The 57,671-nt window shown below is 47.0% G+C and carries 49 protein-coding genes, 2 tRNA genes and 5 pseudogenes (1 of these 56 only partly in view); 35 read left to right on the top strand and 21 right to left on the bottom strand.

Annotation, left to right across the window (positions count from 1 at the left end; all coding sequences use genetic code 11):
• Both tamL and HMPREF9431_RS04450 read left to right on the top strand, forming a co-directional pair.
• Positions 1 to 2,238, top strand: partial view of a translocation and assembly module lipoprotein TamL gene (gene tamL, locus HMPREF9431_RS04455; protein ID WP_004379956.1) — the 3' portion only. The gene continues 60 nt to the left of window position 1, outside the view; 2,238 of the gene's 2,298 nt are visible here — the last part of the coding sequence; the start codon falls outside the window, past its left edge; the stop codon is at positions 2,236 to 2,238.
• A 96-nt stretch (positions 2,239 to 2,334) separates the two neighbouring features.
• A complete protein-coding gene (locus HMPREF9431_RS04450; RefSeq protein ID WP_004379955.1) occupies positions 2,335 to 3,246 on the top strand; it encodes a glycosyltransferase family protein in 912 nt (303 codons plus the stop codon).
• 957 nt (positions 3,247 to 4,203) lie between these two features.
• On the opposite strand, the gene HMPREF9431_RS04440 is transcribed toward HMPREF9431_RS04450, so the two are convergent.
• From HMPREF9431_RS04440 to HMPREF9431_RS04410, 5 genes are all read right to left on the bottom strand, one after another.
• Positions 4,204 to 5,109: a DUF6261 family protein gene (locus tag HMPREF9431_RS04440; protein ID WP_004379951.1), complete on the bottom strand. Its 906-nt coding sequence runs from the start codon at positions 5,107 to 5,109 to the stop codon at positions 4,204 to 4,206.
• Positions 5,110 to 5,582: 473 nt separating this feature from the next.
• Complete coding sequence (locus HMPREF9431_RS04430) at positions 5,583 to 8,354, bottom strand: fimbrillin family protein (RefSeq protein WP_004379949.1); 2,772 nt, start codon at positions 8,352 to 8,354, stop codon at positions 5,583 to 5,585.
• Between the two features lie 22 nt (positions 8,355 to 8,376).
• A complete protein-coding gene (locus tag HMPREF9431_RS04425; protein WP_040560837.1) occupies positions 8,377 to 8,559 on the bottom strand; it encodes a hypothetical protein in 183 nt (60 codons plus the stop codon).
• Between the two features lie 480 nt (positions 8,560 to 9,039).
• Positions 9,040 to 9,804 carry an acyl-[acyl-carrier-protein] thioesterase gene (locus tag HMPREF9431_RS04415; protein ID WP_004379946.1) on the bottom strand — a complete coding sequence of 255 codons (765 nt, stop codon included), beginning with the start codon at positions 9,802 to 9,804 and terminating at the stop codon, positions 9,040 to 9,042.
• 126 nt (positions 9,805 to 9,930) lie between these two features.
• Positions 9,931 to 11,007 (bottom strand): OmpA family protein, encoded by a 1,077-nt coding sequence (locus HMPREF9431_RS04410; protein ID WP_004379945.1) that lies wholly within the window; start codon positions 11,005 to 11,007, stop codon positions 9,931 to 9,933.
• Positions 11,008 to 11,234: 227 nt separating this feature from the next.
• On the opposite strand from HMPREF9431_RS04410, the gene HMPREF9431_RS04405 reads away from it, so the two are divergent.
• From HMPREF9431_RS04405 to cobC, 4 genes are read left to right on the top strand one after another with little or no spacing between them, the layout of a single operon-like run.
• Positions 11,235 to 11,762, top strand: a complete 528-nt coding sequence (locus HMPREF9431_RS04405; protein ID WP_004379944.1) for a bifunctional adenosylcobinamide kinase/adenosylcobinamide-phosphate guanylyltransferase — start codon at positions 11,235 to 11,237, stop codon at positions 11,760 to 11,762.
• A gap of 3 nt (positions 11,763 to 11,765) precedes the next feature.
• Positions 11,766 to 12,806: a nicotinate-nucleotide--dimethylbenzimidazole phosphoribosyltransferase gene (gene cobT, locus HMPREF9431_RS04400; protein WP_004379943.1), complete on the top strand. Its 1,041-nt coding sequence runs from the start codon at positions 11,766 to 11,768 to the stop codon at positions 12,804 to 12,806.
• Between the two features lie 3 nt (positions 12,807 to 12,809).
• The gene (locus tag HMPREF9431_RS04395; RefSeq protein ID WP_040560833.1) at positions 12,810 to 13,616 is read left to right on the top strand and encodes an adenosylcobinamide-GDP ribazoletransferase; all 807 of its coding nucleotides are present in this window, start codon (positions 12,810 to 12,812) and stop codon (positions 13,614 to 13,616) included.
• Positions 13,613 to 14,164, top strand: coding sequence for an alpha-ribazole phosphatase (cobC, locus tag HMPREF9431_RS04390; protein ID WP_004379940.1), 552 nt, complete (start codon positions 13,613 to 13,615; stop codon positions 14,162 to 14,164). The genes HMPREF9431_RS04395 and cobC overlap by 4 nt, the downstream gene beginning before the upstream one ends.
• On the opposite strand, the gene HMPREF9431_RS12805 is transcribed toward cobC, so the two are convergent.
• The 3 genes from HMPREF9431_RS12805 to HMPREF9431_RS13430 all read right to left on the bottom strand — a co-directional run bounded on the left by HMPREF9431_RS12805 (position 14,071) and on the right by HMPREF9431_RS13430 (position 14,931).
• Entirely contained in the window at positions 14,071 to 14,277 is a 207-nt protein-coding gene (locus tag HMPREF9431_RS12805) for a hypothetical protein (RefSeq protein WP_155812933.1), read from the bottom strand. The genes cobC and HMPREF9431_RS12805 overlap by 94 nt on opposite strands.
• Positions 14,278 to 14,539: 262 nt before the next feature.
• Complete coding sequence (locus HMPREF9431_RS13630; protein ID WP_262502398.1) at positions 14,540 to 14,662, bottom strand: hypothetical protein; 123 nt, start codon at positions 14,660 to 14,662, stop codon at positions 14,540 to 14,542.
• Between the two features lie 38 nt (positions 14,663 to 14,700).
• Positions 14,701 to 14,931: a hypothetical protein gene (locus HMPREF9431_RS13430; RefSeq protein WP_040560831.1), complete on the bottom strand. Its 231-nt coding sequence runs from the start codon at positions 14,929 to 14,931 to the stop codon at positions 14,701 to 14,703.
• A gap of 6 nt (positions 14,932 to 14,937) precedes the next feature.
• Here HMPREF9431_RS13430 and HMPREF9431_RS04380 point away from each other — a divergent pair, with 6 nt between their 5' ends.
• The 11 genes from HMPREF9431_RS04380 to HMPREF9431_RS04330 all read left to right on the top strand — a co-directional run bounded on the left by HMPREF9431_RS04380 (position 14,938) and on the right by HMPREF9431_RS04330 (position 27,638).
• Positions 14,938 to 17,634, top strand: coding sequence for a valine--tRNA ligase (locus HMPREF9431_RS04380; RefSeq protein ID WP_004379937.1), 2,697 nt, complete (start codon positions 14,938 to 14,940; stop codon positions 17,632 to 17,634).
• A gap of 96 nt (positions 17,635 to 17,730) precedes the next feature.
• A complete protein-coding gene (locus tag HMPREF9431_RS04375) occupies positions 17,731 to 18,933 on the top strand; it encodes a clostripain-related cysteine peptidase (protein WP_004379936.1) in 1,203 nt (400 codons plus the stop codon).
• Positions 18,934 to 19,195: 262 nt separating this feature from the next.
• Positions 19,196 to 19,282 (top strand) — tRNA-Ser (locus tag HMPREF9431_RS04370).
• A gap of 34 nt (positions 19,283 to 19,316) precedes the next feature.
• Positions 19,317 to 19,388: transfer RNA gene (locus tag HMPREF9431_RS04365), tRNA-Glu, on the top strand.
• A 61-nt stretch (positions 19,389 to 19,449) separates the two neighbouring features.
• Positions 19,450 to 20,664: an L-serine ammonia-lyase gene (locus HMPREF9431_RS04360; RefSeq protein ID WP_004379935.1), complete on the top strand. Its 1,215-nt coding sequence runs from the start codon at positions 19,450 to 19,452 to the stop codon at positions 20,662 to 20,664.
• 15 nt (positions 20,665 to 20,679) lie between these two features.
• Positions 20,680 to 21,102, top strand: coding sequence for a PaaI family thioesterase (locus HMPREF9431_RS04355; protein WP_004379934.1), 423 nt, complete (start codon positions 20,680 to 20,682; stop codon positions 21,100 to 21,102).
• The gene (locus tag HMPREF9431_RS04350) at positions 21,099 to 22,118 is read left to right on the top strand and encodes a chorismate-binding protein (protein ID WP_004379933.1); all 1,020 of its coding nucleotides are present in this window, start codon (positions 21,099 to 21,101) and stop codon (positions 22,116 to 22,118) included. The genes HMPREF9431_RS04355 and HMPREF9431_RS04350 overlap by 4 nt, the downstream gene beginning before the upstream one ends.
• Entirely contained in the window at positions 22,093 to 23,778 is a 1,686-nt protein-coding gene (gene menD, locus HMPREF9431_RS04345; RefSeq protein ID WP_004379932.1) for a 2-succinyl-5-enolpyruvyl-6-hydroxy-3-cyclohexene-1-carboxylic-acid synthase, read from the top strand. Before HMPREF9431_RS04350 ends, menD begins: the two co-directional genes overlap by 26 nt.
• A gap of 1,017 nt (positions 23,779 to 24,795) precedes the next feature.
• Complete coding sequence (menB, locus tag HMPREF9431_RS04340) at positions 24,796 to 25,623, top strand: 1,4-dihydroxy-2-naphthoyl-CoA synthase (protein ID WP_004379931.1); 828 nt, start codon at positions 24,796 to 24,798, stop codon at positions 25,621 to 25,623.
• Positions 25,623 to 26,660: an o-succinylbenzoate synthase gene (locus tag HMPREF9431_RS04335; RefSeq protein ID WP_004379930.1), complete on the top strand. Its 1,038-nt coding sequence runs from the start codon at positions 25,623 to 25,625 to the stop codon at positions 26,658 to 26,660. Before menB ends, HMPREF9431_RS04335 begins: the two co-directional genes overlap by 1 nt.
• The gene (locus HMPREF9431_RS04330) at positions 26,661 to 27,638 is read left to right on the top strand and encodes an AMP-binding protein (protein WP_004379929.1); all 978 of its coding nucleotides are present in this window, start codon (positions 26,661 to 26,663) and stop codon (positions 27,636 to 27,638) included.
• On the opposite strand, the gene aroB is transcribed toward HMPREF9431_RS04330, so the two are convergent.
• A complete protein-coding gene (gene aroB / locus HMPREF9431_RS04325; RefSeq protein WP_040560828.1) occupies positions 27,615 to 28,748 on the bottom strand; it encodes a 3-dehydroquinate synthase in 1,134 nt (377 codons plus the stop codon). The two genes, HMPREF9431_RS04330 and aroB, sit on opposite strands and share 24 nt — an antisense overlap.
• Positions 28,749 to 28,986: 238 nt before the next feature.
• Between aroB and panC the strand changes: the two genes are divergently transcribed.
• On the top strand, positions 28,987 to 29,856 hold the full coding sequence (gene panC, locus HMPREF9431_RS04320) for a pantoate--beta-alanine ligase (RefSeq protein ID WP_004379927.1): 870 nt from the start codon (positions 28,987 to 28,989) through the stop codon (positions 29,854 to 29,856).
• On the top strand, positions 29,846 to 30,190 hold the full coding sequence (panD, locus tag HMPREF9431_RS04315) for an aspartate 1-decarboxylase (protein WP_004379926.1): 345 nt from the start codon (positions 29,846 to 29,848) through the stop codon (positions 30,188 to 30,190). Before panC ends, panD begins: the two co-directional genes overlap by 11 nt.
• Before the next feature lie 345 nt (positions 30,191 to 30,535).
• Here panD and HMPREF9431_RS04310 read toward each other — a convergent pair whose 3' ends face one another.
• The 3 genes from HMPREF9431_RS04310 to HMPREF9431_RS04300 are packed head-to-tail and all read right to left on the bottom strand — an operon-like array spanning position 30,536 to position 35,212.
• Positions 30,536 to 31,954 carry a glycoside hydrolase family 57 protein gene (locus tag HMPREF9431_RS04310; RefSeq protein WP_004379924.1) on the bottom strand — a complete coding sequence of 473 codons (1,419 nt, stop codon included), beginning with the start codon at positions 31,952 to 31,954 and terminating at the stop codon, positions 30,536 to 30,538.
• 25 nt (positions 31,955 to 31,979) lie between these two features.
• Positions 31,980 to 33,248, bottom strand: coding sequence for a glycosyltransferase family 4 protein (locus HMPREF9431_RS04305; RefSeq protein WP_004379923.1), 1,269 nt, complete (start codon positions 33,246 to 33,248; stop codon positions 31,980 to 31,982).
• Positions 33,245 to 35,212, bottom strand: a complete 1,968-nt coding sequence (locus HMPREF9431_RS04300; RefSeq protein ID WP_004379922.1) for a glycogen debranching enzyme N-terminal domain-containing protein — start codon at positions 35,210 to 35,212, stop codon at positions 33,245 to 33,247. Before HMPREF9431_RS04300 ends, HMPREF9431_RS04305 begins: the two co-directional genes overlap by 4 nt.
• Before the next feature lie 237 nt (positions 35,213 to 35,449).
• On the opposite strand from HMPREF9431_RS04300, the gene HMPREF9431_RS04295 reads away from it, so the two are divergent.
• Positions 35,450 to 36,154, top strand: a complete 705-nt coding sequence (locus HMPREF9431_RS04295; protein WP_004379921.1) for a Crp/Fnr family transcriptional regulator — start codon at positions 35,450 to 35,452, stop codon at positions 36,152 to 36,154.
• Positions 36,155 to 36,438: 284 nt separating this feature from the next.
• Here HMPREF9431_RS04295 and HMPREF9431_RS04290 read toward each other — a convergent pair whose 3' ends face one another.
• The 5 genes and pseudogenes from HMPREF9431_RS04290 to HMPREF9431_RS12230 all read right to left on the bottom strand — a co-directional run.
• Positions 36,439 to 37,626 carry a YncE family protein gene (locus HMPREF9431_RS04290; RefSeq protein WP_004379920.1) on the bottom strand — a complete coding sequence of 396 codons (1,188 nt, stop codon included), beginning with the start codon at positions 37,624 to 37,626 and terminating at the stop codon, positions 36,439 to 36,441.
• A 27-nt stretch (positions 37,627 to 37,653) separates the two neighbouring features.
• Complete coding sequence (locus HMPREF9431_RS04285) at positions 37,654 to 40,068, bottom strand: TonB-dependent receptor (protein ID WP_004379919.1); 2,415 nt, start codon at positions 40,066 to 40,068, stop codon at positions 37,654 to 37,656.
• 4 nt (positions 40,069 to 40,072) lie between these two features.
• Positions 40,073 to 40,708: a TetR/AcrR family transcriptional regulator gene (locus tag HMPREF9431_RS04280; RefSeq protein WP_040560826.1), complete on the bottom strand. Its 636-nt coding sequence runs from the start codon at positions 40,706 to 40,708 to the stop codon at positions 40,073 to 40,075.
• A gap of 187 nt (positions 40,709 to 40,895) precedes the next feature.
• Positions 40,896 to 41,197 (bottom strand): annotated as a pseudogene (locus HMPREF9431_RS13425) (helix-turn-helix domain-containing protein).
• Positions 41,194 to 41,418: pseudogene (locus tag HMPREF9431_RS12230) on the bottom strand (MerR family transcriptional regulator); the annotation flags it as partial. The pseudogenes HMPREF9431_RS13425 and HMPREF9431_RS12230, both read right to left, overlap by 4 nt.
• 19 nt (positions 41,419 to 41,437) lie before the next feature.
• Between HMPREF9431_RS12230 and HMPREF9431_RS13760 the strand changes: the two are divergent.
• Together HMPREF9431_RS13760 and HMPREF9431_RS13685 are read left to right on the top strand one after the other, a co-directional pair.
• Positions 41,438 to 41,620 (top strand): annotated as a pseudogene (locus tag HMPREF9431_RS13760) (IS982 family transposase); the annotation flags it as partial.
• Positions 41,621 to 41,625: 5 nt separating this feature from the next.
• Positions 41,626 to 41,757, top strand: a pseudogene (locus tag HMPREF9431_RS13685) (IS982 family transposase); the annotation flags it as partial.
• A 45-nt stretch (positions 41,758 to 41,802) separates the two neighbouring features.
• Here HMPREF9431_RS13685 and miaA read toward each other — a convergent pair.
• Both miaA and gap read right to left on the bottom strand, forming a co-directional pair.
• A complete protein-coding gene (miaA, locus tag HMPREF9431_RS04270) occupies positions 41,803 to 42,750 on the bottom strand; it encodes a tRNA (adenosine(37)-N6)-dimethylallyltransferase MiaA (RefSeq protein WP_004379914.1) in 948 nt (315 codons plus the stop codon).
• 108 nt (positions 42,751 to 42,858) lie between these two features.
• Positions 42,859 to 43,926: a type I glyceraldehyde-3-phosphate dehydrogenase gene (gap, locus tag HMPREF9431_RS04265; protein ID WP_004379913.1), complete on the bottom strand. Its 1,068-nt coding sequence runs from the start codon at positions 43,924 to 43,926 to the stop codon at positions 42,859 to 42,861.
• Between the two features lie 265 nt (positions 43,927 to 44,191).
• On the opposite strand from gap, the gene mscL reads away from it, so the two are divergent.
• Positions 44,192 to 44,617, top strand: coding sequence for a large-conductance mechanosensitive channel protein MscL (gene mscL / locus HMPREF9431_RS04260; protein WP_004379912.1), 426 nt, complete (start codon positions 44,192 to 44,194; stop codon positions 44,615 to 44,617).
• A 119-nt stretch (positions 44,618 to 44,736) separates the two neighbouring features.
• Here mscL and HMPREF9431_RS04255 read toward each other — a convergent pair whose 3' ends face one another.
• Both HMPREF9431_RS04255 and HMPREF9431_RS04250 read right to left on the bottom strand, forming a co-directional pair.
• Positions 44,737 to 46,761 (bottom strand): helix-hairpin-helix domain-containing protein, encoded by a 2,025-nt coding sequence (locus HMPREF9431_RS04255; protein ID WP_004379911.1) that lies wholly within the window; start codon positions 46,759 to 46,761, stop codon positions 44,737 to 44,739.
• Positions 46,762 to 46,967: 206 nt separating this feature from the next.
• Positions 46,968 to 47,573, bottom strand: coding sequence for a LolA-like putative outer membrane lipoprotein chaperone (locus tag HMPREF9431_RS04250; RefSeq protein ID WP_004379910.1), 606 nt, complete (start codon positions 47,571 to 47,573; stop codon positions 46,968 to 46,970).
• A 393-nt stretch (positions 47,574 to 47,966) separates the two neighbouring features.
• Between HMPREF9431_RS04250 and pfkA the strand changes: the two genes are divergently transcribed.
• From pfkA to HMPREF9431_RS13420, 12 genes and pseudogenes are all read left to right on the top strand, one after another.
• Entirely contained in the window at positions 47,967 to 48,944 is a 978-nt protein-coding gene (gene pfkA, locus HMPREF9431_RS04245; RefSeq protein WP_004379909.1) for a 6-phosphofructokinase, read from the top strand.
• Positions 48,945 to 49,072: 128 nt separating this feature from the next.
• On the top strand, positions 49,073 to 50,599 hold the full coding sequence (atpD, locus tag HMPREF9431_RS04240; protein WP_004379908.1) for a F0F1 ATP synthase subunit beta: 1,527 nt from the start codon (positions 49,073 to 49,075) through the stop codon (positions 50,597 to 50,599).
• A 51-nt stretch (positions 50,600 to 50,650) separates the two neighbouring features.
• A complete protein-coding gene (gene atpC, locus HMPREF9431_RS04235) occupies positions 50,651 to 50,896 on the top strand; it encodes an ATP synthase F1 subunit epsilon (RefSeq protein ID WP_004379907.1) in 246 nt (81 codons plus the stop codon).
• 16 nt (positions 50,897 to 50,912) lie between these two features.
• On the top strand, positions 50,913 to 51,308 hold the full coding sequence (locus HMPREF9431_RS04230) for a hypothetical protein (RefSeq protein ID WP_004379906.1): 396 nt from the start codon (positions 50,913 to 50,915) through the stop codon (positions 51,306 to 51,308).
• 23 nt (positions 51,309 to 51,331) lie between these two features.
• A complete protein-coding gene (gene atpB / locus HMPREF9431_RS04225; RefSeq protein ID WP_004379905.1) occupies positions 51,332 to 52,381 on the top strand; it encodes a F0F1 ATP synthase subunit A in 1,050 nt (349 codons plus the stop codon).
• Between the two features lie 48 nt (positions 52,382 to 52,429).
• Positions 52,430 to 52,669: an ATP synthase F0 subunit C gene (atpE, locus tag HMPREF9431_RS04220; RefSeq protein ID WP_004379904.1), complete on the top strand. Its 240-nt coding sequence runs from the start codon at positions 52,430 to 52,432 to the stop codon at positions 52,667 to 52,669.
• Between the two features lie 19 nt (positions 52,670 to 52,688).
• Entirely contained in the window at positions 52,689 to 53,192 is a 504-nt protein-coding gene (atpF, locus tag HMPREF9431_RS04215; protein WP_004379903.1) for a F0F1 ATP synthase subunit B, read from the top strand.
• Positions 53,193 to 53,217: 25 nt separating this feature from the next.
• Positions 53,218 to 53,754, top strand: coding sequence for a F0F1 ATP synthase subunit delta (locus tag HMPREF9431_RS04210; protein ID WP_004379902.1), 537 nt, complete (start codon positions 53,218 to 53,220; stop codon positions 53,752 to 53,754).
• Between the two features lie 17 nt (positions 53,755 to 53,771).
• Positions 53,772 to 55,355: a F0F1 ATP synthase subunit alpha gene (gene atpA / locus HMPREF9431_RS04205; RefSeq protein ID WP_004379901.1), complete on the top strand. Its 1,584-nt coding sequence runs from the start codon at positions 53,772 to 53,774 to the stop codon at positions 55,353 to 55,355.
• 20 nt (positions 55,356 to 55,375) lie between these two features.
• Positions 55,376 to 56,347, top strand: coding sequence for a F0F1 ATP synthase subunit gamma (locus HMPREF9431_RS04200; RefSeq protein ID WP_004379900.1), 972 nt, complete (start codon positions 55,376 to 55,378; stop codon positions 56,345 to 56,347).
• A 129-nt stretch (positions 56,348 to 56,476) separates the two neighbouring features.
• Positions 56,477 to 56,971 (top strand): pyridoxamine 5'-phosphate oxidase family protein, encoded by a 495-nt coding sequence (locus HMPREF9431_RS04195; protein WP_040561120.1) that lies wholly within the window; start codon positions 56,477 to 56,479, stop codon positions 56,969 to 56,971.
• Between the two features lie 430 nt (positions 56,972 to 57,401).
• Positions 57,402 to 57,671 (top strand): annotated as a pseudogene (locus tag HMPREF9431_RS13420) (IS256 family transposase, variant Zn-binding type); the annotation flags it as partial.

The raw sequence follows: 57,671 nt of genomic DNA, 5'->3' as shown, positions 1-57,671 counted from the left end.
TCCACGACAAAGTATATTCCCGAGGGCGACCAACTGTATGTAGGATTGGATAAAATCAAATATGTAGCTCAGCAGCGCGACGACCATTTCATGGCTACGCGCGATGAATTGGAAGCGGCTTTGGCTTGTGCACCCAATGGAGCATTGTTAGGCAGTTCTTATTATCGCACACCATTTCCTTATTCGCTCTGGATTTGGAATGCTTTTTCAACCTCCACAAGCCCATTAGGAAAATGGGTTGCGAAATCGTTTGGCAAACGACCCGTGCTGATGAGTTGGGTCAATCCTGCGCTACGTGCATCAGTGGGGCAGTTGGTGCTTCAATCGCATGGCTACTTTCAGGGGACCGTACGATATGAAACACTTACGCAAAGCAATCCAAAGCAAGCAAAGATAGGCTATCAAATCAACTTCGGACCACTCTTCACCTTGGACAGCATTTCCTATGAAAATTTTCCTGCTTCGGCCGACAGTTTATTAGCCACAACTCGCACGGCGAGGAAAATCAAGCGTGGCGATGCTTTTGATGCAAGTGCACTCGAGGCCGAACGCACGCGCATTAGCAATCTTTTTCGCAACAATGGCTACTACTATTATCAACCGGGCTATGCCTCTTATTTGGCCGACACATTGCGCGTTCCAACGAAAGTGCAGTTGAAGTTTCAGTTAGCTGATTCTGTTCCAGCCAGAGCTTTGCGCAAATGGTATATTGGCCGTGTCGACCTGAATTTGCGTAAGCAGTTTATGGAGCCCCTCAGTAATACGATGGAGGTGAAGAAAATACAGGTGCATTTCAATGGCAAACGTTCGCCCATTCGCCCGCGCATTATTCTCCACGATTTGCAGTTGCGCCCCAATGAGGTGTTTAGCTATGACAAGTACATGGAATCGTCCGACAAGATTTCTAGCAATGGCTTGTTTAGCTTTGTCGATTTCCAATTCACACCACGCGACTCTACGGCGCAGTGTGACACGTTGGACTTGGCGTTGAATTGCCTATTCGACAAGAAATACGACGTGTATGTTGAGACCAACTATTCTGGTCGCACGAGTGGGCGCATGGGACCGGGGCTGATTTTGGGCTTTACCAAGCGCAATGCCTTTCGGGGTGGCGAGAAGTTGGATATTAATCTCAAGGGGTCTTATGAATGGCAGACGGGACATACACCGAGTGGCGCATCCGATCGCACCCACACTTATGAATATGGTGGCGATGCTTCGTTAGAGATACCACGTTTCATCTTCCCGGGTATGTTGCATCATCGCCATTTCTACACGGTGCCTACCACCTTGCTCAAGGCCTCGTCTGTGGTGGTTCGTCGCGGAGGCTATTTCAAACGCCACATTGTTTCGGGCGAGCTCACCTATACGTTTCAAACCTCAGCCACCTCGATGCACCAATGGACACCGCTGAGCATTGAATATGCCTATATGTCGTCGCGCACGCCGCAGTTTGTCTCTTTGCTGGCCTCCACGCCCTATTTGCAGGTGTCTATGCGCGACCAGTTCATCCCGAGGTTCCGCTACAGTTATCTCTACACCAGCCCAAAACAGCTTTATAACCCCATTTGGTTTCAGGTGACGGCGAGTGAGGCCGGCAATGTGCTGTCGTTGGGTTATATGGTGGCTGGCAAGGACTGGAGCACCAAAGACAAAGAAATGTTTAAGAACCCCTATGCACAGTTTCTGAAGCTCGAGGCTGAGTATCGGAAAACCTGGCGCGTGGCCGACAAATCTCAGCTGGTGGCACATGTTGGCGCAGGCATCATTTGGTCGTATGGCAATTCGTCGGGCGCACCTTGGAGCGAGCAGTTCTATGTGGGAGGCGCCAACAGTGTGCGCGCTTTCACCACACGCAGCGTGGGGCCTGGTTCTTTTTTGCCCACCAGTGCCACCGTCTCTTATTTAGACCAGACGGGCGACCTCAAGTTGTTGGGCAATTTAGAATATCGGCCGCGGTTGTTTGGCAAGCTCTATGGAGCCGTGTTCCTCGATGCTGGCAACGTGTGGATTTTGCACGAAGATGTCCATCGTCCCGGAGGCAAGTTTAAATTGCAGAACGCATTGCGCGAGTTGGCTTTAGGCACGGGCATAGGTCTGCGCTACGACCTCGACTTCTTCGTGTTGCGCATCGATTGGGGTGTGGGACTGCACGTGCCTTTCAAGAATGGTTTCTACAACATCAGCCATTTCCGTGATGCCCAGAGCTTGCATTTTGCCATTGGTTTGCCCTTCTAATTGCAGTTGCCGAGAAGAAAATAAAGCAAACAGGCGGTTGTTCTCGGCAAAAAGCCGTACATTTGCGTCAATATTAAAACTTTTCAATATCATCAAATGAAACCAACATTATTACTTTTAGCTGCAGGCATGGGCAGCCGTTACGGCGGGCTCAAGCAGCTCGATGGTTTAGGTCCTAACGGTGAAACCATCATGGATTATTCTATTTACGATGCCATTCAGGCAGGATTTGGCAAGATTGTGTTCGTCGTTCGCAAAGACTTTGAAGACGAGTTTCGTCAAAAGGTGTTGTCGAAATATGAAGGGCATATTCCTGCCGAATTGGTTTTTCAAAGCATTGATGCACTGCCCGAAGGTTTCCGTGTTCCCGAAGGTCGCGAGAAACCCTGGGGCACCAACCATGCCGTGCTCATGGCCAAGGATGTGATTAAAGAGCCTTTCTGCGTCATCAACTGCGACGATTTCTACAACCGCGACAGCTTCATGGTGATGGGCAAATTCCTCAGTTCATTGCCCGAGGGCAGCCGCAACCGCTATGCCATGGTGGGTTTCCGCGTGGGCAACACGTTGAGCGACAACGGCACTGTGGCACGTGGTGTGTGTGCAACCGACGCGCAGGGCAATCTCACAACGGTTGTGGAGCGCACCGAGGTTGAACGCCACGGCACAACCATCGAATATAAGGACGAGCAAGGCCAGTGGGTGGGCATTGCCGACAACACGCCCGTTTCGATGAATGTGTGGGGCTTCACACCCGATTATTTCGACCATAGCGAAGCCGATTTCAAAGCATTCCTCGCCGATGCGAAGAACATGCAAAACCTCAAGTCGGAATATTTCATTCCTCTGATGGTCAACAAGCTCATTGTCGATGGCACAGCCACAGTGAAGGTGCTCGACACCACCAGCAAATGGTTTGGCGTGACTTATGCGGCCGATCGTCCCGGCGTAGTGGCCAAGATTGCGCAGTTGGTGCAAGAAGGCGTTTATCCACAGCGTTTGTTCTAACTCGCTGGAGGCAAACCAACATTAAAAAGCAGGCACCCATCGCGGGATGCCTGCTTTTTTTAGCCAAGGCGATTACTGGGGAATGTGGTCGATGCTGTGCACCGTTTTCACCAACCAACAAACAAAATCACCCACACGCAATCTACCCAAATGAAACTGTAGGGGCGGCGCCTGTGTGCCCGCCCGAACGTCCGCATAGCGGCGTTTCCATACAAAAAATACACGCATTGTGTGCAGGGGATTTAACGATGGATGCGCCCCTGCAGGGCGACACGGGCGGGCACACAGGCCCCGCCCCTACCAATCTCCATCATATTTTTCCACGCAATCCCACACAAATAAAATAACCATTTGCACACAATCCCCCCAACGAAATCAACCGCTCATACGCAATCCCCCAAACGACATTAACCGTCCCACACGTAATCTACCCAAACGGCGCCAACCACCCACGCGTAATCCCCAAACGAAACCGTAGGGGCGGTGCCTGTGTGCCCGCCCGAACGTTCGCGCAGCGGCGTTTCCATACCAAAAATACACGCATTGTGTGCGGGGAATTTAACGATGGATGCGCCCTTGTGGAGCGACGCGGGCGGGCACATAGGCACCGCCCCTACCAAACTCCACCAAACCACGCGGTGCGCCATTACCCCATCGGGGTTATACTTTCGATAGCGCAGGGTTGGCAAGTGTAACGCAGCCTACCCTGGGTAATGATGTAAGGGATGAGGCTACCCCCCTTGGGGGTTGTACTTTTTCCACCACATTGCTTTTTAATGTCCTCCCTCCACACACATCGGGGGCGGAAATGCATCGCGCACTCCCGCCCCCATTACTTAAAATAAAAAAGTGTGTGTATCGTTATGATTTGGGCGCCACCGTGGATGACGTCCTTTATTTTAAAACAAGTTATTCTTTTGGCATCACCGTGGATGACGCCATTTGTTTTAAAACAAGTTATGATTTGGGTGTCACCGTGGCATCGCCCTGACCTTTGCCACCCGGCTTGTCTTTACCATCACCGGGGTTATCCTTGCCGTCGCCACCATCACCCGGCTTTGCAGCATCACCGCCCGGCTTCTTGCTACCGGGTGTTTTCCCACCGTCACCCGGCTTCTTGTCACCCGGTTTACCGTCAGCCGGCTTCTTATCCTCCGAAGGCTTTTTCTTCGGCAGCACCTCCTGCTCATTGCGCGTGATGGTTTCGTTGAGGTAGAGGATAAACGTGTCGAAACCTTCGGCCATGCCCAACGACACCAATGCGTTGATCACCTCGACCATACGCCGATAGGCCTCGTCCGATGCACGCCGCGCCTGTTTCAGCGCCCCAGCCACCTGCGGAGCCTTGGCCATGCTGCGCGCCTTGATGAGCGACTCCACCTTCGCGTTGGCCGCTTTGAGCTGCGCCACATAATCCGTCAGGTTCAGCAACGCCACCGCCGCCGCATCCTTGCCCTCGCAGTCGGCCACCAAGTTGGTGATGAGCCCCGTCTCGCGCTCCAACTGCATGTCGGGGTCAATCTTGTAATCCTTGATGCGCTGCATCAGCGTTTTCGAAGCCTTAGCCTTCTCGGCCACGGGGAACTTGACGTAGCTCCCCACCGCCTTTTTGTAGCCCATGAACAGGGCGTCGCGCAACGCATCGTTCTCGGCGATAGCATCGCTCTCGGCATTTTTCTGCGAAATCGACAGGCATTCGTCTTCCGCCTTAAACTTCGCCGCCAACGCCTCGACAGCCGCTTTGGCCACCGCATTTTTGTTGATTTCCGTCTCGGTGGCCAACTGTTCGGTCACCGCTTTCATAAACTGAAAATGCGCGCCGTTGTTCAGGCCTCGCAAGTCAAAACCTTTGATTTTCTTCATCGTGATTAATTTTTTTTGATTATGAATGAAGGCCGAACCACCCTCGGCCCATAGGTTCTTCTTTGGGGAACGCCTGTCCGGAACACGTTACAGCTCCATCCCGTTCGGGGAATGTCTGTCCGGAACGCGGGCTAGCTCCATCCCGTTCGGGGAACGCCTGTCCGGAACACAGGCTAGCGCCATCCTGTTCGGGGAACAGCTGGCCGGAACACGGTACAGCTTCATCCCGTTCGAGGAATGCCTGTCCGGAATACGGGTTAGCTCCATCCCGTTCGGGGAATGCCTGTCCGGAACACGGGACAGTTTCATCCCATTTGGGGAACGCCCGTCCGGAACACAGAACAGCTCCATCCTGTTCGGGGAATGGCTGTCCGGAATACGGGTTAGCTCCATCCCGTTCGGGGAATGACCGTCCGAACTTCCGAACAGTCACTTCCATATTAGCATGATTCCACATCAACATCATTCCTCCTTTAATTATCGGCTACGGGGCGGACACTATAGCAATCTGACCGGTAAGTTTCGTAAAAAGGGCTTATATCATTTGGTAAAAAGGAAAAGTAATAGCTATCGGAAAAAGTACTTATACCAGCAGTCCAATAGATACCAAGTTCTCCCACATTCGTGGGTATATAATATGATATACTGCGAGCACCTGAAGCCGGGAAAAAAATAATAGAGGTACCAACACCTGTTTTAAAGTTCCATCCCATGTTAAAAGTCCCCTCTACATTGAATTCACTTGGATTAGTGCTGCCTTTCCCCGTTGTAGTAAAGCCAGTAAACGCCTTAGTAGGGGGAATATGAAAACCAGCAGGACATGGGTCGTAGATTGTTTTAATGATGGGTTTATAATCTAAATTACGTATCTTGTAGTTATTGATTGACCACAAATTATAGTAGAGTTGGCTATAGTGGTTAAAAGGATATGTATTTTCCCTATAGTATGTCCCCGGATGCTGTATGGTTGTACTGATAGTTTGAGCACCATGTTCTTGCTGAAAGGCCGTTGTGCTAGGTGTACTACTGTTGCCGTCGTAGACAATATCAGTTCCAGGCATGGCATCTTTTCGACCAAATAAGTACAATGTAGAAATAGTGGGGCCATTCTCCACACCATTATTCTGCGTGATAATAAACTGTGTTGCTTCTTTTGTTTGGTTGTTTCCGCCCTGCTGTACAATCGTTATCCTTACTTTCCGAGGTTGTGTATAGGTTGTTTCCTTATGATTTTGATAAGCTGATCCTAATGTTCTACGAGTAAATTTATAGATAACACCATCATGGTTTTTACAAGGAATTTTATCTAACGCATCAGCATGGTCGAACCACAAATGCCACGACCAAACAACCGTTCCACCCTTTGTCACAGCAATAACGGCGTTGCCATTGCGGATGTCCTCTTGCTTAACTTCGAACCCAAGGAAGTCCATAGTATTGTGCACAAAAATTCTGAAAGAGGCACTACGTACGAGATTGGGCTGATCCATCCAAACAATTTTAGCACCATCGGGGAGACCACCTGTTTGCCAGCGTAGCCAAGGATTAGTAATGTCCATACCACGGTGGTCTTTAAAGTTCTTCAGCAAATAGGAGATACTTGCAGATTCTGTGGATTGGTAGGCATTGGTATTCCAAGCATTGTTCTTGAGACTATTGCCATAGGCCAGGGGGAGGCAGTAATATCCCGGGGCAGAGATGAGATAGCTGTTGGCTGTTTCGGCAATGTTATTCATTGAACCATTTAAACCATCGGCCAAATTGAATGGATTGCTAATTGTCCCTTTTGGCGTGGCATTCTTCAACACATCATTATAAGTCTTGAAGTTGTCTTGAATGTCTGTTTTAAGCGTGCCGGTGCCTTGTTCGCCAGCTGTTCCGCCAGTCCCTTGGTCTTTTGACAGCGTTGTGAGCCAAGCGGGTTTGGTGGTGCCAAGGTCGGTCCACGTTGCACCATTGTCGGCACTCTCTTCATATTTCACAACTTTCCAAGCTACGGGGTTTTGAACGATACTGTTGGTTGCGGGGTCGAAGTCATCGCGATAACTGCGAATGGTGTAGTAATCCGATTGCGTCGCGTCATAGGCTACTGCACTGGGACTGGTAGCTACAATGTGGTAGCGGTTGGAGTTCTTTTGCGTGAGTTTATATTGGCGGGTGGTGCCGGGCTGCCAATCGTCGCCTTTGAGGGTCGAGGTGATGGTGGTGCCGTCGGCACAATGAATCACGGCTTTGATGTTCTTGCCTTGTATGGGCTGTGGAATCATCATGAACGTGAAGTTTTCACCATGGTTGCCAATGATGGTGGTATTTTCGGCAAGGTTGGTGCTGACGCTCAAGCCTGAGAGTGTGACGGTGCCGCGTGTGGGCGATGCGGTTAAATCCCATGTGCCGGCTGCACCATAAACGGTGGGCAGGGTGTATTTAGCCCTTGTCTGCACATTTTGCAACTCCACACGGTCGATAGTTTTGTTGAGCGACAGGTTTTTGCCCACAGCAAAGGTGATGGCTGTGAGGGCGTGTTGGAAATTTAAGTTGGTTTCGGGGGTTATGCCTGCGAAACTATCATATTCCACGTCGCCCGTGCAGGCGGTCATCAGGTCTTTTTGCTTTGCCACGTCAGCATCGACGGTGAAGTTGACGAAAGGTGTGCCCGCATAGGTGTTGGGCGAAAGCGTGATGTTGGGATATGTGCTGGTCACCTGTGGGTAGACGGCAAAGAAGCGTGCATGGTTGAGGTCCCACTGCCAACGTATGTCGTTCACTAAATTGCCATCGGACTTGGTTGCCTCGTTATAAAACCAAGTGGGCGTGGTGCTGATAGTGGCGGCGGTTTTGCCACGATAGCCCAAAGACGAGAAGTTTTGCGCCAATGTGGTGGTAAGGTCGCCGCGCGTTTTGGTATCGGCCTTCACGGGCATAAAGCCCTCAATGGTGGTTTCTTCTAAGCAAGCATCAGCAAGTGGAACATTGCTTTGCACTTCCAACTGGTGGGTTTCAAAAGTCGAAGCTGGCAGGAGCTGTGGTGTAATGCCGCGCGTAAGTCCATTGGCGCGCTGTGCCAAAGCCTTTTGCTGCCCATCGATAATATTGAAACGAACGGCTGCTGCGTTGCGTTGTTGTTTGTTGGGCGAAACGATATCATCGTCGGTGCAAGCAACGGTAAACAGCGAGCCCGCCAAAGCTATCCCGCAAACTATATAGGCGTGCGATTTCATTAGGGCGAGGAGGTTATCTTTTTGCATTTGAGTCTGTTTTATGGGGTTATTAATCTTCATCAAGTACGTCATCATCAGGATCAGAACTCTGATCGGGTGTTGCGGGCGTAATGGTTATTCTCCCGCCACGGTTGCCACCGGGGCGTGCTGGAGGACTTCCTGCTAATAATTGATGCTCTGCATCTACGTGAATGAGCCAACTTGTTGGCGTCTCATACATTTTTTTCTTCATTTTTCTAAAACTATTTATATGTTACGAATAATACTTTCGATGTTTTTGCACACAAAATCTGTTCATTTATGCACGCAAAAAGGGCATGCAAAAAGTTTATAAAAAACTTCTTGCACACCCTTTGTTTATTGGTGATTATGTTGTATATTACGCGCGCGTCGCGCGTACCTTTATATTGGTCTCGCTCCTGTGTGTGTGTGTGTGTGTGTGTGTGTGTGTGTGTGTTTACACAATTATTTGGATTGGCCAAATAAATAGCACAAAAAGATGCAAAGAATTTTGAATTTCTTTGCAACGTCTGTATGCTATATGTTATGTTGTGTAACTCCATCGGGCACAAAGGTATAAACTTTTGCCGAAAACGGCAAAAGATAGAGCAGAAAATTATCACGGAGGTGTCAGCTGATGCAGGAAGGCATACGAGGCAAAATTGCATATTTCTTTTATATACTGATGCTATTCCGCAAGTGTAATAGGACATTATGCAAAGCTGATTCTTCCTCTCACAACCTCTATTTCTTGCTCACCGCCAACTTTCATAATCCGAACGTCTGAAATACTCTCAGTCTCTTGCTCAACATAAAACTTTAGCTCATCCCCTTCGTGGCTTTCTGCGACATAAGCAATCTCAATTCGTTTCACACGATGCTCGCTATACCAACTGATGGGCCATAAATTAAGCATGTGCTCCACATATTTCATACTGTTAACATGCCCATTCATGTCAACATCGCTATAATGCATGACAACCGATTGCTGCTGTTTGCCTTGTGTGGAAAACTTCAATCTGCCGCCTGCTTCAATCGGGCAGCATTTGTCTTTTTCCACATACTTCATTATCTGCCCGTCATTCACTTTGAGTATATCGACAGGTTGCCTTGTGTCTGTGTCTATCAAGGCCCAGACACTGCGTGCGTAAGCGCACACTTTTCCTCGGGCATCGCTTACGCTAAAATTACGACTTGTAAAATAGCGCATCACACTATTCACCCAGGTCTCAATCGTAAAGCTCTCATAAACTTCGGGCAAATGATAGATCTCCAGTGTGAAACGTGACAGCACCCACGTTTTATGCAAATTGCTTAACACACGGACGCCATAACCACGCTCATTAGAATGGAAATCTGCCGCATTCAACAGCTGGTTGCCCAAATGCGCCAAAAACAAACGGTAAGAGCAATCACAATGGAAAGGTTCTGCTTGAAAAACATACCGTCCAACTCCACTTAATAATTTATCTTCCATCGTAAACCTTATTCCCCAATGGTATCACGGTCTTTTGATATAAACTGTCGTACTTGAGGATAATAAAAAAGCCCAATGGCTTTTAAACCACTGGGCTTTATATTTAAATTAAACTCTATTACAAGATTACTTTACGAATACAACTGCGAGGCGGTTAGAAGTAGCACCTTGTACACCCTTACCATCAGCCTTTTCAACAGTTACACCCTTATTCTTAAGATAGTTAGCAACAACGTTTGCACGATCTTGAGAAAGCTTCTTGTTGAGTGAGCTTGAACCTTCAGGAGATGCAGTACCGATGATTTGAACCTTGCTGCCTTGAGCGACACCATCAAGAACCTTCTTAGCTTCGCTTGTGAGGTAAGACTTACCCTGAGCAAACGTTACGAACAAAGGATTGATCTCGCCATTTCCCGCTGCAGGAACTTCCTTAACAACTTCGCGAACAACCTCTTTTGGTTTCTTTGCCAACTGATCACGCAAATCACTGATTTGTGAATTAAGTGCGTCGATCTCGTTTTGATCGCGAGGAGTAACAATCTTGAAGTTGTGTGTACCGTTAGAAGTCTTGAACTTGTAAACCAAACCAGCATTCAATTGAACAAAGCTGTGGTTAGCATTGTATTGAAGGCCATCGTTAGCAAGATTGCGGCTAACAACATCTGTTCTATCATTCAAACCATAGATGATTGCAGGCTCTACATAGAACTGCCAAGCCTTGTCTGCACCAAAGTTGAATGCAAAATCCAAAGCCAACTTGTTTGTCAAGTTGTTGTGGTATGTCGTCGCTTTGTAGTTAGCGTCATTACCAAAGAGGTGACCCCAACCAAGACCAGCAACAGCAATAACCTCAAATGGACGAGGTTGGCCTTTGTAACCGCCAAACCAGTTGCTCAAGTTAACAGTACCTAAAAGGCTGGTGTTAACGAAGCGAACGATTGTACCTGTTGATACCCAAGGCTTATTTGAGAAATAAGCATTACCCTCAACAGCCAAACCAAATACTGGAGTGAACCAGCGACCAATGCGGAGGCCTGCATTTGGGTCCAAGCCCTTCATCCAAGCGTGTCCTTTTGTTTTTGTTGCAACACCACCGTTGATACCAACATAGATGTTATCAAATGTTTTGCTCTCCTGTACAGTTTGTGCAGAAGCTGAAACTGCCATTACAGCAGCAGCAAACAATAAACCTAACTTTTTCATGTCTCTCTAAAACTTAATTAATAATTATTGTTTTTAATCTTTTCCTAAATTTATGGGTGCAAAGTAATTAAAAATTATCGGAAACACCAAACTTTTATTCGATAATTTATGCTAAAAGGGAGAAAAAATGGCGAAACTCAACCTTTCTATCGTATTTTTAAAGCAAAGTGAGATGGGTTTAACTCATCCTTAGCACCTGTTCTCTAACTTTTTTGTAACTTCGCACCATGAAACGAATCATTCTCATCACAGGAGGGCAACGCTCTGGGAAAAGTGCCTATGCTGAGCAATTAGCCTTGTCACTTGATGCACATCCTATTTACATGGCTACAGCACACATTTGGGATGAAGAGTTTAGATTGCGCGTTATCCAGCATCAAAGGCGGCGCGGTGGGCAATGGGAGAACATTGAGGAGGAACGCCTGCTATCTAAACATTGCATATATAATAAGGTGTGCGTCATCGATTGTCTTACGCTATGGTACACGAATTTCTTCTATGATGATGGGAAAAACACTGCAGAAGAAATAGATGTTCAAGAGGTTTTGAGCGATTTAAAAGATGAATTCGATCGTTTCACCCAACAAGAGGCGACGTTTATCTTTGTAACAAACGAAATCGGAAGCGGCGGCGTAAGCGACCATCTTCTGCAACGGAAATTCACCGATTTGGAAGGCTGGATGAACCAATATGTAGCGCAACGCGCCGACGAAGTAATACTGATGGTTGCAGGAATCCCCGTAAAAATAAAATAAATGATGCACACCTTTCATATAACAGCTCCGGATGGGGAGCTACGAGAAGCATTACAACAGAAAATAGATTCTCTCAACAAGCCCAAAGGAGCAATGGGGCGTTTAGAGGACTTGGCTTTGCAGATTGGACTGATTCAAGGTGCGCTATCGCCGACTTTAGCGCATCCATGCCACCTGCTTTTCGGCGCCGATCACGGCATTGCAACTGAAAACGTATCGGCGTCTCCGCAAGAAGTCACTTGGCAACAAATGATAAACTTCACACACGGTGGCGGCGGCGTGAACATGTTTTGTCGACAACATCACATTGAGTTGTTTCTCATCGATGTGGGCGTAGCGCATGACCTATCAAGCTACCCGACGATTCTCTCGCGGAAGATAGCATGTGGAACGAAGAACTTTCTCCATGGGCCAGCAATGACAGCCGAGCAATGCGAACAAGCATTACAAACCGGCGCCGACATGGTTGACATGTGCGCACAAAAGGGATGCAACATTCTCTCCATTGGAGAAATGGGCATTGCCAACACCAGTGCGGCAAGTTTATGGATGAGCATCTTTACAAAAACACCATTATCTGATTGCATCGGGGCTGGCTCGGGACTTAACGAAGCAGGGATAGCCCATAAAAACAAGATTCTGACGGAAGCCCTGCACCATTTCCACACACAGCATCTTCCCGCGACCGCCGCACTCGCTTATTTCGGGGGATTTGAAATGGTTGCCGCCGTGGGCGCGATGTTACGCGCAGCAGAACAGAAAATGGTGATTCTCATCGATGGCTTCATCATGACAGCCTGCCTGTTGGCCGCCACACACATCCATAAAAACGTGCGCCACTATGCCATTTTCACCCATTGCAGCGAAGAGAAAGGCCACCGTTTGCTGCTCCAGCATCTGCGCGCCCACCCTTTATTGTCGCTCGGCCTGCGCTTAGGCGAAGGAACAGGAGCGCTCTGCTGCTACCCCATCGTGGAGTCGGCCGTGCGCATGCTCAACGAGATGAACAACTTCGACAACGCTCACATCACCAAATATTTTTAACCCATGCAACTCCCGATGCATCCCACCACGACATGGAAAGACAAGCTCTTTGCGGCGCTCATCTTCTTCACACGCTTGCCCTTTTGGCGCATCTATCAGCCGCAGAAAGAAGCCTATGCGCACGTCGTTGAACTGTGGCCGCTCACGGGGTGGCTCACCGCGACGCTCACCGCAGCCACCATGTATGGTTGCGCACAAATCATGCCCACCACCACAGCCATCATCTTGGCCTTCGTCATGCGGCTGTTGCTCACGGGCGCGCTGCACGAAGACGGCTTGGCCGACTTTCTCGATGGTTTCGGAGCGGGGCGGAACGACGCGCAACAAACGCTCCGCGTGATGAAAGACAGCCACATCGGCACCTATGGCGTGCTGGGGCTCATCCTCTACGTTGCCCTGCTCTTCACCACATTGGCGCAACTGCCCATCACCATCGCCGCGTTAGTGGTGCTCGCCGCCGACCCCTTCGCTAAAATGATGGCCGCACAAATCACCCAAATGCTGCCCTATGCGCGAACGGCCGAGCAAGCCAAAAACAAAGTAATCTACCGCGCGATGTCCACCAAAGGCAAACTGCTGCTGGCCATCCAAGGTTTGCTGCCGCTCATTCCGCTATGCTGGTATGTCGGGCTGCCCTACGAATGCCTCGTTCTCCCCGGCATCGTTTTCTACATGCTCTACCAACTCATGCGCCGCAAAATCAACGGCTACACCGGCGACTGCTGCGGCGCCTTGTTCCTCATCGTCGAACTGAGTTTCGTGCTCAGCTTCGTCGTTTTCTACTACCAGAACAACCCTTTTGCAACATGAAAATAACCTTCGTGCGCCACACGCGCGTGGCCCTTCCCCAAGGCACCTGCTATGGATGGAGCGATGTGCCCGTTGCGGATAGTTTTGAAGCCGAAGCCAAACAAACGCTCCAAAACCTGAAAGCCCACGAGCCTTTCGATGCCGTCTTCTCCTCGCCACTGCAGCGCGCACGCCAGCTGGCGGCCTTTTGTGGTTTTCCTGATGCCATGCTCGACGAGCGCCTGAAAGAGATGAATATGGGCGAATGGGAACTGCAACGCTATGACGACCTGCCTGCCCGCGACCCTTACATCCTCGAATGGTATGAAAACTACCTCACTTTGCCCACCCCGAAGGGCGAGAGTTTTCCGCAGTTGTATGCTCGCGTGACCAACTTTCTCGAAGAGGTGGCGCGCCGCCCCTACAACCACATCGCCATCTTTGCCCACGGAGGAGTCTTGGCCTGCGCCGCCGTCTACGCCCGTGCCATCTCTCCCGCAGAAGCCTTTGCCCACATCACCCCCTTCGGCGGCATCGAAACCATCGACATTCCGCCCCAGCGACAATAAGCCAACCCGTCGGCGAACCATTCGCCAGCAACCTTAGGACACGGAGCCACACGAGAAATGGTAGGGGCGGCGCCTGTGTGCCCGCCCGAACGTCCGCGCAGCGGCGTTTCCATCCGTAAAGGACACATCCCCCACCCATAAAGGAAGCGCTTCCATCCACAAAAGGCATGCTCCCCACCCGCAAAGGTGGTGTCTCCATGCGTAAAAATGTTTGTGCATTGCGCATGATGCACACCTGCTAACGATGGATGCGCCCTTGCAGGTCGACACGGGCGGGCACACAGGCGCCGCCCCTACCAACCTCCATCAAAACCCTCTGCCACGCAACCTTCCTCGTTTTTGCCCATCGGCGGAGCCTCTTCCGGCAATCATTTCTTATGTTTGTCCATCGGCGGAGCCTCTTCCGGCAATCATTTCTTGTTTTAATCCGTCGGCGGAGCCTCTTCCGGCAACCTTTTCTCGATTTAGTCCGTCGGCAGAGCCTCTTCCGGCAATCATTTCTTATGTTTGTCCATCGGCGGAGCCTCTTCCGGCAATCATTTCTTATGTTTGTCCATCGGCGGAGCCTCTTCCGGCAACCTTTTCTTGTTTTTGTCCATCGGCGGAGCCTCTTCCGGCAACCTTCCTCGTTTTTGTCCGCCGGCAGAGCCTCTTCCGGCGACCTTTGCCCATGAAACACGAAAAGTAGCGCCGTTTATGAATGGTTTACAGCTATTTTTCGTAATTTTGCAGCCGATTGTTTCAATAACACGTAAAAGATAAATCATTCAAGCATGGAACTTGCAAGTAAATATGATCCCCAAGCGGTTGAGGCGAAATGGTATGAATATTGGCTCAACAACAAGCTTTTCAGTAGCAAACCCGATGGACGCGAACCCTACACGGTGGTGATTCCGCCACCCAATGTGACGGGCGTGCTGCACATGGGCCACATGCTCAACAACACCATCCAGGATATTTTGGTGCGCCGCGCCCGCATGGAAGGCAAAAATGCCTGCTGGGTGCCGGGAACCGACCATGCCAGTATTGCTACCGAGGCCAAGGTGGTGGCGCGCTTGGCCGAACAAGGCATTCAGAAGACCGATCTCACTCGCGAAGACTTCTTGAAACATGCGTGGGACTGGACACACGAGCATGGCGGCATCATTTTGAAACAACTGCGCAAGTTGGGCTGCTCGTGCGATTGGGATCGCACCGCCTTCACTATGGATGAGGCACGCAGCGAAGGGGTGATAAAAGTGTTCTGCGACCTCTACGACAAGGGGCTCATCTACCGCGGCGTGCGCATGGTGAACTGGGATCCACAGGCACAGACGGCGCTCTCCGACGAGGAGGTCATCTACAAGGAAGAGCATTCAAAACTCTATTATTTGAAATATCGTGTGGTGGAAAGCGATTGCCGGCGCGTGGACGAGGGCAACGTCATCCATCAAGATGCGCAGGGCTATTATGCCGTCGTGGCCACCACGCGCCCCGAGACTATCATGGGCGACACGGCCATGTGCATCAATCCCAACGATGCGAAAAACACGTGGCTGAAAGGCAAGCACGTCGTTGTGCCCTTGGTGAACCGCGAAATTCCCGTCATCGAAGACGATTACGTGGATGTGGAATTTGGAACCGGCTGCTTGAAGGTGACGCCTGCCCACGACATCAACGACCATGCCTTGGGGTTGAAGCATGGCTTGGCGACCATCGACATTTTCAACGACAACGGCACCATCAGCGAGGCGGCCGGCCTCTATGTGGGCATGGATCGCATGGATGTGCGCCGCCGCATAGCCCAAGACCTCGAGGCTGCAGGACTGATGGAGAAGGTGGAAGATTATAACAATAAGGTGGGCTTCTCTGAGCGCACCAACGTGCCCATCGAACCGAAACTCTCCACACAGTGGTTCCTTCGCATGCAGCACTTTGCCGACTTGGCTTTGGAGCCAGTCATGCGCGACGACATCGAATTCTACCCCAAGAAATATAAAAACACCTATCGCCATTGGCTCGAAAACATTAAGGATTGGTGCATCTCGCGTCAGCTTTGGTGGGGGCATCGCATTCCGGCCTATTACTTCACCACGGCCGATGGCAAGCGTTCTTTCGTCGTTGCCCCAACCGCTGCAGAGGCTTTGGCTAAAGCGCAAGCGCAGAACAGCAAGCTCACGGCAGCCGACTTAGAACAGGAGAGCGACTGCTTAGACACGTGGTTCTCGTCGTGGTTGTGGCCCATCTCGGTGTTCGATGGCATCAACCATCCCGACAACGAAGAAGTGCGCTATTACTATCCCACGTCCGACCTCGTAACCGGTCCCGACATCATCTTCTTCTGGGTGGCACGCATGATCATGGCCGGTTATGAATATCGCCAGACCTATCCGTTCAAACACGTTTATTTCACGGGCATTGTGCGCGACAAATTGGGTCGCAAGATGAGCAAGAGTCTTGGCAATTCACCCGATCCCATAGCCCTGATTGAAAAGTATGGCGCTGATGGTGTGCGCATGGGCATGATGCTCAGCGCACCCGCAGGCAACGACATTCTCTTCGACGAATCGCTGTGTGAGCAAGGGCGCAATTTCAACAACAAGATATGGAATGCTTTCCGCTTGGTGAAGGGCTGGAAGACGGCGCCCGTGGAACAGTCCAAAGCCAACGAGCAGGCGGTGGAATGGTTTGCTGCAAAGCTCAAGCAAAGTCATGCCGAGCTGCAAGCACAATTCAAGCAATATCGCATTTCGGAAGCGTTGATGACCGTCTACAAACTCTTTTGGGACGAGTTCTCGAGCTGGTATTTGGAAATGGTGAAGCCCGCTTATGTCAATGGTAAGGCGCAACCCATCGATCAAACCACCTACGATGCCACCATCGCTTTCTTCGACGACTTGCTCAAGATGTTGCATCCCTTTATGCCTTTCATCACCGAGGAGTTGTGGCAACACATCACCGACCGCAAGGAGGGCGAAAGCATCATGCGGGCAACGTTGCAGATGGATGCTCCGACCGCGCACGACGAGCAACTCATGGCCGATATTGAACAAGTGAAACTCATGGTGAGCGGTGTGCGTACCGTGCGCAACCAAAAGAACATCGCGCCCAAAGAGCCGCTCACACTGATTGCCATTGGCGACAATAAGATGCAAGCCTATAACAGCATCATCAGCAAGATGGCCAACCTCGAAGCCATCGATGTGGCCAAGGAGAAACCTGCCGACGCCAGCAGTTTCATGGTGGGCACCGACGAATATGCCGTTCCGTTGGGCAATCTCATCGATGTGGCAGCCGAAATCGACAAGGCCGAGAAGGAATTGCAACACTTGGAGGGCTTTCTGATGGGCATTCGCAAGAAATTATCCAACGACAACTTCGTGGCACATGCGCCCGAGGCTGTTGTGGCACGCGAACGCAAGAAGGAGAGCGACTCGGTGGAGAAGATTGCGGCACTGAAGCAAACCATTGCCGAGCTCAAGAAGAAATAACAATAGGGGGTGCTCACTGTGGTGCCCCTCAATACATTCGCCGCATGGCTCCATGGGCGTGCAGCACACAAGATAACGATAAATTAAAGCAACGACATGACATCCCCACAACTTCATCCCACGAAATGGTTTGTCGCCCTGCTCATGCTCATGGCAACGAGCTGGCTTTCGGCCTGTCACGACGACATCCCCGACGATCTCGCAAGAACGCGCACGGCTACGCCGCAAGAGCGCACCATCATCATGTATTTGCCTTATTCGGGCAGTGGCATCAATGACCTCTACCCATTTTTCGAGCAAAACATTCTCGACGTGGAGCAGAGCATCAAGCAGGCAGGTGGATTGGGCACCAACAACCTCTATGTGGTGATTGCCGATCACTCACCAGCTCGGGTCTACCTCTACCGCGTTCGCATGGAAGGCACTGAATGTGTGCACGACACCATCAAGCGCTACGACTACCCACGGCTCATGGATGCACAATGGATTACGCGCGTCATCAACGATGTGAGGAGCATCTCTAATACTCCAAAATATGCCATGCTCGTAGGTTGCCACGGAAATGGCTGGCTGCCTCCGAAGGACAATGTGGCGCGAGCAAAAACACGCTGGTTTGGCGGACCAGGTTACGCCATCAGCATCGCTGATTTCGCACAAGGAATCCAACAAGCGGGCATTAAATTAGAATATTTGGTCTTCGATGATTGCTACCTCTCGTGTGCCGAAGTGGCCTACGATTTGCGCAACGCAACCAACACACTCATCGCTTCAACCAGCGAAGTGATGGCCGCTGGTATGCCCTATGCCAAAGTGTTTCAGTATCTCGCCGCACCACAGCCCAATTTCGGTCAGCTCGTCAACGACTACATTGCCTACTACCAAAGCACCGCCACTCCCTACGCTACTATCGGCGTCATCAATACGCAATATATTCAGCCCATGGCACTGTTGATGCGGCAAGTGAATGCCACCTACACGTGGAATACTGCCAACAATTATCAGTTGCAAGACTTGGATGGTTCGTACTTCTCACCTACCGTCTATTTTGACTTTGGCAGTTATGCTCGCGCACTCTTTGGCAGCAATCTGGTGCTCTATAGTCAATATCAAGCGCTCATGGCGCAGCTGATTCCCTACAAAGGCAACACCACTTATATCTACAATGCCAGCGGGACAAAAACCCTTGTCAACGAGTTTAGCGGTATTACCATCAGCGACCCATCGGTTAACACAGGTCAATACGGCTATCATGTTGCTACGCTCAAAATGCAAACAGCTTGGTGGGCTGCCTCACATTAACAGCCTACTGTACGGATTGCTCAATAACGCCACAGCCTCATGATTCGTTTTTGTTCCACTGTTTGCTACTTTCGACAGAAGTTTATACCTCTCTTGCGGTGACGTTGGTATCGGTCATACATCACATTCAGACATTACAAAGAAATTATAAGCTTTCCTTAGGGAAAAAAATCTTGAAAAGTTTTGGAGAAGTGCGAAAATAATTCTACCTTTGCAACGCATTTGAAAAAAATGCTTGGCAATCAGAGATAAGCCTAATCTTGGAAGGATGGGTGAGTGGCTGAAACCAGCAGTTTGCTAAACTGCCGTGCGAGTTCTCGTACCGGGGGTTCGAATCCCCCTCCTTCCGCCCTTGCTTGAGTTGCGCGCTTATGTAAAGAAACGGTCGGTTCATCTAACGGTTAGGATACAAGATTCTCAATCTTGGCATACGAGTTCGATTCTCGTACCGACTACAATGAAGACCCTACAAATCAGTGATTTGTGGGGCTTTTTTGCTTTTAAAGGAGAATGTGTATGGAATCGATAAAAGAACTCTTTCGCATCGGAAAAGGGCCATCGAGCAGTCATACTATGGGGCCGCAGCGTGCTGCACAGTTGTTTGCTGCGCGTAATGCCGATGCCGCTTCTTTTCAAGTCACCTTGTATGGTTCACTCGCTGCAACAGGTAAAGGGCACATGACCGATGTTGCTATAGAGGATGTTTTGAGTCCCATTGGTACTGTCGAGATTGCTTGGCAGCCTCAGACCTTCCTGCCGTTCCATCCCAACGGCATGCGATTCGTTGCGCTTGATGCCGAAGGCATTGAAAAGGACGATTGGACGGTCTATAGCATTGGCGGAGGAGCATTGTCCGAAGGGAAAGGCATGGGCGATTGTTTCGAAGGAAATGATGTCTATGCTTTAAATTCGCTACGCGAGATTATGCAATGGTGCAAGGAGAATGGTAGCAGCTATTGGGAGTATGTAGCACATTGCGAAGGCGATGCTATCTGGGATTTCCTTTCCGACGTATGGAATGTGATGCGCAGTGCCGTCGAAGCAGGCTTAAGCCATGAAGGCGTGCTGCCTGGTCCGTTGCATTTGCCACGAAAGGCATCAACCTACTATGTGAAAGCCACGGGTTATAAACCTTCCCTACAAAGCCGCGGACTTGTTTATTCCTACGCTTTAGCCGCGAGTGAGGAGAATGCGTCTGGTGGCACGATTGTGACAGCGCCGACATGTGGCGCATGTGGTGTGCTCCCCGCTGTGCTCTATCACCTACATACCGCACATCATTTTACGGACGATCGCATCATCAAGGCATTGGCAACGGCGGGACTGTTTGGTAATGTGGTAAAGAAGAACGCATCCATCAGTGGTGCTGAGGTCGGTTGTCAAGGCGAAGTAGGTGTCGCTTGTGCCATGGCGTCGGCTGCTGCTTGTCAGCTGTTCGGCGGCAGTCCCTCACAGGTAGAATATGCTGCCGAGATGGGGCTCGAGCATCATTTAGGCATGACTTGCGATCCTGTGTGCGGCTTAGTGCAAATCCCATGCATCGAGCGCAATGCCTTTGCCGCCACCCGCGCGCTCGATGCTCAGCTTTACGCTTCTTTCAGCGACGGCAGCCACCGTGTAAGTTTCGATCGCGTGGTGAATGTCATGAAGCAGACCGGTCATGATCTTCCTTCTTTATATAAAGAAACCAGCACGGGCGGCTTAGCGAAAGATTACGAACAAGATTATTAGAAACACGAAGACTGTATGGATATTGAGAAGATTAAATCACTTGTCCACCGTTACGATGGGCTGTCGAACACGTTGGGGATGGAGTTTTTCTCTACACCAGAGCCCGACACATGCAAAGCAACAATGAAAGTTGATGGACGTAACACGCAACCGTTTGGTTTCCTATCCGGCGGAGCTTCTTTAGCCTTAGCCGAGAACTTAGCAGGCGTCGGTAGCTTAGCATTGTGTCCGGGGAAGATTTGCGTCGGTATCCAAGTGAGTGGCAATCACGTGCGCGCCGTGCACGAAGGCGACACCGTCACTGCCCATGCTCGTCTGCAGTATCAAGGCAATACCCTGCACGAGTGGCATATCGATATTGTCAACACCAACGACGAGCTCATCTCCACCGTACACGTAACCAATTACATTATGAAAACTTCCGCCCCTCGCAAATGAGCAGTTTTGCTTACTTTCGACTTCCGGGGCAGTCGCAATATCTCTGCGTAAGGTCGCGCCAATCACCGATTGAGTTGTCATCTTACGCAGCGTTAGACGCGACGACATCGGGCTACGTTTTGGCTCCGTTTCATCTCTCTTCTGCGCATCCGTTGCTTGTGATAACGGCCGATTTCGTGCAAATCTGCCCTCTAACGCCCGTGCTGATGCCGCAAATTTCGATTTCAAAACAACAAGCCGACGAGGACATCTATTGCGCAGACTTCCGACGCTTTCATGCAGCCTTGCAGATGCACACGTTGCAGAAAGTGGTCTTAGCGCGGCAGTTGCAGGTAGAGTTAAACACCCACATCGACCCACTTGCGTTGTTTCATCAGGCCTGCGTGCTCTATCCTCACGCATTTGTCTCGCTGGTCCATACGCCGAAAAGCGGAACATGGCTCATGGCCACACCCGAAACCTTGTTGGCCAAGCTGCCCACGGGCACACAATGGTACACCATGGCCTTGGCCGGAACGATGAAGCAACCGGGCCCTTGGACTGATAAGAATTGCGAGGAACAGCGCCTCGTCGCCGACTATATTGAAGCCTGCCTGACGCCTCACAGCGAACAAATCAAGCGGTCAGAGCCCTACGTGAGGCAAGCGGCGCAACTCTACCATCGGTGCAGTGACTTTTTCTTCACACTCAAGCCATCAACCCGCTTGGGCGATGTGCTCGCCGAGCTGCATCCCACACCTGCCGTCTGCGGCATGCCCAAAAACACTGCGCAAGAACTCATCTTGCGTGAGGAACATCTTCAGCGCGCTTATTACAGCGGATTCAGCGGTCCGCTCAATGTGCACAACACCACCCACTTCTTCGTGTCCCTGCGTTGCATGCAGCTATTTCAGCGTCGTTGCACACTCTACGCCGGCGGCGGATTGCTTCCGGCCTCTGACGAGCAGAGCGAATGGAACGAAACAGCGCTGAAATTAAACACCATGTTGAATGTACTCCAATCAAAATCATATTAATAGCCTCACGCGCCTATTGGTGGCCCATGGTGTGAGGCATGCCGTGCTGTGTCCCGGCAGTCGCAATGCACCCATTGTTCACAATCTCAACGCTTGCAACCTATTGCGTTGCTATGCCGTCACCGACGAGCGCAGCGCCGGCTTTTACGCCTTGGGGCTGAGCCTCATGTCGCAATCGCCCGTAGCCATCTGCGTCACGAGTGGCACGGCGCTGCTCAACGTCCTACCTGCCGTGGCCGAAGCATGGCATCAACACGTGCCGCTGATCATCATTTCGGCCGATCGTCCCACGGCGTGGATAGGGCAGCAAGATGGCCAGACGTTGCAGCAGCCGGGCAGTCTCGCCGGCTTCGTAGGCTGCACGGTTGATATTGAAACGCCCCTGAACGACGAAACTCGCTGGCTGTGCAATCGGCGTCTCAACGAAGCGCTGATAAGGGCACGGCAGGGTGGTGGCGTGCCCGTGCACATCAACCTACATATCGCCGAGCCGCTTTATGATTTCTCGGTATCCGAGCTACCAGCCGCACGCACCATCGCGCTGCACACGCCGCTTCTGCAACCCGATGCCCCGCTTGATTGTCCGGCGTTGCAAACGGCACTCAGCAACGCCTTGCGCCCCGTGGTGGTGATGGGGCAGCAGGCATTTACACCGGCATGGAACACCGTCATTGCGCGTTTGCAGACACAAGGCATCGTGGTGCTGTGCGAACCCTTGGCGTGCGACGCACCGGGCACGCCCGTCGATGCGCTGATAGCCTTGGCTGCAACCACCAACCTTGCGCTGCCCGACTTCATCCTCTACATCGGCGGAACCATCGTAAGCAAACGGTTGAAGGAATATCTGCGGCGCGCCACCAACGCAGCGTGTTGGGTGGTGAATGAGGACGGTGCGGTGTATGACACGTTTCAGAATTTGCAGGGTGTGGTTCAAGCGTCACCCATCGCCCTGCTCCGTGTGCTCACGTGGCAGGGCGCCGACACCTGGCAACAAGCTTTGTCGACGTTGGCGCGTCGTGTGGAAACCAGCCTCGCGCGCTATGTGCTGCCTTTTTCGTCGCTCCATGTGGTGCAGTGTTTCGAACACCTGCTCATGGCTCACGCCGATAAGCCCGTGGTGCACTATGCCAACAGCATGGCCGTGCGCATGGGCTGTCTCTATGCGCAACACTATGTGTATTGCAACCGAGGCGTCAACGGCATTGAAGGAAGCCTTTCAACGGCTGCGGGACAATCGTTGGCCACCGATGATGATGTGTTTTGCGTCATCGGCGACCTCAGTTTCTTCTACGATCACAACGCGTTGTGGAATCGGCATCTCCGCGGCAACCTGCGTATTCTGCTGCTCAACAACGGCGGAGGTGCCATCTTCGGCAAGTTTGCGGGATTGCGTGTGAGCGACGCCCGCGAGCCTTTCGTGATGGGCGCGCACCACACTTCGGCCAAGGGCATCTGCGCCGCATACGACGTGGCCTATCATGCGGCTACTTCGCCGGCCGATTGCGCGGCGTTGCTGCCCGTTTTCATCAAGCAGCAGAGCCGTTGCCCCGTGCTGTTAGAAGTTTTCACGAACAGTGAGACCGACGCATGCGCCTATGAAGACCTTTTCCGCCAACTCACCACAATGGATGACGACCGCGCGTCGACCCCTCAACAGTAGTTTTTTCGTAGATATTTGCACGCAATGATCTTGGCCATCCGTCAAGGTGGTTGATTGCTTCGAATGCCTGCTTTTCGCATCTGCAAGCAAAACATATTCATGCGTGCAAATGCTTTGTCTATCGGCAAAGCAGACAAAGTGGCTTCGCACAAAATCCTTCCTACTTTTTAAAAATGTTGTGAGGCAAAACACTGTGTTTTGCATAACAAACAGTCTGCAAAATCGTTTTCGCGTTGTATGAATCGACTTTGCTGCACTGCAAAATCGTTTTTGTGTTGTATGAATCGACTTTGTTGCGCTGCAAAATCGTTTTTGTGTTGTATGAATCGACTTTGTTGCACTGCAAAATCGTTTTTGTGTTGTATTAATCGACTTTACTGCACTGCAAAATCGTTTTTGTGTTGTATGAATCGACTTTGCTGCACTGCAAAATCGTTTTTGTGTTGTATGAATCGACTTTGCTGCACTGCTTGTTATGCAGAACACAGTAATCTTCGTATATGTTTTACAATTTGTGAGGCAAAACACTGTGTTCAACCACACAAATTATGAAATTGTGAGGCAAAACACTGTGTTCAACCACACAAATAGTAAAGTTGTATGAGGCAAAACACTGTGTTCTTCGTAACTGTTTTACTATTTGTTATGCAGCGCACAGTGTTTTGCCTCACTACTTTTAATTTTGTTAACTCTACATTTTGTTTTCTAATGCTTTGATATGCTGTAAGTTATTCTATCGACTATATTTTTCGACTTCAAAATATCGCATGATAGCGCCATGCAGCCGTTTCAGGCATCAGTAATGCCGCAGCATCAGAGCGCGATGTGTTGTTGTGTATGCAAAAGGCAACACGATTTACATGAGGCGCATTTTTTCATAGCAATCAATCGCCTATATGAAAAAAACTGCTTACTTTTGCAATGGGCGAGTTTGATGGATAAGCGCTTGCTGCCACAGCGCGCCTGCTGCAAGCATGCCATTGCATTGCGCATGAAACTTTTAAAACTGAAATAGAGATGAGTAAGCGAGAATGGAAGCTCATTGAGGGCTTCGACTTTAAAGAAATTTTGTTTGAGCACTTTCACGGCATTGCCAAAATCACGATCAACCGCGAGCGCTATCGCAACGCATTCACACCGCTGACTACATGGGAGATGAGTCGTGCTTTTGAATACTGTCGCGCGTGTCAAGACGTGCGCGTGGTGTTGCTGACGGGTGCGGGCGACAAGGCATTTTGCGCAGGCGGCGATATGCATGTCAAAGGGCGCGGCGGATATGTCGGCGATGATGGTGTGCCAAGGCTCAACGTGTTGGATGTGCAAATGCAGATACGCCGGCTACCCAAACCGGTCATCGCTATGGTCAATGGCTATGCCATCGGTGGCGGACACGTGTTGCATGTGATGTGCGACCTCACGATAGCGAGCGAAAACGCCATCTTTGGTCAGACGGGGCCTAAAGTGGGTTCCTTCGATGCCGGCTTTGGTGCGAGTTATCTTGCGCGCATGGTCGGACAGAAGCGCGCACGCGAAATTTGGTTTCTTTGCCGACAGTACACGGCACGCGAAGCCGAAGTCATGGGCATGGTGAACAAAGTGGTGCCCTTGCCGATGCTCGAAGACACGTGTGTGGAGTGGGCAGAGGTGATGATGAGACGCAGCCCGCTGGCATTGCGCATGATCAAAGCCGGTTTGAATGCCGAACTCGACGGTCAGGCGGGTATTCAGGAGTTGGCGGGCGACGCAACGATGCTTTATTACACGCTCGACGAGGCGCAGGAGGGCGGACGCGCCTTTTTGGAGAAACGAGAGCCCGACTTTAGTCAATATCCGCAGTTTCCTTGATGTTAAGCTACGAGATTCATGCGCGCACGTTCCATTTTAAGCAACCTGCCGGAACGTCGCGTGGCGTTTACACCGTGCGCAAGAGCTATTTCGTGACGTTGCACGACACGGAGCGCCCGCAATGCAAAGGCATCGGTGAGTGTGCTCCGTTGCCGAGGCTGTCGTGCGACGATATCGTGAATTATGAGACGCTGTTGACGCAATTTTGCGAATTGCTGGTGCAGACACATCGCCTGCCGCTCGCGTTGTTGCAACCTTATCCCAGTATGCAGTTCGGCCTTGAGACGGCGTGGACACAACTCCATGCCGCCGGTAGCTGGCGACTGTTCGACACGCCGTTTGCACGGGGTGAAGAGGGCCTTGCGATGAACGGCTTGGTGTGGATGGGGCGGTATGACGAGATGTTGCAGCGTCTCGAGGAGAAGTTGGCGCAGGGCTATCGCTGCATTAAGCTGAAAATCGGAGCCATCGACTTTGCAGATGAGCTGGCGTTGCTGGCGCGCATACGTGAGCGCTATACGGCTAAGCAGGTGGAGATACGCGTCGATGCAAACGGTGCTTTCAGTGCTGCCGAGGCCTTGCAGCGGCTAACGGAATTGGCGGCCTTCGACCTGCACTCCATCGAGCAGCCCATTCGCCAGGGACAGTGGTGCGCGATGGCGCAATTATGCAAACAGTCGCCCATTGCGATTGCTTTAGACGAGGAACTCATCGGTGTGAACACGCCGCAGATGCGCGCAGCGTTGTTGGATGCCATTCGGCCCCACTATCTGGTGTTGAAACCCTCACTGCATGGGGGCATGGCGGGCACAATGGAGTGGCTCAGTTTGGCGCGGCAACGCTCCATTGGCACGTGGATGACGAGCGCGCTCGAAAGCAACGTAGGTCTCAATGCCATTGCGCAGCTGTGTGCGCACGTTTACGCACCAACGCCTGCGATGCCTCAGGGATTGGGCACGGGGCAGCTCTTCACCGATAATGTTGATGTGCCGTTGCAGGTGCGCGGCGACAGGTTGTGGTTTTCAGATACGAAATAGATGACGGTTGACGAATTTTTGGCCGAGTGGCATAGCGCCGACGAGGGACTTTGGGTACACACGAGTGGCACTACCGGCGCGCCGAAGCCCATGTATGTCTTGAAACGGCAGATGCTTCGCTCGGCGCGCGCCACTTGCGACTTCCTGGGGTTGCAACAGGGCGACACGGCATTTCTCTGCATGTCGGTCGATTATATTGCCGGCAAGATGATGGTGGTGCGTAGCCTTGAACGCGGGTTGCAGTTGGTGCAGGTGCCACCGTCGGGACATCCCTTGCGGGATGTTATCGTGCCGCGGGAGCCGGCCTCGTTGGCGGCCATGGTGCCTTTGCAAGTTTACAATTCGTTGCAAACAGCAGCCGAGCGCGAGCAGTTGCAGCGCTTCACACACGTCATCATCGGCGGGGGTGCTATCGATGCGCAGCTCGAACGGCAACTGAGCAGCTTCCCCAATGCCATTTGGAGCAGTTATGGCATGACCGAGACGCTGTCTCATGTGGCGCTGCGGCGTGTCAGCGGCCCCTGCGCGTCGTTGTGGTATCGGCCGTTGCCGGGCGTGAACGTGTCGCTCGATGACGATGATTGCTTAGTGATTGATGCGCCGGCCGTGCACGATGGCCTATTGCATACGCACGACATCGCGACCTTGCGCGAGGATGGTTGTTTTCGCATTTTGGGTCGGCGGGATAACGTCATTTGCAGCGGAGGGGTGAAATTGCAGGCCGAAGCCATCGAACAGCGTTTGCAGTCGTGGCTCGATGCTCCTTTTGCTATCACCAAGCGGGCCGATGAGAAATTTGGCGAGGTGGTGGTGCTCATCACCACTGCAACTGATTTAGAGATGGTGAAGGCTGTGTGTGTTGCGCAGCTTCCGAAATACTGGCAACCGCATGTTTTCATACAGGTGGATGCGCTGCCCCTCACGGCGACGGGAAAAGTGGCACGCAATGCCTTGTTAAGTCTCGCGGAAAAAGTCTAATGCCGACTTGATTTCTTCGTTGGTTGCCGTTTGGTCGAGCAAGTAGTCACCAGCTGCACGCAACAGTGTGAAGCGGATGTGGTTTTGTGTATTTTTCTTGTCGTGTTGCATCCACTGCAGCAGCTCGTCGTAATCGTCGCAGGTGATGAGTAGGCGGCCGTAGTGCTCGCGGATAAATTGCACTGCGACTTGTAGCTCGCGCAGCGGAAATCCGCATTTGACATGTGAGAGATAGAGCTCGCAAATCATGCCATAGGCCACTGCATAGCCGTGCAAGATGGGCGTGCGGCGCATGGCGAAACTTTCGAAAGCGTGACCTATCGTGTGACCGAAGTTGAGCACTTTGCGCAGCTGTTGCTCATGCGGATCTTGCGCTACGATGCGCGCTTTCACGGCAATCGATTCGGCAATCAACGCTTGCAAGGCATGCAGATTGGGGCGCTCGAGGTCGAAAGCAAGCAACGCGTGCAACCTGTCGGGCTGTGCGATGAGCGCATGTTTCAACATTTCGGCATAGCCCGAACGCAGATTACGCGCATCGAGGGTCTTGAGAAATGTGCTGTCGATGAGCACGGCTCGGGGCTCGCAAAACGCGCCTATCTCGTTCTTCAAACCCATGAAGTTGATGCCTGTTTTGCCACCAACCGAGGCGTCGATCATCGCCAATAGGGTGGTGGGAAGGTTGACAAAGGCGATGCCTCGTTTGAAGGTGCTCGCGGCGAAACCACCGAGGTCGGTCACCATGCCGCCACCCACGTTGAGCAAACATGAATGGCGCGTTGCATGCTGCTCGCTCAGCGTTGTCCACACCTGCGTGAGTGTGGTGAGGTCTTTGTGGGCATCGCCCGACTGAATCGTGATGTGTGTGGCCGTGCGCAGCAGCTCGCGCCCATCTGCCGTGTTGCGTGTGGTTGATGGTTGCGCTTCGCCCTTATGCGATAGGTTGTGTGTGGTCGATGGTTGGTTCTCGTCCGGCATGATTTGTGGCCAACATAGCCGCCGGGTGTTCTCATCGGTCAGTATGAACACGCGGTCGGGTGCTAATTGCGTCAGCGTGCGTTGAAGCGCATCCTGCAATGCGTCTACCATCAAAATTTTGTTCTCTGTCATCGTTGTCAACTGCTATTGTGCTTACAAAAGTAGTGCATTTCGCCCAACTAATGTCAAGATGAGGCGATTTCTTTGCTCAGTTCTTCCTTTCTATGCCGAAAAAACGAGCGGCGGCGCATGTGCTCTTGATGCACAGGTGCAGATGCTACTTCCGTGCCGTTGGCGCTTAATTCTTGGTAGGAATGCTTTCATGTTTCAAAAAAAAGTCGTTATTTTGCATGCGAATTAAAACGAAGTAATGGAAATAATCAATAGTATTGTGGCGTTGCAAAACGCATTGTACGCACCGCGCAAGGCGGGGAAGCGGATAGGCTTGGTGCCCACGATGGGTGCGTTGCATGATGGTCATGCCTCGCTCATCCGCCGGAGCGTGAAGGATTGTGATGTAACGGTGGTGTCGGTGTTTCTCAACCCAACACAGTTTAATGATCAGAACGATTTGGCGCGTTATCCAAGAACCTTGGAGGCTGATTGTGCGTTGGCCGAAACTTGCGGAGCAGACATCGTGTTTGCTCCCTCGGTGAAGGAAATTTATCCCACACCCGATACCCGCACATTCGCTTTTCCGCCCGTTACGACAGTCATGGAGGGTGCTTATCGTCCGGGACATTTCAATGGGGTATGCCAGGTGGTGAGTAGGTTGTTTTACATCGTCAAGCCGCAACGTGCCTATTTCGGCGAAAAGGATTGGCAGCAAATTGCTGTGATTAAACGTTTGGTTACATTCATCAACAGCCCTGTGGAGATTATCGAATGCCCCACCATACGTGAAAAAGATGGGTTGGCGAAGAGCAGTCGTAATGCTTTACTCGCGCCCGAGGAGCGTCTGTTGGCTGCGAAGATTTACGCAGTGTTGCAGGAGAGTGTGGCGCGTAGCAAAACGAAGACTGTAGCCGAGGTGCACGATGAAGTGGTTCATCAGCTGAATGCTGCTGATGGATTGGATGTGGAATATTTCGATATTGTGGATGGTAGGACGTTGCTACCGGTAACGCAGTGGGACCAAGCAGCTGAAGTGGTGGGCTGCATCACGGTTTATTGCGGTGCGACACCCATTCGGCTCATTGATCACATCACTTATCGAAAGGAGGCAAACTATGATGATTGAGGTTTTGAAGAGTAAGCTGCATTGCGTGACCGTCACTGAGGCCAATTTGCATTATATGGGTAGCATCACGATTGACGAAGATCTGATGGATGCTGCCGGGCTGATCGCCGGCGAGAAGATACAGGTTGTGAACAACAATAATGGTGAGCGTTTCGAAACTTATGTGATAAAAGGTGAGCGTGGCAGTGGCTGCATTTGTCTGAATGGTGCTGCTGCGCGCAAAGTGCAGGTGGGCGATGTGGTTATCATCATTGCTTATGCGCTGATGGATATCGACGAGGCTAAAACATTCTCGCCCACCATTGTTTTTCCGAAGGAAGGTAATCGTTTGTAGGGATAGGCGCAGCGCGAGATGCAGAAAATGGCTGCCGAGTAGGCTGCGACGACGTTGTTGAGCATCATGCCGGTGTCTTGGTATGCTGCGATGGCGTTGTTGTGTATCGTGCCGGTGTCTTGGTATGCAGCGATGGCGTTGTTGAGCATCATGCCGGTGTCTTGGTATGCAGCGACGGCGTTGTGGTGTATCGTGCCGGTGTTTGCTTTAGGGTAACGTTGTGCTGTAAAAAAGCGTCACATCATCTGCTCTTCGCGATGATGTGACGCTCTTATTTTTGCTTGTTGGAGTTACTGCGCCTTGCGTATGTTAGCAATGTGGTAGGGGTGCAGCTACGCCGAGCAGCTATTTCTCCGTCTGATGCGTTGTTGCACGTTTGCCTTTTGTTGTGCTATGCGTATCGTCAGCCTGTTTTGCTGCGCTCTTTTCAGACGAAACGGTATGCCTTGTTGCCTTCCTTTTGGGTGCTTCCAACTTTTCGATCTTCGCTTGCAAGCGAATGATTTCTTTATCCTTTATTTCGATCTCATCACCCTGGTTCTTTATCATGGTGAGGAGATTTTCGAGCTCATCATTGTCGATATCTGCGGGATAGAGGCTATTCACACGATTGATGAAGTCACCGAGGATGTTCATATAGTTAGTGAAGGCATCAAACGCACTGTCATAGATGCCGCGGTCGATGCCCACCAATGAAGGCTTTGTGGTCATGAAGCGGAAGTTGTTGCTGGCCTGTAGATAGTCCCAATCTTGGTTGATGCGCGGGTCGTTGGCAATACGTACACGATCGGCCACGCTGTAGAGTTTATCAAAAGCCTCCTGTTGCATGGGGTTTCCTAACCACGGACTCACATCGCGCTCTTCATCCACCCAGCTCAATGAGTCGGGCACCGAGAGATGATCAACGGGTTTCCGATTAGTGCAGAGCTCTGAAGGAGTGGCAAACACAATCTGGCGGGCTGTTGCGCAATCGGGCAGCGCTTTGAAGAATTCCAAGATGTTACTGTCTAAAGGTTGTGCCATGCCCAACGCTGAGAGCTCCATAAAGATGTTAATCACCTCTTCGCGTTCGGGAAGCGCAGCGATCTCGTCGACAAAATGGTCGGCAAACAAGGGATATCCTGACCAACTGTGGTCGTTGAATCGCAGCGAAATATCATCGCTCAATGCAATGTCGCGCAGGAGCAACTTCAGATTGGGTGCCAGTGGATTATTGTACAAGTAGTGAGGCGATTTCCAACCTAATACATGTTTAGCGCCCTCGGTAATCATACCTTTGAAACCCATCTTGGCCGCTTGGTAGCCGATTTCGTCGTTATAGATGAGTGATGAGTTGCGCAATACCTGAGGCTGCTTGCCGAAATATTCATGCATCAAGGCACATTGGCGTTTCACTTCGGCCGCGAAACTTTCCACATTAACCAACGATGAGAGACCGTGTGAATAGGGCTCAGCCAGAAACTCTACACAGCCTGTGTCATTGAGTTCCTGTAACTTGCTTAGCACTTGTGGTGCATGGTTCTCTAATTGTTCTACGCAAACACCGCTCAGTGAGAAGGCTACTCTGAATTGCTGTCCGTGGCGGTGAATCATATCGAGCAGTGCATTGAGTGCCGGCATATACGATTTCTCCGCTACTTCAGCTATTCGTCGTTCGTTTTCGTAATCGTCATAGTAGTAATGATCGGTGCCGATGTCGAAAAAGCGATAACGCTTGAGATGCGTAATTTGGTGTATCTCAAAATATAAACAGATTGTTTTCATATTTCTTTTTGTTTTTTGTTCTAATTTATTGCCAACCTAATACGTGTAAATAAAGCTCCTTAATCCATGCACCCACCTTTGTCCATGTGATTTGATCAACTTCTTTTTTACCTTCGATTGATAGATAATCAAACAAGCTTTCGTTATGACAGATGCTGTAAATTGCATCGGCTAAGGCGTGGATGTCCCAATAATCAATCTTGATGCAGTTCGTTAAGATTTCCGAGCAACCACTTTGTTTCGAGATAATGGTGGGCGTTCCGCATTGCATGGCCTCTAAGGGAGAAATACCAAATGGCTCGCTCACAGATGGCATAACATAGACATCGGAATCTTTCAGACATTCGTACACTTGCTTACCACGCATGAATCCTGGAAAATGCAGGCGGTCGGCAATGCCACGTTCAGCTGCAAGATAAATCATTTGATTCATCATATCGCCCGAACCCGCCATACAAAACCGTACATTGTGCGTGCGATGAAGCACCATATTAGCTGCCTCTACAAAATATTCGGGACCCTTTTGCATGGTCAATCGACCTAAGAAAGTAACCACTTTCTCTTTGCCTTTATGATTGGGGCGTGGCAGCTTTTGAATTTCTTCTGACAGCGGATAGACGGCATTGTGTACAGTAAACACTTTGCGTGGGTCCTGATGATATTGCTGAATGACGGTTTGACGCGTCAATTCGCTCACACACATGATGCAATCAGCATGATCCATTCCGTCTTTCTCAATACCAAACACCGTAGGATTTACATGCCCACGACTGCGGTCGAAATCAGTAGCATGCACATGAATGCAAAGTGGTTTTCCCGTTACCTGTTTAGCATGTATACCCGCAGGATAAGTCAACCAATCGTGTGCATGGATGATATCGAAATCAAGTGTGCGTGCCACAACACCAGCTATGATAGAATAGTTGTTGATCTCTTCGTGCAAATTAGCGGGATATCCTCCTGCAAACTCCATGCATCCCAAGTCGTTGACATGCATATAATTAAAGTCTCCATAGATGTGATCGCGCAACTGATAATAGAGTTCTGCAGGCATAACATTGCCTATGCGCGTCTTGAGTGTGTCGGTATTGACATCGCGCCATGCAATAGGCACACAATTCATGGCCACGATGTGTGCCGCAGACTGGTCTTCATCGCCAAAGGGCTTAGGCAAGCAAAGCGTAATATCCATATCGCCTTGGACATGCAATCCTTCGGTGATGCCATAGTTGGCCGTAGCCAAACCACCATAAACATGAGGGGGATATTCCCATCCAAACATTAATATCTTCATGCTTTTCCCTCCGTATCTGAAGTGAAGTGATAATGATCAAGTTGTGCTAACGTGCGCAATATTTCGGCTACGTTCATAGCAAACGAGATAGCAGCTTTTCCTTTAAACGGCGGATTTCCATCGAATAGTTCGGGAATAGTCCCCAAACAATGATGGGTCATCTCGTCTTCATAACCTACCATCTGTCGCTCAATGAAGCTCAGGCGCGTGCGTTTATAGAGTTTCAGACAGGCTTCCATGTAGAAACCTCCTAACCAAGGCCATGCTGTTCCTTGATGATAGGCATAGTCACGCTGGCGTTGTGGGCCTGTGTAGAGTGGGGTATAGCCATTGCTTTTAGGCGAAAGAGTGCGCAATCCCTTGGGCGTAAGCAGTTCGCGCGTACAAACATCTAAGACACTTTTCTTTTGCTGTTGATTGAGCGGTGAATAATCTAATGCTATGGCAAAAATCATATTTGGGCGCACACTCCAATCTTGTGGTCCTTCGTCCACATAGTCGAATAGGTAGCCATATTCATTGACAAAGCATGAAACAAAAGCTTGTTGGCAGCGCATGGCCAAGTTGTCAAGCCGCTTTTCTTCAGCCTCATCATGCATTAAGGCGGCCATCTCTGCAGAAAACTTCAATGCATTATACCATAATGCGTTGAACTCCACGATATAGCCCGACCGAGGAACAATAGGATGGCCATCAGCCATTGAATTCATCCAGGTCATGGGTTTCTCATGTCCTTCGGTATAAACTAATCCATTTTCTTTCAACGTGAGATGAGGATGATGTCCTGATTCTATAAAGGATAAGATGGCGTGAAGCTGTTCCCCATAACGAGATTGGCATGCTTTTAAGCCGGCATCCTTTGCATATTGCTGAATACACCAAACAGCCCAAAGCATCACGTCAGGTTGCTCTATCTCGGCAATTTTTACTGAAAGAGGCTGTCCGGCCATAAACTCTTGCAACCCACGCATGGCAGTCTCCATGACCAATTCAAAATAATCGCGCTCGTTAATGGAGAGTGTCAGTCCAGGCAGTGCTATAAACATGTCGCGCGCTCGGCACTTAAACCATGGATAGCCCGCCAAGATGTAGCGATCACCATTTTTCTCATGGATGTGGAATTGGTGAGCCGCGTTTACTAAACAGTGGAAGAAATTGTCGCGAGGGGTACGTTCAGCCACTTCTTTAGCAAACAAATCGTGTAGCGTAGCGGGTTCAATCTCTGATGTTGATGCAGAGAACACTACACTCTCGCCTTTCTTAATGTCCAATTCAAAATAGCCAGGCACATATAAATCTTCTGTAGAATCGTAGCCACGCTCACGTTCTTTCGCATATTCAATGTCACGATACCAATCGGGCTGGTAGATGAATTCATTGGGTTTATCAAACTGTAGATACAAATTAGGATAGCCAGCATACAAGCAAGTGCAAATTCCTCCATCAACCATTTGATAGTTGTGATTGGCTACACCATTGGCATGTGTAAATTCTTTCACACTACGAAAGGCCAGGAAAGGGCGCAATCTGAGTTTAGTTTCAGAATGGGAGTCGACCAATGTGTAGCGAATGAGGATACGATCCTCATAGTGTTGGAATACAACCTCGCGTCTTAAAATCACTCCCCCCACGCGATAAATGGTTGTAGGCACTTTATCGCAGTTAAATGCATGGATATACTTATGCCCGTTGGGACTGAAATGGTTGCCTTGATAACGATGCAAACCCAAATTAAAATCGGCACCATGTTGCACAACGGTTACGTCTAATGATGACAACAGCACATGATTTTCGTTATCTAACTCTGGCACAGGAACCACTAATAAACCGTGATACTTGCGCGTGTTACAATCCACTATGGTAGAACATGAATAGGCTCCCGACCGATTTGTGCGTAGCAACTCACGGGAGAGCGACTCTTCTAAATTTGTTACCAATGCTCGTTCAAACTTCAAATAACTCATAGTTTCTAATTAAGGCTTATGAATTTAGTTCATATAGCGCCAGCATTTTTAATAAATAGTTTTGTTGTGCTCAAAGTTAAACATTTTCTGTGAAATGACGAACAATATTGTTTGTTTTTTTTAGGCAATTATTTTTTTCTGTTTTTGCTTACATTTTATCTGTAAAAATGGAGATTATAAAAAGTTTTTCAGTACTTTTGCACACATCTATACTTTAGATATTAAATTAATCGCACGATGGTACTAAAACGAGATTACGAGAAAAAAGAGGTCGTTAAAGCTATTGCGGAGATGTGGGCACCACTCACACAAGCCGAGAAACGGGTCTTACTTCACGACATCCATATCAAGAATTTTAAGAAGAATCATTTCATCTATAAAGCTTCTGACCTTCCTACGCGTATGATGGTGCTCATTCAAGGGAAGGTAAAGATTTATAAATTAGGCAGAAATGGAAGAAGTCAAATCATACGAGCCATCAAACCCATGGAATTTTTTGGCTTTAGAGCTTACTTTGCTAATGAGCTATACAAGACAGAAGCGATGGCACTTGAGAATGCAGAGGTCGCTTTTTTCAATACCGAGACGATTGTTAAATTGATGAAAGAGAACTTTCACATCAGTTTGTTCTTTCTGAACTATCTCTCAAAGGAACTTGGACAAAGTGATGATAGAACGGTAAATCTCACGCAAAAGCATATTCGTGGGCGGTTAGCTGAAGCATTGTTGCTTCTCAAAAATAACTTTGGTTCAGAAGAGGAAGATGATACTTTGAGTATCCATCTTAGCCGAGAAGATTTGGCCAGTCTGTCGAATATGACAACGAGTAATGCTATTCGGACACTGTCTAACTTTGCCAATGAAAACCTTATTGCGATTGATGGACGAAAGATTAAGATTGTCAATAGTGACGAGTTAATAAAGATTAGCCAATTTGGTTGATAAGCATTTGAAATAAAATGGCATAGATTGCACTGTAATAGCCATTACTTTTAAGTGCAATCTATGCCATTTCTTTTTATAAAGTCCATCATTTTAAGCAATTTTCTTATCCCGAGCTCGCGTATAATAACACCGATATTCTTAATAACTAAAAGAGCTGTATCAAACCCTATAATGAGTAACGACACAGCTCTTTTTCTTGTTTTGAGGGAGGTTAAAGTTTCTAATCAAGAAGTTCGCATCCTTTCAGATGTTGAGCTTATATCCAATATATTTTATGGCAACTATTTAAGCTCATGCAACATGTAGGGTGCTCCAGAAACCTTTACCTTCAATTTTTCATAGCTTCCATCATCCATGTGATAGACAGAGTAGCCCATGCCTTGGTCTGTTGACATGCCGAAGATGATATTATTGCCAGACTTGCAGATGGATGTGGCCCAGCCTACAGTTCCAGAAAAATTCATTTTCTTGCAAGTCTTATTGTATAGATTAATTTCAAAGGCTTGAAATGATTTGTCATGAACGTAGTCAGGTGGATTACTTGCCGCTCCGGGAATGTTAAGGTATCCATAAACCTTTCCGTTTCCACCATACACTTTATTATAGGCATACGATGTTCTGTTCCCCTTTACTCCTTCTAAGTTTACGTCTGCAAGGGTGAAGCAATATGAGTTGTCAAAGTCTTGCTCCCCTTTCTTAATGCGCAAGAATCCTTCTTTGACCCCAGGCTGGTATCCAAACATAGCTACGCAATAGAAATAGATGTCACCCTTCTCGTCCACGAATGGGTCCCCAGCGGGGGTCATAGAGGAGGCCATTGTAGCACGAGGGTCACTAATCATTTTGATGGGCTTATCGGTCTTGGTATCTATTAAGGCTATATGTGCCCCCTTCTCGCATGAGTAGGCAGACTTTAATTGGCAGAGCGTCACGTATAAGATGCCGTCTCTGATGATGGAAGCACATGGTTCAGGATTATTGTCGCCAGCCAACTTCCCCAAGGAATAGCCAGATAAATTTATTTCTCCTGTTTTTGTCATGGAGGACGGATCTATAATCCACACCTTTCCTAATCCAAGACAAGAAACGTAGGCTTTCTTCTCGGATAAGAATGTGATGTATGTGGCCTTTGCACCACTTGGAAATAGCATGGTGTTTCCTTCTTGAACAAGGATTCCATCCTTAGGGATGTACTTGTAGAGGTGTTCTGTATCTGTCACATATATCTTATTTTTATACACGAATGTGAATGCCCCCTTCGGAAGCACCAATGCGTTGTCTGTATTGAGTGAACTAACACTCAAATCCTTGAACAGGCTAATATATGTGTTTTCTCCGATGTTTACACTGTGTACAAATCCTACTTCAGATTTTGTAGAGGGAGGAAAGTCCGGAGAGTCCTTTCCGCATGAGGTGAGACCTACAAGAGATAGCAACACAAGGGCTGCGATTAAAAAATAATGTTTCATTTTATTTGTTTTTAAATTGGTAATATATTACAAACTCATTGCTCCGCCCGATGTTTTGTCGCGGAACAGATTAAAACGCAATTTTGTTTTAAAAGTGCGTCCTTGCAGTGGCATCTTGAATTCCATATAGTTCTCCTTGTCAAAGATGTTCTCAACTTCGAAACTCAATGAAATGTTATTGTGCCAAAAGGATTGTTGAAGGCCTATGGTAAACACATCGTTGGAGGGGATAATCCATTTTTTACGCTGGTCGGACAGTGTGCTCATTTGCCATCCCCAATCGAATTCTCCGACATGGGACACATCCATATAAATTCTAAATAGTTCATTTCGCCCCAGCAAATTTTCTGCATGATACTCCAAACCATAGTTAAAATAGAAAGACGGTATGTTGGGTACATGTTTATTATATGTGGGATTATCCGTCCCTTTTGCATCGTTTAACCATTTCTGCCGGTCTCGAATGTCCTGTAGTGTAAGATTGAAATATGTATAGATGTTTGGTGTCACGTCTACTTTCAAATCGGTATCAAACCCCATCGTGCTCGTCTTTCCCAAGTTTGTGTAGATGGAACGGATATCAGCGGGGAAAAGCCTTATCATATTCTGGATATACATGTAATAGAAGTTTGTTTCCCACTGCACGCGGGTAAGTCCCATCACATTTCTTGTATCTATGATGGTTCCAACGTTCAGGTTGTCTCCAATTTCAGGCAGTAAGTTCACTGATGGCTTGATGCTCATTCCGTTACCGAAAAGTTCTCCTGTGTCTGGGAGTCTCACATTGTGTGAAAATGAGAACTTTCCCCTCACGCCTTTCCAAAACTCATAGCTCACTCCCTCACTAAATCCGTAGTACGTTTTGTTCACACTTGTTTGTTTGGGAGCTGATGCATCTTTCATTTGGGCTTTCGACAAGGCATCGCTTGTTCTAAAGATTTTTGACTTCAGATAGTAAATGCTTATCGTCAAGGAATTCTGAAAACGATGATTGGAAGAGGCATACAAATGACAGAGTCCGATATTGTTTGAAATCATTTTGCTGGGAAACGAGCTAGGATCGAACCCGAGATAGTCATTCATGCGTTCATCTTTAGGACGGTAGTCCGAAAGAGCAAGTTGATCATTTATGTTGAATGTATGTTGTCCAAATGTATATTTTAAATTAAATTTGTTTCGTAATTCAAATTGCCGGTTATGGGATTCATTAAGAAGATTATCTTCTGTTTCCCCCATTGCCTGAGTGATGGTTCCATCCCATTGTCTTCTTGTTGTTGTTGTGTCTATCAGGCTCGTTTGTATAATAGGAATAACAAGGGATGATTTCATTTCCAAACCTTTAAAGATGAAGTCGTCTTTTTCTATATGTAAAGTGGGCATTATATTAAAGCCTTTCATATAGGCATGCTGCGAATCAAAGTTAAGAGACTGTATACCTTTTTTATTTCTGTAGAAGGCGCATTCCAAATCCAGTTTATCGAAGTATAACTTTCTAAAACCAATGCCGACATGATAGAAGTCTGCGTCATAATAGTCATTATTTCGTCTTACCTTTCTGTATTCTGAGACTGGCAGGTTTGTTTCGAATACTGGCCATGACATCGTGTAGTTGTTCTTGGATTTATTCTTAAAGAAAGCAACATTAAATAATATGCCTGACTTTGCAAAAAGCTTTTGAGCACTTGTAAGTGTCTTGGATGTTCCGAATGATGCCAATTCCTGCGTGAATCCTACTAAGTCGCATTCATCCTCCCGTGTCACAATATTGATGGCTCCTCCTAATCCGTCGCCTCCATATTCTGCAGGCACAATACCCTTGTATACCTCTATATATTTGATCACATCTATTGGAATATCGTTGATGTCGAAAGAACCGTCAGGACTGTTGAGTGGAAAACCATTAATATATACGGCGACACGCTTACCTTCTAAACCATGTACAGATATGCGCGACGCACTTCCCAATCCGCCTGTCTTTCTTACTTTGATGCCAGACGTGCGTGTAAGAATTTCTTCTATACCGCTTGAACGTCCCCGCAGCTTGGATCCGTCCACTACGGTTACAGCCATAGGACTTTGCCGAATGCGGTTTATTTCCGCCTGCTGGGAAGATCCCCTCACTACAACTTCGTTAAGGATGTTCGCTGATGATTCTAAGAAAAAGTCTTTTGTGATATTGCCGTTTAATACAATGACTTGCCTTACTCGTTTATATCCAACAAATGAAACCTCAACAATACATGTTCCATTTGAGGGAATGTCAATTTGATAATTGCCTGTCTTATCAGAAACTGTTTTCTGTTTTGTATTTTTGATTGATATGTATGCCCCAGATATGGGAAGTCCTGTTTCTTTATCTATGATTTTCCCACGTAATATATTTTGGGCAGACAAAACTGTTGTACACAAACACAGTATCGTTACGATGAATAATCTGTTCATAATTTTATGGATTAATGAGTTCTCGCCATCCTGCCGTATTATAGCGTATGTATTCAGATAAGACCTGTTTTACCTCTTCCTTGCAGATTTCTGTGCTTGAGACAATCTCTCCGATGATCGTTACCCATGTGGAAGAGGAAATCCGAAAGAATAGTGACGAAATTCTTGTTTGTATTTGTGGATAGACTTTTTGCATTTGGTCAATATATTCTTTACTTATTGCAACTTGTTCTTCGATAAAATTTTCACGGAAAAACTCTACAGAAGTACCTTTTGATTCAAAGAGTAATAACTTTAATTCTTCTTTATATAAGAAAATTATTTTAAGCGTTTCTCTTAGCAAATCTTTTTGATTTTGTATAGAGAAGTGAAGTTTATCTATTTTGTTATGTTCTATGCGATAGGAGGACATCCTTTCATCCAAGACTATAAGTAAAGGTCTAAGGACAGTATAAAAAATATCATCCTTTGTCTTAAAATAATTGTATATATTACCTAAGGCAACTCCCGATTTTGCCGAAATTGTTCGCATCGAAGTTTTTCTAAAGCCATTTTTGATAAATTCATTGCGAGCAGCTGCGACAATCTTGTTTCTTATGTCTTCTTTTAATGTTTTCATTACTATTTTATTAACGGACATCGTTTAATTTTGTTCATAAAAAAAGCGTACTGTCTTTTTTAGACAGTACGCTACTTTTATTATTGCCTTTATGCGGCTGTGTGATATTTTTATCATTAATTCGATTTTTGGATACAAAGATATGGAAAGAATCCGATACAGACAATACCTATTAATGAGTATTTTTAATCGAATTATGATACTAAACTCAAATGAGCTTGAATAAAAATTCTCCTCCGACATTTTTTTCTAAAAGCGATTCATTGTAGAGTATCTTCCCAGCAAACTGCGTGTAGGGTATAATCTTTCTGTTGCGATAGTCCTGTAAGGAGCAGGAACTGATATGCAGCCGATCGCACACTTCTTTACACATGAGGAAAAGTCCATCTACAAGAGTAGCTTGTGTGTATCCGTCATTTCTACTATCCGTCTCTCTACATCTCTCAATGCCGAGAAGACCAGCTGCATCTCGTCCGTCTCCATGTTCAAATCTCTTGTTGTTTCCTTTATATTTGTTTGCTTTTAAGTTTATTCGACTTTGTAAGAAGAAGTGCTTCCACATCTTCACGCTTGCAATAGCACTTGTGTCCGATCTGCGTAAACGACAGCATACCCATATCGTGATAATGCTACAAGGTGCGCTTACTGATATTCGGTAGCCCGCACACATCCCCTTTGTGCGGCCTATCTGTGTGCTTACTTTTCTCTCCGAATGTCTTGTGGCAGCATTCTTATAAAATACATATAGCGATGATAACCAAGGATAAAGTTACAGAAATATTCTGTATTATCGATGAGTTTGACAAGAATTTAGGTGGTGAATTGAAGAAAAACCTGTGCTTATTCGCCCATAATAGTAGTAGGAAATGTTACATAAATTGTAAAGGGAAACTTTCCGAAAGTGAGATGATAACGATTCTTATATGCTATTATTCGTACACCGCTCAATACATAACTTTATCATGAACCTATGTTCTGCCCTTATTGCCTATTGCTTTTTTGACAATAAAACAGAGGTGTTACCTGTTTATATTGAAAAATCAAAGCAGTTAGAACTATTTGTATACTAAGCTTATCCCGAAATCACGTACCATTTTAGTAGATGAAAGAGGGAGCTACTGGTGTGAAAGTTGCAACAGGCTACAAGCCTTTGACAGTTTTTCTTCCATGGGGAGCATTGCATCTATCCAATGAATTGTGAAACCACGGCGCTCCATACCACGAAACCATGTCATTTGTCGTTTCGCAAATTGATGGATTGCTATTTCTAACTGTCGAAACATCTCTTCAAAAGTCAATTTCCCTACTACGTATTCTGTCACAAATTTATACTCTAAACCATAATAAATAAGGTTATCGGTGGGAATTCCTTGTTGCAATAGTTGCTCTACTTCTGCAATCATTCCTGCATTGAGACGTGCTTGTAAGCGTTGTGTTATTTTCTGACGACGCGCTTCTCGATCAATGTTTAGGCCAATGATGACAGACGAAATAGGAGGATATTCTCGTTCGGGTGTAGGGTGTTGCAGATTATAGGTCTCAATTTCTATCGCACGAATAGCGCGCTGACAGGAATCAACATCCGTTGTGTTGTGTAGCGAGTCTCCCTGTCGTTGTTTCAATTGTTTTAAAATTTCCGTTAGCTCATCTAATGTTTTATGAGCTAATTCTTGGCGTAACACCTCGTTTTGTGGAACTGGCGATAGGTGGTAGCCTTTCAAAACCGATTCGATATAAAGTCCTGTTCCACCGCAAAGAATAGGTTGTGCGCCCCGTTTACGAATATCCTCATAGGCTTTCATAAAATCTTCTTGATAGCGAAAGAGGTTATATTTCGTTCCTGGATCGCAGATGTCTATCAAATGATAGGGAATAGCTTGTCCGTCTACTATGTAATCCGATAAATCTTTGCCCGTACCAATGTCCATTCCACGATAAACCTGACGACTATCGCCACTTAGGATTTCACCACATTGTGCCGCAGCTAAGTGAGTTGCAAATGTTGTTTTCCCCGATGCTGTAGATCCGAGAATTGTGATTAGAGGTGCCGTTTCATTTGTCATGTGAGCAAAGATAATAAAAAAATCTCTGTCAGCACGGCTGACAGAGATGATTTTAACCTGCTAAGAATGTACGATGTACAATCAAGCAAAGGTCTTATGGGTTGTGTCTTACTTCAATTCAGCGAGGTACTTGATGGTACGAACCATCTGAGAGGTGTAAGAGTTCTCATTGTCATACCAAGAAACAACCTGTACTTGATAGCAGCCATCAGCGACTTTGCTAACCATAGTCTGGGTAGCATCGAAGAGAGAACCGAAGCGCATGCCGATAACATCAGAAGAAACGATTTCGTCTTCGTTGTAACCAAAGCTCTCTGTTGCTGCTGCCTTCATTGCTGCATTGATACCTTCAACGGTTACATCGTTGCCTTTAACAACAGCTGTAAGGATGGTTGTTGAACCGGTTGGAGTTGGAACGCGCTGTGCAGAACCAATCAATTTGCCATTCAACTCAGGGATAACGAGACCGATAGCCTTTGCAGCACCTGTTGAGTTAGGAACGATATTGCAAGCACCTGCGCGTGAACGACGGAGGTCACCCTTGCGCTGTGGACCATCAAGAATCATTTGGTCGCCAGTATAAGCGTGAATCGTTGACATGATACCGCTTTGGATTTGAGCATACTTGTTCAATGCTGCAGCCATAGGAGCCAAGCAGTTGGTTGTGCAAGAAGCTGCAGAGATAACGGTATCTGCGGGAGTCAATGTCTTGTGGTTTACGTTGTAAACGATGGTTGGGAGATCGTTTCCTGCAGGAGCAGAGATAACAACTTTCTTAGCACCAGCCTGCAAGTGAGCAGAAGCCTTAGCTTTTGAAGTGTAGAAACCTGTGCACTCAAGTACAACGTCTACGCCCAACTTGCCCCAAGGAAGTTCAGCTGCGTTTGGCTTTGCATAAATTGTGATTTCCTTACCATCAACAGTGATAGATCCCGGCGTAACAACAGTTTTGCCATCTTCGCCAAGAACTGCATCCTTATAGCTTACAGTGTGCTTACCTTCGCCATATTTGCCGGCGAAACCACCCTGAGCAGTGTCATACTTCAAGAGGTGTGCAAGCATTTTTGGGCTTGTCAAGTCGTTGATAGCAACAACTTCATAACCTTCAGCCTCAAACATTTGACGGAATGCGAGGCGACCGATACGGCCGAAACCGTTAATAGCTACTTTTGTCATTTTTACTTTTTGTTTTTATAAGAGTTTATAAAATATAACTTTTTCTATGTTGCATAGCAGGATATTCTCCCGCTGACGGTTGCAAAGATACAATATTTTTTTTATTTTTGCAGTCGCAAATTGTATTAAATATTATAAAAAACGGTGCATCACGGCTGTAAAATAGGGCTTGATTTAGCTTGGGTTTTTAATTTGTAAACTCGATATAACAAACTGTTGTTGCCGAGTGGAAACCGTTTATCACACATTCATTTAACAAACAAACATGAGTAAATTTATTCAAGAGTTCAAAGAATTTGCCGTGAAAGGCAATGCTGTCGACATGGCTGTCGGCGTTATCATTGGTGGCGCATTTGGTAAAATCGTGTCGTCAATAGTCGATGATATTATCATGCCTCCCATTGGTTGGCTCATTGGTGGTGTACAATTTAGTGATTTGAAGATTACACTTCCGCAATTATCTGTTCCAGGATTACAGCAGACACAGGCCGTAACCATCAACTATGGCAACTTTCTACAGACGGTGTTTAACTTTCTGATTATCGCTTTCTGTGTGTTCTTGATGGTGAAGGGCATCAACAAACTGAGTAAAAAGAAAGCAGAAGAGCCTGCTGCACCTGCTCTAGAACCAGAACCTTCGAAAGAAGAGCAGCTGCTGAGTGAAATCCGTGATTTATTGAAAAATAAATAAAACAACGTAGGGGAATTACCTTTTATAAGTATTCGAGGCGGAGATGCAAGCACATCTTCGCCTCTTTATTGTTTCTATGCTTAAGGAAAGCTTTTTGTTGGCCATTGGGCTGGTTAGCGTTAGAATTTTAAAATAGATTGTATCTGAATATCCGCTTGAACGGGATGCATAATTTGTTGAGGGCCGGTGCCGATTGTCTGGCGATCAAAATAATGGGTCAAACCCGCGTGAGCAATGAAAATGAAGTGACGGTTGCAAACGAGTTTACTTTGTAAGGCGTAGCGCATACCTTTTCCTGAGAAGCGTAGAAAATGAAATTGATAGCGCAACGCTCGTTCATATTGGTAGAGTGCAGCTTGGTTGTCTTGGGTATAAAAATAGGCGATGTGTGCTGTGATGGATGCCGTATTCCAGCTTTTTGTGGCAGTTTGTGACAATAGAAATCCTGGAGATTGTTTTTCTTGTGCCACAACAACACCATTCAATTCTGTCTGACATTGCCATTGCCAAAGGGGATAAATCGTTTGTATGCGCATGCGATGCGTATGCTTGTTATGTAGTTTGCTATGATCAGGAACATCTTGTTGTTGCAATCGGTAATTGTAGCGTACATTCATGCGCCAGTTGTTACCTTGAAAATCCCATTGGGCGCGTGCTTCTATGGCATGTGTTCCGGCAAAAGATTGTCGATATTTCGGCCAGGCGAAATAAGCATAGTCGGCTGCAAAATAGAGCTGATGCAGGGCATTGATGCGCCATTGTAAACTGGAGAAAAGGCCACTCTCATCTTGAACATGACCATTTTCGCCAAAACTTCGTGCGAATAAACTTTGGTAACGTAGGCTGTAGAAGCGTTGAATGAATTGCATTTGCACGCTACTACTTGCTTGCCAAGTGAGACTGTTGAGTGTGGCTAATGCGCAACACTTGTCCATAGCCGTTTCGCCCATGAAACTTAGATGACGATTGGTGTAGCCGTAGTCTATCGAAAGATTGGTGAAGTGCTTCCCCGCAGGAGCAAATTGCTTGTAGAGCCGTGTGGTGTTGGGGCGGAGAACGCGGCTCAAAGTGGTATGGAGCAAGGTAGCGGCGAGGTGGAAACCATCTTTGGCATATTGTAGATGGGTTCCTGCAACAAACTGCTGATGGTTGTTTTTATGGAGCATCTCTTGCTCGGTTCTGTGCAGCCCATTATATAATAAGGTGGAAATTGTCACAGAATCATCTTTATTTAGTGTGGCATCGTTCGCACGATAAGATACGAAATTTGTAGTAGTGATGTAGCGATTGAGTGCTATTGTTACAGCTGCGCCTTGAAGGTAGTTGCCTGCTGTGCGGGAGGCGTGTGGATGAAGTGTCGCTGTGGTGCGCTCTAAAGCGTAGCGTAGCATGGTTTTTCCCAAGGCAAAATCGTTGTTGATGACCAGCCCCATACCTATTTTCACACGATAATGTCCAATGATGGCTGTTTTAATGCTGTGAAAGCCGCGAAGTAAGAGGTAACCTGCATAGTGGTCATAGCCGCAAGAGTTGCCTTGCCTGAAAAAGGGCTCGCCCGCGTCTTGCGCACCAATTAGTCCCCATGCTATTTGGTGGTTGGCCTGAAAAGTGTAGCGAAAGTCGTGTTTTATGGGGCCGCCCAAATACTTTTTCTCTATAAAACCGCGACGCTGATAGAGTGGAATATTTGCGCTTAACACCATTTGATGATAGCCATGATGGAGAGACTTTAACAATGAGTCATAAGGCTTTTCGGAGGGTTCTTCCACACTAACGAAATGCGAAAGTAAGCGTGCGCAAGCATTGCTGAGCGACGGAATGAGATGTAGTTCGGCCGTTGAGCGTATGTTTTGACATTGATAGCGATAGAAAAGGATGTCTTCAATTTGCTGATCGCTCAGAAAAGGCAGCTGTTCTAAGTCTTCACGTGTGGCACGATTGAGGGCAATGGGCTTAGCGATGAAAGATGCTAACCATTCATAAAGTTCTTCGCCAGGTTCTTCGTCGTCATCTTCTTCGCGCATGAGTTCTTGGTAATCTTCTTGCCATGTGGCTTGCGTTTGTGCTATTGATGTGGTCGCAATGCAAGTGAGCAGTGCGGCCAATAACCATCTTAGGGGTTGTTTTGTGGGGCATTTGTTCATGACCGGGATTTATTCAAAGTGGTACAAACCTAAAGAAAAAAGTATTATGTTCCAACTTTTTTCATAAAGAATTGCATGTTGATGCGTTATTTAAGGTGTTAAATGGCAAAAATGGAGTGTAATGCTCAAAAAAAAGTCGTCTATGCGAAAAAACATGGACGACTTCTTGGGTGACTTTTGCAAGGGCTTATCACGGTGTTCTTATATCATCTCAAATCAATGATTTCGGCTTTCGGAAAGTCTTTTGACTGGAATGAAAAGAGCGCAGCATTGTGCTCTTGCTGTTTAAAATTGGAAATTTTGATGGTAGTCCAGTTTGAAGCCTGACGCATCTTGATGAGCGTGGGCACATAAGTCTTGCTGATGGTGATGTAAAACTCTTGTGGCGATTGCTGCTTGTCGATGGCCGTGAGATGAATTTGATAAGGTGCTCGCACGCTTTTCATCGACAACTGGTAGCCTGTTTTGTAAAGCGACAAGAACTTATAGGGATTGAGTTGGGCTTGTTTTGCAGCATTCGGGGTCGTGATATTCACCTCGTTTGTGGCCTTCATGTAGGTCCATTGCGTCTTCCCATTATACCACATGGTAGCTTTGTCTGTGCGTGCATGAAACATGTTCCCTTTGATGGCGATGGTGCCTTTCGTGGTTCCCACGTTGCCGGATTGGATAGAAAAGCTGGCCGATGCCCCTCCTTTGTGGCCAACAATGGTTGCTGCTTTGTCTAAAATCTTTCGTGCTTTGTCAGCCTGTTGCGCACAAACGCCCATCGTTAGAGCCGCAAACAGCATACAAAATAAAATTCGTTTCATTCTTTTTGTTTCTTGTTGTTATCTATTTTCTTTGTGGAGCAAAAGTACAAAATGTTTCGTAGCCGTGCTTCATCCCGCATGAAAATTAAAGTTTATTTCACCAAGAATGCAGGATGAGCCGCTTCGCATCAAGGGGCAGCACACATTTTAGCCAATAGTAGCCGATAGGCCCCCCCCTCCTTTCTAATGCGTTTTCTATGCCATTTTGCAGGTGCATGTCTGTTCTGTTTCACGATGAAAAACGAAAAATCGTTCTCCAAAAGGGTGAAATCAAATAAAATTGTCATTCATTTTTGCCGTGTTCAGAATAATTGTTATCTTTGCCCCGATGAAAGCATTATGAAAAGCTAATGCTGAAGCGCAAACGATAATAAGAATAAAAGATATACGATAATGGCAAAGATTAAAACAATTGGCATACTTACTTCTGGTGGTGACGCGCCAGGAATGAATGCAGCTATTCGTGCGGTGACGCGCGCCGGAATTTACAATGGTTTCCAAATTAAGGCTGTATATCGTGGGTATGATGGTCTCATTAATGATGAAATCGTAGACTTTACGACCGAGAATGTGAGCGGTATTATCAGTGAAGGGGGAACTGTCCTGAAGACGGCGCGCTCTACAGACTTTGCGACCGTTGAAGGACGTGCCAAGGCTTATGAAAATATTGTGAAAGAAGATATTAATGCCTTGGTTGTGATTGGTGGCAATGGCTCGTTGACAGGTGCAATGAAGTTTGCTGAAGAGTATGACATTTGTTGTATTGGTTTGCCGGGAACTATCGACAATGATCTCTACGGCACGGATAGTACGATTGGTTATGACACAACGGTGAATACCATTGTTGAATGTGTCGACCGCATCCGTGATACTGCGCAGAGCCATGAACGTATTTTCTTTGTGGAAGTGATGGGGCGCGATGCAGGCTTCTTAGCGCAAAACTCGGCTATAGCAGCAGGTGCTGAGGCTGCCATTATTCCGGAAGATAGCACCGATGTCGACCAATTAGCACAGTTTATGGAACGCGGAATTCGTAAGAGTAAGCGGAGTAGCATCGTTATCGTCAGCGAGAGTCCTAAGTGTGGTGCTATCTATTATGCAAATCGTGTGAAAAAAGAATTTCCGCAATATGATGTGAAAATATCTATTCTGGGTCATCTCCAGCGTGGTGGACGTCCATCGGCTCGTGATCGTATTTTAGCTTGTCGAACGGGAGTTGGTGCGGTTGAAGCAATCATGCAGGGACAACGCAATGTGATGGTGGGCATTCGTAACGGTGAGATTGTTTATGTTCCGTTGAGCGAGGCCATTCGTAGTGACAAACCTTTAGATAGGAAGCTTATTAAGGTGCTTGATGAATTGAGCATCTAAAGTTTAAGAAAGTATAAAAATAAGGTGGCTGCAAAAATAAAGAAAGAATAGTTTTTGTTATTTTTTTGAATATTGGTACTTTTGCCAAAGTGTTTTAGTTGATAACGAATAAATAAAAAGAAACATATATGTCGCAAATTGTTGGACACATTTCTCAAATTATCGGTCCTGTTATAGACGTTTATTTTGATACGACAGGGTTAGAGGCCGAGAAAGTATTACCCAAGATTTATGAAGCGTTGAAGGTTGAGCGTGCTGATGGGAGCGAGCTGATTATTGAGGTGCAGCAGCACATTGGCGAGGATACCGTGAGATGCGTGGCAATGGATAATACAGATGGGTTAAGCAGAGGCTTAGAAGTTATTCCGACAGGGAGCCCTATCACGATGCCTGCTGGTGACCAAATCAAAGGTCGGATGATGAATGTTATTGGTCAGCCGATTGATGGAATGCCTGCTTTAGACATGAAAGGTGCTTATCCCATCCATCGTGCAGCCCCAACATTTGATCAGCTTTCCACGCATAAAGAAATGCTTTCTACGGGTATAAAGGTGATTGATTTGCTTGAGCCTTATATGAAAGGTGGAAAGATTGGCTTGTTTGGTGGCGCTGGTGTTGGTAAGACTGTGCTCATCATGGAGTTGATTAATAACATTGCAAAAGGGCATAATGGTTACTCTGTTTTTGCTGGTGTCGGCGAGCGTACGCGTGAGGGTAACGACTTGTTGCGCGATATGTTGGAAAGCGGTGTCATTAAGTATGGTGATGCTTTCAGAAAAGCAATGGAGGAAGGCAAATGGGATTTGTCATTAGTTGATAAAGAACAGTTAGCTGAGAGTCAGGCAACTTTGGTTTATGGCCAAATGAATGAGCCTCCAGGGGCTCGTGCTTCTGTGGCACTTTCTGGATTAACGGTAGCTGAAGAGTTTAGAGACCATGGTGGTAAGGATGGTGAATCAGCCGATATCATGTTCTTTATTGATAACATTTTCCGCTTCACACAGGCTGGCTCTGAAGTATCTGCCTTGTTAGGTCGTATGCCTTCAGCTGTGGGTTATCAGCCAACTTTGGCCAGTGAAATGGGTGCAATGCAGGAACGAATTACTTCAACAAAGAATGGTTCTATTACTTCTGTGCAGGCTGTTTATGTACCGGCAGATGACTTAACCGACCCAGCCCCGGCTACAACATTCTCACATTTGGATGCCACAACAGAACTTTCCCGAAAGATTGCAGAATTGGGTATCTATCCGGCAGTAGATCCATTGGGTAGTACTTCACGTATCTTAGATCCGTTAATCGTCGGTAAGGAACATTATGAATGTGCACAGCGTGTGAAACAGTTGTTGCAACGTTATAATGAGCTTCAAGATATTATTGCGATTTTAGGTATGGATGAATTGTCTGACGAGGATAAATTGACCGTGAACCGTGCACGACGAGTTCAACGTTTCTTGTCACAACCTTTTACGGTTGCCGAGCAGTTTACAGGCTTGAAGGGTGTGATGGTTCCCATTGAAGATACCATTAAAGGATTCAATGCAATCCTTGATGGAGAAGTTGATGATTTGCCTGAGCAGGCTTTCATCAATGTCGGGACTATCGAAGATGTTCGTGAAAAGGCTAAACAACTTCTTGAGGCAGCGAAGGCCTAAAGGAGATAAGAATTTTAAAAGGAAAGTCACATTGTAGTAGAAAAGAATTACATGCTGAGATTGAAGATTATAAGCCCTGAACGGACTATTTTTGATGGAGAAGTCGTTCGTGTAGTTGTTCCTGGTACAATGGGAATGTTTGAGATATTGGAGCATCATGCGCCCATTATCTCTTCATTGACTGCTGGCGTTGTGAGCTATCTTTCCGACAAGCAAGAGCTTTCAGAACAGCCTGTTGCAGGTGGTTTTGTCGAGGTTCAGAAAGATGAGGTACGATTGTGTGTTGAATTATCGTAAAATGCACGGCATTATAATGGGAAAAAACGTTTATAATGGAAAGAAATATGTACGTGAAGCGCTTCAAGTTGCGATGGGTACGTTTTTGTTAGAGCTATTGGTTCTGCAACTTCTCCAGTATCATGTCCTTCTTGCTCCGATACTGACAGGACTTTGCTTTTTCCTAATCATTGAAGTCGTTGTCGGAATAATTTGGGGGCATATCTACCAAAATCAGATAGAAGTTAAGGCCTCTTTCTTGATGGGTGTTTCTGGTTTTCGCTTTCTTGTTGCTTTATTGGTTATTTTTATCTACTTTTTAGCAACGGGTAGAAGTGCAATGATGTCTTTCTTGTTGCTCTTCGTTCCCTATTATTTTGCGATGCTTGTGCACCATCTCCTTTTTTTTACACACGTCAATAAATTGGCATAGAATATTTTGTTGCGTTTAGAAATATGAAGCAAATAAAAACGATAGTACTTTTATTCCTCATCTCCTTTCTACCATTACAGTTGTGGAGTGCCACAGAGGAGTCTGCAGCTGGGGGGTTAAATATATCAGAGATTGTGTTGGAGCACTTGTCTGATAATTATGAATGGCATATTGCTTCATACAAAGGTAAATCGTTGAGTATTCCATTGCCCATTATTGTGCGCAGTTCTGCTACGGGGACATGGAGTGTTTGCACGGCAGAAACATTGCCAAAACCATTTTTCTTTGATGCCGCGCATCATGGAAAAATTTATGAGCAGATGCCGAACGGTTCACACGTGAGGCCTTTAGATTTGAGTATAACGAAAGTGGTGCTTCAGATTTGGATTGTCGTTCTTGTGCTGTTGTGCATCTTTGGTTACTGTTCTCGTTGGTACAAGCATCATGATGAAAAGTCAGAAGCGCCGCGAGGCTTTGTCGGTGCAATAGAAATGATTGTCATGACGATAAATGATGATGTGGTAAAGGGTTCTATAGGTGAAAAGCATTATAAGCCTTATGCGCCTTTTTTACTCACCGTATTTTTCTTTATCCTTATGTCAAATCTGATAGGATTAATTCCGATTTTCCCAGGAGGCTCAAACATAACGGGAAATATTAATATCACTTTATTTTTAGCAATATGCTCAATGATTGCCATTAATGTTTTTGGTAGTCGTGAGTATTGGAAAGATATTTTTTGGCCTCATGTGCCAACATTCCTAAAGGTTCCTGTCCCTTTGATGCCAGCTATAGAGTTATTTGGGGTGTTTACCAAACCATTTGCTTTGATGATTCGTTTATTTGCGAACATGATGGCTGGGCATGCTGTAATTCTAAGTTTCACTTGCGTAATCTTTTTAGGTTGGTCTATGGGGGTTGGCTTTGGTATAGGATTGAATACGTTTAGCATTATTATGTTGCTATTCATGAATGCTTTGGAGTTTTTGGTCGCATTTGTGCAGGCTTATGTTTTCACATTGTTGACAGCAGTTTTTATTGGTTTGGCTCATCCGCAAGCAGAAACCGAATAGTTTTTGGTAAGAAATAAAATTAGAATAAAATAATTAAAACGTAAGATTATGATGATTTCAACTTTATTAGCAGCCGCTGGTTTAGCACAGTTAGGCTGTGGTTTGGGAGCAGGTATTGCAGTTATTGGTGCAGGTTTAGGTATTGGTAAGATTGGTGGTAGCGCCATGGATGCTATTGCACGCCAGCCAGAAGCATCAAGCCGTATTATGACAAACATGATTTTGACTTCAGCTTTCGTTGAAGGTTGTGCTTTGTTTGCAATAGCAGCTTGTGCATTTATTATCTAATTAAGAAAGATTATAATTAATGGAGAATTTGCCTTCCATATTAACGCCTGACTTAGGGCTCCTATTTTGGATGCTCTTTGCGTTTCTGGTGGTTTTATTTTTCTTGGTTAGGTTTGGTTTCCCTACTATTACCAATACGGTAGAGAAGCGTAAACAATATATTGACGAGAGTCTTGCCAAGGCACATGAAGCATCAGAGCGTTTGCTACATATCAAGCAAGAGGGAGAGACCCTCTTGCAAGAAGCGCGCGAACAGCAGGCTAAGATAATGAAAGAGGCAGCCGAAACACGTGATGCAATTGTTGAGAAAGCTGAAGAGAAAGCTCGTCAGGAGAGTGCGAGGATTATTGCAGAGGCCAAGCAGCAAATAGCATTCGAAAAGCAAGAAGCTATTCGTGATATTCGTTCTCAAGTGGCAGAATTAAGCGTAAATATCGCAGAAAAGATCCTTCGTGAAGAGCTTTCTTCAGACAAGGCTCAGCAGGCAAATATCGATCGGTTGTTAGATGAAGTTTCTAAATGATTAATTTATTTCTAAATTGTAATTTATGAATTTGGGTGTTATTTCGGTTCGGTATGCACGGGCCTTATTAAAGGAGGCCGTGATAGAACATCAAGAAGATGTGCTTTATGCCGAGATGCAAACCCTTTTGCACAGTTATTTTACGGTTCATGAACTGAAGATAGCTGTTGATAGCCCCATGTTATCTAATGAAGAGAAGCAAAATCTTCTTGAATTGGCTTGTGGTGGCAAAGTGTGCTCATTGACACAAAAATTCATAGCGCTCATTTTGAAAAAGAATAGGGGTGAGTTGTTGCAGTTTATGGCCGCGTCTTATGTCTCAATTTATCGTGAGTTGAAGCATATCACGTTAAGTCAATTGACGACGGCCTCACCAGTAGATTTAGAAACAGAGCAAAAGGTTAAGCAATTGATAGAAAGCTACACGCATGGTGAGGTTGAGTTTTCATCGAAAATTGATACCGACTTGATTGGCGGTTTCATTTTGGAGTATGATTCTTACCGTATGGATGCGAGTGTACAGACGAAGCTCCGCAAGGTGTTATCAGCGCTTAATGGATAATTTATAAAAAGAATAAAATGTCAGATAAGATTAATCCCAGTGAGGTTTCTGAAGTACTATTGCAAGAACTTCAGAACCTTAAACTTGACGAAAAGTTTGACGAGGTGGGTGTGGTGCTCACTGTTGCTGATGGTGTAGCACGTGTTTATGGCTTGCGTAATGCAGAAGCGAGTGAACTTTTAGAGTTCGAGAATGGCACAATGGCCATTGTGATGAACTTAGAGGAAGACAATATCGGTTGCATTCTGTTAGGGCCTACCGCAGGAATTAAGGAAGGGCAGACCGTAAAACGTACACATCGCATTGCATCAATTCAAGTAAATGACAACTTCTTAGGTCGTGTAGTAAACCCTCTGGGTGAGGCAATCGACGGCTTAGGGGATATTGATTTGACGGGGGCATTTGAGATGCCACTTGATAGAAAGGCACCCGGTGTGATTTATCGTCAGCCCGTTAAAGAGCCGTTGCAGACAGGATTGAAAGCTGTTGACTCTATGATTCCAATTGGTCGTGGCCAGCGTGAGTTAATTATTGGTGACCGACAAACGGGTAAGACCGCTATTGCTGTAGACACGATTATTAATCAAAAGAGTTTTTATGAGGCGGGTAAGCCCGTATATTGCATTTATGTAGCCATTGGACAAAAAGCTTCAACGGTTGCCGCATTGGTGCAGACCTTGCGCGAGCATGGGGCATTGCCCTATTCAATCATTGTGAGTGCCACGGCTGCAGACCCTGCCGCTATGCAATATTATGCACCTTTTGCGGGCGCAGCAATCGGTGAGTATTTCCGCGATCGTGGTTATAGTGCACTTGTCATCTACGATGATTTGTCGAAACAGGCCGTTGCTTATCGTGAAGTATCGTTGATTTTACGTCGTCCTTCAGGACGTGAGGCTTATCCTGGCGATGTGTTCTATCTGCACTCTCGCTTATTAGAGCGTGCTGCACGTATCAACAATCAGCAGGAAATTGCCGAGCAAATGAACGATCTTCCAGCCTGCATGAAAGGTCATGTGCGTGGAGGCGGTTCGCTAACAGCCTTGCCAATTATTGAAACGCAAGCAGGTGATGTGTCGGCATATATTCCTACCAACGTGATTTCCATTACTGATGGTCAGATTTATTTGGAGACAAACCTCTTTAACCAAGGATTCCGTCCGGCAATTAATGTAGGTATCTCTGTGTCCCGTGTGGGTGGCTCTGCACAAATCAAGAGTATGAAGAAAGTGGCAGGAACATTGAAACTGGATATGGCACAGTATCGTGAGTTGGAGGCTTTCTCTAAGTTCTCGAGTGATATGGATGCAGTCACGGCGATGACTTTGGATCGTGGTCGCAAGAATAATCAATTGCTTATTCAACCACAATACCATCCAATGCCTGTTGGAGAGCAAATTGCCATCCTTTATTGTGGTGTACATGGTTTAATGCATGATGTGCCTGTCGAAGCCGTTCGAGAGTGTCAAGATTTGTTCTTGGAAGCTATGCGCTCTTCACATGCCGATGTAATATCTTCCTTGGCAAATGGCGACTTGACCGATGATTCCGTCAAGGTCATTGAAGAGACGATGGCCAATATTGCAGGACAATATAAATAAACAAAGAAAGAAGAGAGTAGATGCCGTCTTTAAAAGAGATAAAAACGAGAATAGCTTCTGTTAATAGCACACGCAAGATAACGAGTGCTATGAAAATGGTTGCATCAAGTAAGTTGCATCATGCACAGACCGCTATTCTCAATATGCTTCCTTATGCCAACATGCTTGAGCACATGTTGAAATCGTTTTTAGCCACACTTCCAGATGCCGAGAACGAGTTAGCACATGCACGACCAGTCCATACTGTTGCATTTGTTGTGTTTACGAGCAACAGTTCGTTGTGCGGTGGCTTCAACAATAATGTTCTCAAAGCCTTTCAGGCCACTGTTAATGCCTATCGGGCACAAGGCGTCGAAAATATTATGGTTTATCCCATAGGCCGGAAAATTGAGGAATATGCTCAGAAGCATGGCATTACCGTTGTGCGTAGTTTTGTACATTTGGCAGAGAAACCCAATGCGGCCGAATGTGCAAGCATCGCGGAAGAACTACGAGATAAGTTCCTGGCGCGTGAGATTGATAAAGTTGAATTGATTTATCACCATTTCAAATCAGCTGGCAGCCAAATTCTCACACAGAAGGTTTATCTGCCCATTGATTTATCAACAGAGGCGATAGGCGAGGAGAACGACCGCGATTTAACCAGCAATGTTGCTACAGCGAAAGCACAAGAGTATTTGCGAAAGCGTAAGGCACGTGAAGAAGAGAAGCAAAAGACAGGTGTCCTTGCTATTAATGACAACTTTATTGTAGAACCTGATTTGGCGAGTGTATTGTCGTCTTTAATCCCCAAGGAATTAGATTTGCAAATCTACACAGCTCTTTTGGATAGCAATGCCAGCGAGCATGCTGCACGCATGGTGGCAATGCAAACAGCTACCGACAACGCCAATGAGTTGTTGCGCGCACTTAACTTGCAGTATAACAAGAGTCGTCAGCAAGCCATCACCAATGAGTTGCTCGATATTGTGGGTGGAAGCATTAATAATTAGGTGAGGCTCAAGATTTTCTTTGAAAAAGGGACTGAATGAAATCGTGTATCAAATTTATTTTGGTGCACGATTTAGCTTTAAAACAATATGACGGAGCAGATAATCTGCCCTATAAACCGAGATAAGATGATGAAGTTTAATAATGAAACCGTTCGTCGGCGCGATCGATTGATGACCGAAGAGCGTGCATTAGAGCTGTTGCGTACAGTCGAATATGGTGTTTTAAGTATGATTGATGCCGATGGTTTTCCCTATGGTATTCCTGTCAACTATGTGTGGGATGGCGATTCATCCATTTATATTCATTGTGCTCCCGAAGGCCACAAGTTAATTGCTTTGGGCAAACGTCCACAGGTGAGTTTCTGCATTATAGGGAATGTACACCTGTTGCCAGGAAAGTTTACCACCGAATATGAGAGTGTATTGTTACGCGGTGTAGCCCACATCAATCTTTCTCCCGAAGAGCGAATGCAAGCATTACTAAGATTGGTAGACAAACTTTCGCCCGAATTTAAGGCTTTGGGCGCAAAATATTCTGAGAAATCGTTCCATAGGGTAAATATCATCCGCGTCGATTTCACTGAATTTAGTGCGAAATGTAAGCATGTACACACAGCCGATTAGTCTGCAATTCTGCGATATAGAGCATTGATAAAAGCCGTTAGCGAATATCAAAAGATTTTTTTTAGCCTTGCTCACATTGAGCAAATGCCAAACAAAATTTTTCGAGCTTTGCTCACAACTTAGCAAATGCCAAAATAATATTTTGAGGCTTGCTCACAACTTAGCAAATGCCAAAATAATATTTTGAGCTTTGCTCACAACTTAGCAAACACCAAAATAATATTTCGAGGCTTGCTCACGACTTAGCAAATGCCAAAATAATATTTCGAGGCTTGCTCACAACTGGCGTAATGGACATTTGGTAGGCTGAAACCTCTCGGAATTCTTTTATTTACTACCTTTGCAGCATTTGAAAACCTATGAATAAAAAAACTGTGTCTTCTGTAATAGCTCAAATGTTAAAAAGAATGGGCATCGACGTACTGTTCAGATGTATCTTTGCAGGGATTGTGGTAGACAATTTCAAGGTGGTCTGCGTATAAATAATATTTCTCTATGGAATGACTATCTGACGGCAAATCGAACGATTTCTGATCTATCCACTCTTTATAAATGTTCAGAGCGAACCATACGACGTAGGTTGAGCTTAGTAGTAGATAGCTTTACTGCTACTTACCCCAAATCTGCAGTAATAATACTGGATACAACATACTTTTCCAGGACATTTGGTGTGATGCTGTTTCAGGATGCTTCATCAGGC

Origin of the sequence: Segatella oulorum F0390 (assembly GCF_000224615.1) — a bacterium.
Classification (GTDB): Bacteria; Bacteroidota; Bacteroidia; order Bacteroidales; family Bacteroidaceae; genus Prevotella; species Prevotella oulorum.
This window is presented reverse-complemented; position numbering and strand designations above follow the sequence as displayed.

Excerpts from the sequence above, each read along its gene's own strand:
- HMPREF9431_RS04450 (WP_004379955.1), top strand. The coding sequence starts at position 2,335 with ATGAAACCAACATTATTACTTTTAGCTGCAGGCATGGGCAGCCGTTAC.
- HMPREF9431_RS04440 (WP_004379951.1), bottom strand. The coding sequence starts at position 5,109 with ATGAAGAAAATCAAAGGTTTTGACTTGCGAGGCCTGAACAACGGCGCG.
- HMPREF9431_RS04430 (WP_004379949.1), bottom strand. The coding sequence starts at position 8,354 with ATGCAAAAAGATAACCTCCTCGCCCTAATGAAATCGCACGCCTATATA.
- HMPREF9431_RS04425 (WP_040560837.1), bottom strand. The coding sequence starts at position 8,559 with ATGAAGAAAAAAATGTATGAGACGCCAACAAGTTGGCTCATTCACGTA.
- HMPREF9431_RS04415 (WP_004379946.1), bottom strand. The coding sequence starts at position 9,804 with ATGGAAGATAAATTATTAAGTGGAGTTGGACGGTATGTTTTTCAAGCA.
- HMPREF9431_RS04410 (WP_004379945.1), bottom strand. The coding sequence starts at position 11,007 with ATGAAAAAGTTAGGTTTATTGTTTGCTGCTGCTGTAATGGCAGTTTCA.
- HMPREF9431_RS04405 (WP_004379944.1), top strand. The coding sequence starts at position 11,235 with ATGAAACGAATCATTCTCATCACAGGAGGGCAACGCTCTGGGAAAAGT.
- cobT (WP_004379943.1), top strand. The coding sequence starts at position 11,766 with ATGCACACCTTTCATATAACAGCTCCGGATGGGGAGCTACGAGAAGCA.
- HMPREF9431_RS04395 (WP_040560833.1), top strand. The coding sequence starts at position 12,810 with ATGCAACTCCCGATGCATCCCACCACGACATGGAAAGACAAGCTCTTT.
- cobC (WP_004379940.1), top strand. The coding sequence starts at position 13,613 with ATGAAAATAACCTTCGTGCGCCACACGCGCGTGGCCCTTCCCCAAGGC.
- HMPREF9431_RS12805 (WP_155812933.1), bottom strand. The coding sequence starts at position 14,277 with ATGGAAACGCCGCTGCGCGGACGTTCGGGCGGGCACACAGGCGCCGCC.
- HMPREF9431_RS13630 (WP_262502398.1), bottom strand. The coding sequence starts at position 14,662 with ATGATTGCCGGAAGAGGCTCTGCCGACGGACTAAATCGAGAAAAGGTT.
- HMPREF9431_RS13430 (WP_040560831.1), bottom strand. The coding sequence starts at position 14,931 with ATGATTTATCTTTTACGTGTTATTGAAACAATCGGCTGCAAAATTACG.
- HMPREF9431_RS04380 (WP_004379937.1), top strand. The coding sequence starts at position 14,938 with ATGGAACTTGCAAGTAAATATGATCCCCAAGCGGTTGAGGCGAAATGG.
- HMPREF9431_RS04375 (WP_004379936.1), top strand. The coding sequence starts at position 17,731 with ATGACATCCCCACAACTTCATCCCACGAAATGGTTTGTCGCCCTGCTC.
- HMPREF9431_RS04360 (WP_004379935.1), top strand. The coding sequence starts at position 19,450 with ATGGAATCGATAAAAGAACTCTTTCGCATCGGAAAAGGGCCATCGAGC.
- HMPREF9431_RS04355 (WP_004379934.1), top strand. The coding sequence starts at position 20,680 with ATGGATATTGAGAAGATTAAATCACTTGTCCACCGTTACGATGGGCTG.
- HMPREF9431_RS04350 (WP_004379933.1), top strand. The coding sequence starts at position 21,099 with ATGAGCAGTTTTGCTTACTTTCGACTTCCGGGGCAGTCGCAATATCTC.
- menD (WP_004379932.1), top strand. The coding sequence starts at position 22,093 with ATGTACTCCAATCAAAATCATATTAATAGCCTCACGCGCCTATTGGTG.
- menB (WP_004379931.1), top strand. The coding sequence starts at position 24,796 with ATGAGTAAGCGAGAATGGAAGCTCATTGAGGGCTTCGACTTTAAAGAA.
- HMPREF9431_RS04335 (WP_004379930.1), top strand. The coding sequence starts at position 25,623 with ATGTTAAGCTACGAGATTCATGCGCGCACGTTCCATTTTAAGCAACCT.
- HMPREF9431_RS04330 (WP_004379929.1), top strand. The coding sequence starts at position 26,661 with ATGACGGTTGACGAATTTTTGGCCGAGTGGCATAGCGCCGACGAGGGA.
- aroB (WP_040560828.1), bottom strand. The coding sequence starts at position 28,748 with ATGACAGAGAACAAAATTTTGATGGTAGACGCATTGCAGGATGCGCTT.
- panC (WP_004379927.1), top strand. The coding sequence starts at position 28,987 with ATGGAAATAATCAATAGTATTGTGGCGTTGCAAAACGCATTGTACGCA.
- panD (WP_004379926.1), top strand. The coding sequence starts at position 29,846 with ATGATGATTGAGGTTTTGAAGAGTAAGCTGCATTGCGTGACCGTCACT.
- HMPREF9431_RS04310 (WP_004379924.1), bottom strand. The coding sequence starts at position 31,954 with ATGAAAACAATCTGTTTATATTTTGAGATACACCAAATTACGCATCTC.
- HMPREF9431_RS04305 (WP_004379923.1), bottom strand. The coding sequence starts at position 33,248 with ATGAAGATATTAATGTTTGGATGGGAATATCCCCCTCATGTTTATGGT.
- HMPREF9431_RS04300 (WP_004379922.1), bottom strand. The coding sequence starts at position 35,212 with ATGAGTTATTTGAAGTTTGAACGAGCATTGGTAACAAATTTAGAAGAG.
- HMPREF9431_RS04295 (WP_004379921.1), top strand. The coding sequence starts at position 35,450 with ATGGTACTAAAACGAGATTACGAGAAAAAAGAGGTCGTTAAAGCTATT.
- HMPREF9431_RS04290 (WP_004379920.1), bottom strand. The coding sequence starts at position 37,626 with ATGAAACATTATTTTTTAATCGCAGCCCTTGTGTTGCTATCTCTTGTA.
- HMPREF9431_RS04285 (WP_004379919.1), bottom strand. The coding sequence starts at position 40,068 with ATGAACAGATTATTCATCGTAACGATACTGTGTTTGTGTACAACAGTT.
- HMPREF9431_RS04280 (WP_040560826.1), bottom strand. The coding sequence starts at position 40,708 with ATGTCCGTTAATAAAATAGTAATGAAAACATTAAAAGAAGACATAAGA.
- miaA (WP_004379914.1), bottom strand. The coding sequence starts at position 42,750 with ATGACAAATGAAACGGCACCTCTAATCACAATTCTCGGATCTACAGCA.
- gap (WP_004379913.1), bottom strand. The coding sequence starts at position 43,926 with ATGACAAAAGTAGCTATTAACGGTTTCGGCCGTATCGGTCGCCTCGCA.
- mscL (WP_004379912.1), top strand. The coding sequence starts at position 44,192 with ATGAGTAAATTTATTCAAGAGTTCAAAGAATTTGCCGTGAAAGGCAAT.
- HMPREF9431_RS04255 (WP_004379911.1), bottom strand. The coding sequence starts at position 46,761 with ATGAACAAATGCCCCACAAAACAACCCCTAAGATGGTTATTGGCCGCA.
- HMPREF9431_RS04250 (WP_004379910.1), bottom strand. The coding sequence starts at position 47,573 with ATGAAACGAATTTTATTTTGTATGCTGTTTGCGGCTCTAACGATGGGC.
- pfkA (WP_004379909.1), top strand. The coding sequence starts at position 47,967 with ATGGCAAAGATTAAAACAATTGGCATACTTACTTCTGGTGGTGACGCG.
- atpD (WP_004379908.1), top strand. The coding sequence starts at position 49,073 with ATGTCGCAAATTGTTGGACACATTTCTCAAATTATCGGTCCTGTTATA.
- atpC (WP_004379907.1), top strand. The coding sequence starts at position 50,651 with ATGCTGAGATTGAAGATTATAAGCCCTGAACGGACTATTTTTGATGGA.
- HMPREF9431_RS04230 (WP_004379906.1), top strand. The coding sequence starts at position 50,913 with ATGGGAAAAAACGTTTATAATGGAAAGAAATATGTACGTGAAGCGCTT.
- atpB (WP_004379905.1), top strand. The coding sequence starts at position 51,332 with ATGAAGCAAATAAAAACGATAGTACTTTTATTCCTCATCTCCTTTCTA.
- atpE (WP_004379904.1), top strand. The coding sequence starts at position 52,430 with ATGATGATTTCAACTTTATTAGCAGCCGCTGGTTTAGCACAGTTAGGC.
- atpF (WP_004379903.1), top strand. The coding sequence starts at position 52,689 with ATGGAGAATTTGCCTTCCATATTAACGCCTGACTTAGGGCTCCTATTT.
- HMPREF9431_RS04210 (WP_004379902.1), top strand. The coding sequence starts at position 53,218 with ATGAATTTGGGTGTTATTTCGGTTCGGTATGCACGGGCCTTATTAAAG.
- atpA (WP_004379901.1), top strand. The coding sequence starts at position 53,772 with ATGTCAGATAAGATTAATCCCAGTGAGGTTTCTGAAGTACTATTGCAA.
- HMPREF9431_RS04200 (WP_004379900.1), top strand. The coding sequence starts at position 55,376 with ATGCCGTCTTTAAAAGAGATAAAAACGAGAATAGCTTCTGTTAATAGC.
- HMPREF9431_RS04195 (WP_040561120.1), top strand. The coding sequence starts at position 56,477 with ATGAAGTTTAATAATGAAACCGTTCGTCGGCGCGATCGATTGATGACC.